This window comes from Alteraquisediminimonas sediminicola, assembly GCF_019740335.1.
In the GTDB taxonomy this organism is placed as follows: Bacteria; Pseudomonadota; Alphaproteobacteria; order Sphingomonadales; family Sphingomonadaceae; genus Alteraquisediminimonas; species Alteraquisediminimonas sediminicola.
In genome coordinates this window covers 741,318-798,988 of sequence record NZ_JAHXZS010000001.1, presented here as the reverse complement: position 1 = coordinate 798,988, position 57,671 = coordinate 741,318, and the positions used below count along the sequence as shown (strand labels likewise).

The window sequence follows — 57,671 nt, the reverse complement described above, 5'->3', positions numbered from 1 at the left end:
CGTGACTGGATGACCGATGAATCTGATCGCAGGTGCTGGCATTTTCCGCAGTTCTGCGGATATGAGGGATTCGTAACGCAGATCTCGGCCTTTTTTGGTGAAAATCACCAGTAAACGCCTGATTGATTTGTAAAGAGTTTCACACTTTAAAGCCGCCGCACATCGGCCGCTTTGCACCAGCTTCTTCTGGGGAGGAGAAGAAACACCCGCCCGGGCAACTGGGCGGGTGTTTTATTATTGCCCCACATCCGGACAAACTTAGGCTGGCGAGATTGCCTGCCAGCGGATATGGAAGCGCCATCATCCGCTTCTCTATTTTTAAGGAATGCCCATGCGCCCTTCAGGCCGCTCTCCCGATCAAATGCGCTCTATCTCGATGGAGCCGGGCTTCACCTGCCATGCCGAAGGCTGCTGCTTGGTCAGCTTTGGCAATACGCGGGTGCTGGTCACCGCATCGATCGAAGAAAAAGTGCCGCCGTTCATGCGTGGCAAGGGAGAGGGTTGGGTCACGGCGGAATATGGCATGTTGCCGCGCGCGACCCATACTCGTTCCAGCCGCGAAGCCGCCAAGGGCAAGCAATCGGGCCGTACACAGGAAATTCAGCGCCTGATCGGTCGTTCGCTGCGCGCGGTCGTCGATATGAAGGCCTTGGGCGAACGCCAGATCACCATCGACTGCGATGTGATTCAGGCCGATGGGGGCACCCGCACCGCGTCTATTTCGGGCGCTTGGGTCGCGTTGCGCCTTGCGGTTGACAAGCTGCTGGCCGAGGGCAAGCTCACCGTCGATCCGATCCAGAACAAGGTCGCGGCGATCAGCTGCGGTATTTATGAAGGCGTGCCGGTGCTCGATCTCGATTATATCGAAGACAGCAACGCCCATGCCGATGCCAATTTCGTCTTGATCGGCGATGGCAATATCGCCGAAGTGCAGGCCACGGCGGAAGGCGCTACTTATGATGAGGAAGCGCTGCTGCGCTTGCTGCGTCTGGCACGGATCGGTTGCGCGGAAATCTTCGCGGCGCAGGACCGCGCAACGGGGCGCTGATCCATATGGTCGACCATCGCAAGCTGGAGCCGGGCAAGCTCGTTATCGCCAGTCACAACCAAGGCAAGGTGCGAGAAATTCGCGCCTTGCTTGGCCCTTATGGGTTGGAGCCGGTCTCCGCCGGGGAATTGGGGCTGGACGAACCGGAAGAGACTGGCAGCACCTTTATCGCCAATGCCGAATTGAAGGCGCGGGCGGCAGCGCTCGCATCCGGCATGGTGGCATTGGCCGATGATAGCGGGCTTGCGGTGGATGCGCTGGACGGCGCGCCGGGTATTTATTCGGCGCGCTGGGCCGGGGATGCCAAGGATTTCGGCCTCGCGATGCAAAAGGTGCATGAGGCGATGGTCGAACTGGGCGACGAAACCGATACCGCGCGCTTCCTGTGCGCGCTGTCGATTGCATGGCCGGATGGGCATGTCGAAAACTTCCTTGGCCGGGTCAATGGCCGCATCGTCTGGCCACCGCGCGGGACGGCGGGCTTTGGCTATGATCCGATCTTCCAGCCGCTTGGCCATAACATCACCTTTGGCGAGATGGAGCCAGAGGCCAAGCACGCGATCAGCCATCGCGCGGATGCGTTCCACAAGCTCGTGCGGGCGTGTTTGACGCTTTAGTTTTTAACCTCAGTCGCCGGGGGCTCTTATTTTCTTCGTCATGCTGAACTTGCTGCAGTATCTAGACCGCGCCCGCAAATAGATGCTGCGCCCGAAGGCCAGCGCAGCTAAACCAGTTCAGCATGACGAGAGAAGGGGGCTTGTGCAGGCCCCCTTCCTAAATCGACTGAAAATAGGCGCGGATCACCCATCCGATTTTTTCGCGCTTGGACGTGCTGATCCGCTGGTCCCATGCCCTATCGCCCAAACGGGCGGCGGTGCGGGCGATGTCGCCATAAATGCCCGCCGCCGCCAGCACGGCCCAGCGGCAGCGGAACGGCAGTTCCCGTGCGCCGATCCGGGCCTTGGCCTCATATACCGCTGCCATATCGGCCATGCGGGTGGTGAGGCGGGCCAATGCAGGTAAATGTGCGGGGTTCATCACATCAGCCGGGTCGACACCCTGTTCGATCAGCCATTCAACCGGCAGATAACACCGCCCCGCAGATGCATCTTCGGCAATGTCGCGGGCGATGTTGCCGAGTTGGAATGCAAGGCCCAGCGCCTCCGCCGCCTCCAATGTCGCCGCATCATCGGGGCGCACCCCCATGACCAGCGCCATCATCCGCCCGACCACGCCCGCGACATGATAGCAATAACGGATCAGATCCGCTTGCGATTGCGGTCGCCAGCCCGCCGCATCCAGCCGAAACCCCTGAATGAGATCCATCGGATAGGCGCGGGGGAAAGCGCACTCATTCGCCACCAAGGCCAGCCCGTCAAATGCCGGATGGCCGGTCATCTCGCCATCGAGCGCACGGGCCGTCATTGTCTCGATAAAGGCGAGGCGGGTTTGCGGATCGTCCGCCGCGCCCATCGGGCCGCCATGGTCCTGCCCATCGGTGACATCGTCGCAATAGCGGCAATAGGCATAAAGTAACCACGCCCGTTCCCGCGTGACGGGATCGAACAGCTTGCTCGCCTGACCAAAGGATTTGGACCCGCGTTCGATGCTGGCCTTCGCTTGGCGAACCAGCGATGCGCGATCAGCGGCGCAAGTCATCAAGCATCAATGCGGCAGTCGCCTTGGCCGAACCGACAACGCCCGGAATGCCCGCGCCCGGATGGGTGCCTGCGCCGACGAAATAGAGATTGTCGATCACATCGTCGCGATTATGGGTGCGGAACCATGCGGATTGGGTCAGCACCGGTTCAAGGCTGAACGCGCTGCCGAGATGGGCCTGCAAATCTTGCTCGAAATTTTTCGGCGTGTAATGGAATTGGGTGATGATCCGCGCGCGCAGATCGGGGATCAGGCGCTTTTCAATTTCTGCGAGAATGCGCTCGGCATAGATCGGCCCATAGACCTCCCAATCGATCGGCAGCTTGCCCAGATGCGGCACGGGGGCAAGCGCATAAAAGGTTGAACAGCCCTCCGGCGCCATGCTCGGATCGGTCACGGTCGGGTGATGGAGATAGAGGGAGAAATCCTCCGCCAACACGCCATGATCGTAAATATCGGCCAGCAATTCCTTATAGCGCGGGCCGAACAGGATCATATGGTGCGGAATGCCGGGCCAACTGCCCTTGATCCCGAAATGCACGACGAACAATGACGGCGAAAAGGATTTGCGCTCCAGCGATCGCATCGCACGTTCGCCCCGGATGGACCCTGCCATCAGATCGCGATAGCTGTGGACGATATCGGCATTGCTGGCGACGGCATCGGCCTCGCTTTGCCAGCCGCTTTCGGTGATGACGCCGGTCGCTTTGTTGCCCATCATCAATATTTCTTCGACTGGATCGCCAAGGCGCAAACTGCCGCCCAATCGTTCGAACTGCGTCACCATCGCCGCGATCAAGCGGTTGGTGCCGCCGCGCGCGAACCAGACGCCGCCATCTTTTTCGAGCTTGTGGATCAGCGCGTAAATCGCGCTTGTCGCCATCGGATTGCCGCCGACCAACAAAGTGTGGAACGACAGCGCCTGACGCAATTGCTCATTTTCGACATAGCTCGACACAACCGAATAGACCGAGCGCCACGCCTGATATTTCGCGAGGGCTGGGGCGGCCTTCAACATCGCGCCAAAGTTCAGAAAAGCGACATGGCCAAGCTTGACATAGCCCTCTTCATACACGCCCGCCGCATAATCGAGGAAGCGGCGATAGCCCTCGACATCCTTGGGATTGAGCTTGTGGATTTCTTCCATCAACGCGGTTTCGTCATTGGAATAATCGAAATTGGTGCCGTCCGGCCAATTCAGCCGGTAAAAGGGCATGACCGGATCAAGCGTCACATCATCGGCCATCGAGCGGCCCGATAGCGACCATAATTCCTGTAAACAGGCCGGATCGGTGATGACGGTCGGACCGGCATCGAACACGAACCCGTCTTTCTCCCAGACATAGGCGCGGCCACCGGCCTTGTCCCGTGCCTCGACGATGATGGTGGCGATGCCCGCCGATTGCAGGCGGATTGCCAGTGCAAGGCCGCCAAAGCCCGCGCCGATCACAATTGCTTTTTTCAACGCATACCCTTTTTTCGTTCAAACAACTGCCCTAGCGCGCGCCAGATCGATACCGGGGGCCGGCCCATCAGGATGCGCAATTTATCGCGCCATGTCGCGTTGGACGCATAAAAACGTTCAATCAGCCGCTGATCCAGCCGGTAAAATTGCGCCATGATGCGGAACCGGGCATCCGGCTCTGCCGCGCGGAACAGCATCCGGGCGAGCAGGCGGTAATAGCCGCGCTCTTTCCAGCGCGCGCGCGCATCCTGATACAGCAGATCATGTAGCGCAGTGGCCGAAAAATCCCGCTGTGCCGCGATCAACAACGCGCTGCGCACCGCATCGGGCAAGGAATAGCCGGTCGTTGGGTGGAACAGCCCGGCGCGTAACCCGATCTTTGGCACCTCCGCACCGCCCGATTGCCAATAGCCGTCGAAATCGCCGCCCATCGCAATCGGCAATACGCCCGATTCCTGCCGGATCAATGTCCGGCGATGCCAGCCATGGCGGTCGGCATAATCGGCGATCCGCCCGGCCAGCACATCATGATCGAGTGTCGGATCATCGGCGTAATAGGTGTCCTCCACCAACAGGCTGTCGCTGGTAAAGGGCAGGGTATAGACAAAGCGATAGCCGTCGATTTGCGGGATATTCGCATCCATGATGACCGGTTGATGCCGCCCATGGCCACCCGCGACCTTGATTTCCTGCCCGACGAACTTCTGCCAGCCGAGATCGAGATAATCGAGATCGCCCGTGCCGCGTGCATCGATGATCGCGCGCGCCTCAAATCTGGTGCCATCGCGCAGTTCGACATGTCGCGGGCCAAGATCGACAATAAATTGGCCGGTGAAGATCGCGCTCTCCGGCAATCTTGCCCGCACGGCTTGGTCGAGTTGTTCCGATCGGATCGAGCAATAGGTGCTGTGCAGATCGCGCGACCGGGTGGGGAAGCGGACTTCATAGCTGGGCCATGCGTGGCTGATGAGCGGGGTGATAAGGGCCAGCCCCTCTGGCGAGAGGTCCTGATCGAAAAACGACCAGAGATGATTGCCGCCGAAAGTGTCGCCCTGTTCGATCAAGCGCACATCGAGTGAGGGGTTGCGCTGATGGAGGGCCAGCGCCGCAAGGCAGCCCGACAAGCCGCCACCTGCAATGGCGATATCGCATTTTATCGTTCGACCCATAATGAGGAGCTTAGCGAGACAAGCGGGGCGTGGGAAGGGGCGGTTAACGAACTATGCGCTCAAGATGGCGTGAATGCTCCAAACACTGGACAGGCGCGGCCATCATCAGTATCGCGCGAACATGACTGTCCAGCCCCAAGATTCCATCCTGATCGTCGATTTCGGTAGCCAGGTGACGCAGCTTATTGCCCGTCGCGTGCGCGAAGCCGGGGTCTATAGCGAAATCGCTCCGTTCAACGCCGCCGAGGCCGCGTTTAACCGGATGAAACCAAAGGGCATTATCCTGTCCGGCGGCCCGGCCTCGGTCACGGCAGAGGGCAGCCCGCGCGCGCCGCAATGCCTGTTCGATGCGGGCGTGCCGATCCTTGGCATTTGCTATGGTCAGCAAACCATGTCGCACCAATTGGGCGGCAAGGTCGAAGGCGGCGAAAGCGGGGAGTTTGGTCGCGCCTTTATCGAGGTGTCGGAAGATTGCCTGTTGTTCGACGGTCTGTGGGAAAAGGGCAGCCGCCATCAAGTGTGGATGAGCCATGGCGATAAGGTCACGGCCTTTGCCCCCGGCTTCCGTGTGGTCGCGACGACCGAAGGCGCACCGTTTGCGATGATCGCGGATGAAGAGCGCAAATTCTATGGCACCCAATTCCACCCGGAAGTGGTGCATACGCCGGATGGGGCGAAGCTCTTGTCCAATTTCGTCCATAAGGTCTGCGGCCTGAAGGGCGATTGGACCATGGCGGAATTCCGTTCGGTCAAGATCGCCGAAATTCGCGCACAGGTCGGTTCGGGCCGGGTCATTTGCGGTCTGTCGGGCGGCGTCGATTCGGCGGTGGCGGCGGTGCTGATCCATGAAGCGATTGGTGATCAGCTCACCTGCGTATTCGTCGATCACGGTCTGTTGCGGATGAACGAGCGCCAGCAGGTCGAAGAATTGTTCCGCGAACATTATCATATTCCGCTGGTGGTGGTGGATGCCGAGGCTCGCTTTCTCGCGGGGCTGGCGGGCGTTACCGACCCGGAAAAGAAGCGCAAATTCATCGGCGCGGAATTCATCAACGTGTTCGAGGAAGAGGCGAAAAAGATCGGCGGCGCGGATTTCCTCGCCCAAGGCACGCTCTATCCCGATGTCATCGAATCGGTCAGCTTCACCGGCGGACCTTCGGTCACGATCAAGAGCCACCACAATGTCGGCGGCCTGCCTGCCCGCATGAACATGAAGCTGGTCGAACCGTTGCGCGAATTGTTCAAGGACGAAGTGCGCATCTTGGGCCGCGAACTGGGCCTGCCGGAAATCTTTGTCGGTCGTCACCCGTTCCCCGGCCCCGGCCTCGCGATCCGCATGCCGGGCGAAGTGACCAAGGAGCGCTGCGACATTCTGCGCAAGGCCGATGCGGTCTATCTCGACGAAATCCGCAATGCGGGCCTGTATGATGCGATCTGGCAGGCTTTTGCGGTGCTGCTGCCGGTGCGTACCGTCGGCGTGATGGGCGATGGCCGCACTTATGATTATGTGTGCGCGCTGCGCGCCGTGACCAGCACCGATGGCATGACGGCGGACGTTTTCCCGTTCGAATCCGCCTTCCTCAGCCGCGCCTCGACCCGGATCATCAATGAAGTGAAGGGCATCAACCGCGTGGTCTATGACTATACGTCAAAGCCGCCGGGCACGATTGAGTGGGAGTGAGCTAAGCTCACTTCCCATAAACGCGCTGCACACAAGACGGTGACAGTTCAAAAAAACACCGGTCGGCCAAGAGTGCCGACCGGTGTTTTTTGTTGTGTCGCTTATGGATTCAGCACCGTCTCAAGATCTTCGAGATATTTGATCCGTTGTTCGAACAGTTCGAGCTTGCAGGCAAAGGCATTGGCCTCACCCCAGAAACCGCCCGCACCCGGATAGATCGAACAGGCCTTGTCCTTGAACGCATTCCATGCGCGTTGTTCTGCCAGTAAGGCATCGGCCTTATAGCCATCGGCGGCGCGTAATTGCGGGTAATATGTCTTCCAGACCTGATTCAACCGCGCATCCGCTTGTGCGAGTTCGCGTTCGAACCGTGCATAATCTTCGGCATGGACATCATATTGCGCGGTGGCGGGCAGCGCCGGGGCAAGGCTCAGGCCCAACGCCAGAGTCAGCAGGAGGGACTTGCGGAAATGCGTCATAAGCATGCCTTTTCAACAGGATGTGGGTCGAAATCTTGGTGGGGATGTTAACAGCATCGCATTGGCATTGGTCAATATATTCAGTTTGAGCGCAATTCTGATGGGATGTGTTTTCATGACGGCGATCGGCATCACGACTTGCCGGGGGGAGCGTAATTGCTTAAGCGCACATCATCATGACATCGCCCTTAAATGCCGCCCCGCTCAAACCCGAAGATTGCAATACTATGCAGGAGGTACGTGCTGGCGTGAACGCGGTGGACGCGCGGTTGGTGGCGCTGTTGGCTGAGCGTTTCGGCTATATGGCCGCTGCCGCCCGGATCAAGCCGGAACGCGATATGGTCCGCGACGAACCGCGTAAGGCCGAAGTGATCGCGCAGGCGGTGGCGCAGGCCGAGGCGTTGGGCATGCCGGGCAATGTGATCGGCGAGATGTGGGAGACCTTGGTTGAAGGCTCCATCGCCTATGAAATGGCTAGGTTCGACGCCCTTTCAAAGGACTGAGGCGTCACTTAAGCCTTAGCGAAACAGCCCCATCACCTCATAAGCGCGCTTGAGCGTTGGCGCGGCCAAGGCGGCGGCCTTGTCGGCCCCCTTGGCGAGAATCGCATCGATGGCCGCATGATCGTGGCGCAGTTCATTGAAGCGCGTCGTGATCGGGCGCAGGCTTTCGACTGCGATCTCGGCCAGCGCAGGCTTGAACGAACCAAAACCTTGACCTTCAAAGCGGCTGAGAATGACTTGCGCGGCTTCTCCGGACAGCGCCGAATAGATGCCGATCAGATTGCGGGCTTCAGGCCGGTCCGCCAGCTCGTCCATCGTGGCGGGCAGGGGGGCGGGGTCGGTCTTGGCCTTGCGGATCTTCTGGGCGATGGTGTCGGCATCGTCGGTGAGGTTGATCCGGCTCATGTCCGAGGGATCGGATTTCGACATTTTCGACGACCCGTCGCGCAGTGACATCACGCGCGCGGCAGGGCCGGCGATCATCGCTTCCGGCAAAGTGAACAGGTCTGTCTCGAAATCGGTGTTGAACTTTTCCGCCACATCGCGCGCGAGTTCGAGATGCTGACGCTGATCTTCGCCGACCGGCACATGCGTCGCCTGATAGAGCAGCACATCGGCGGCTTGCAGCACCGGATAGGCATAAAGCCCGATCGACATGCCTTCGCGATTTTTACCGGCCTTGTCCTTGAACTGGGTCATGCGATTGAGCCAGCCGATCCGCGCGGTGCAATTGAGCAACCATGCGAGTTCGGCATGGGCCGGGACGCGCGCCTGATTGAACAGCACGGATTTATCGGGATCGACGCCCGATGCGATCAGCGCCGCCGCCATTTCGCGGACATTGGTGCGAAGCTGCGCCGGATCATTATGGACCGTGATGGCGTGCAAATCGGCAAGAAAGAACAGGCATTCCGCCTCGTCTTGCATCTTCACCCATTGCACGATCGCGCCGAGATAATTGCCCAGATGGAGATTGCCCGTGGGCTGAATGCCGGAAACGACGCGCATTATTTATCACTCACTTTTTTGCGACGCAGCAGGATCATCACATCGTCGCGATTCATGCCGCCAATGGCAAACGCCGTCAGCAGATATACCGCGCCGCCAGCGCCCACCACGGTCGAAACGCCGATCAGGCGATGGATGGTCGAGCCGGAGAACCAGTCGGCAAATACGCGTTCCAGCACGATCAGCACAGCGGCCATCAGGGCCGCCGCCACGGCCTGCCGAGCGATACGGCTCCACAGCCAAGGCTGGATGCGGAAATGCCCGCGCTTCGACAGGATGACATAGAGCATCACGCAATTGAGCCATGAACATAGGGCAATCGCGCTCGCCAGCCCATAAATGCCAAAGGGCGGGATCAGGACGAAGTTCAGGACGATATTGGCGAGCAGCACGATCCCGGCGGTCTTCACCGGGGTCTTGGTATCCTTGCGGGCGTAAAAGCCGGGGGTGATGACCTTGACCAGCACATAAGCAGGCAGGCCCGAGACGATGATCGCCAGCACATTGCCGGTGATCCGCGCATCTTCCAGCGTGAAGCGTCCGCCTTGGAACAAGGCCGTGACCAATGGCACCGAGACGACCCACAGGGCAATCGCGGCGGGCAGGGTCAACAGCATCGCCAGTTCAAGCGCCTGCCCTTGGACCTTGGCGGCTTCCTCCGGCTCGTCCTTGTCGATGAAGCGGCTGATCGCGGGCAGGATGGCGGTGCCAAGCGCGGTGCCGATGACCGACAGCGGCAATTGGTTCAGCCGATCCGAATAATTCATATAGGACAGCGAGCCTTCCGGCAGGCGGGTCGCGAAGAATGTATCGATGAACTGTGCCACTTGATACACGCCCGCGCCAAGCGTCGCCGGGATCACCACATTGATGAACTGGCGCACGCCGGGGGTCATTTGCGGCTTGCGCAGGCGCAGCGAAATGCCCGCGCGCCGGGCGGCCCACCATAACAGGCCGGTTTGCAACACGCCGCCAATCGTCACGCCGATGGACAAGGCGTAGGCCGTTTTCGGGCCGCCTTCCGGCACGATGATCAACGCGACGACCATCGCCATGTTGAGCAGCGCCGGGGCAAAGGCGGCGGCGATGAAGCGCGTCATTGAATTGAGTACGCCCGCGAACAGCGACACGAGGCTGATCAACAGCAAATAGGGCATGGTGATGCGGGTGAGGTTGACCGCAAGGTCGAACTTCGCCGGATTATCCACCCATTCCGATGCCAGCGCCCAGACAAAGGCGGGCATGATCAGTTCGAACAGCAGGACGAACGCGAACAGGGACGGGAGGAAGACGCCCAGCACTTCCTCGGAAAATTTGCGCGCATCCTCGATCCCGCCTTCGCGGTGGAGCCGCTGGCTGAACAGCGGCACAAAACCGGCGGAAAACGCCCCTTCGCCGAACAAACGGCGGAAGGTGTTGGGAATGCGGAACGCGAGCTGGAAAGCGTCGGCGGCCATTGTTGCGCCCATGATGCGCGACATCAACATGTCGCGCATAAAGCCGAGGACGCGACTGACCATGGTCAGTCCGCCAATGGTGCCGATCGCTTTGCCAAGTTTCATGATGCGGGCTTACGCGTGCCCGACCGTCTGGTCTTCTTCACCGGCCTGTTCGCCTTGGGCGGCGAGCTGGCTCATGTACAAAGCGGCAAAATCAATCGGTTCGAGCATCAGCGGCGGGAAACCGCCATCGCGCACCGTATCGGCCACGACGCGACGGGCGAAGGGGAACAGGATGCGCGGTGCTTCCGCGAGCAGGAACGGCTGAAGCTGTTCTTCCGGGATGTTGCGGAGCGCGAACAGGCCTGCATAGACCAGTTCGACGGCGAAAGCGGTCTGGCTGCCCGAAACGGCGCGCGCTTCGATCTTGAGCGTCACTTCATGCACATCGTCGCCCACGCTGTCTGCGCCGATGTTAAAGCCGACGCTGATTTCCGGCTGACCCTGCCATTGATAGACATTGGGGGCATTCGGGTTTTCGAAGGACAGGTCCTTCACATATTGCGTAATCACGCCGACCTGCGGTGCGGTGTCTGCGCCATTGGCGAGCGGGGTATCGTTGTTCTGTTCATCGGCCATGTTTGGTTCCTGACGTGCCAAAAAAGGAGTTGTGCCGCGCCTAGCAGGGCGCGAAGCCAAGGGCAATGGGGACCGATCAGCGATCGGTCGGGTGGGTTGAAAATTGCTTGCTGACGCGTGTTTCGATCACGCGTTGCGCAGATACCAGCTATAATCGAGTTCTGGCACCAGTGCGAAGAAGCGTTCCTGCTCGGTCTGTTTGACGATGGCGTACATTTCGACAAAGCGCGCGCCGAGATAGTCCTGCATCAACGCCGATTGCCGGAACTGATCGACCGCGGCAAACCAGTTGGACGGCATTTTCGGGCCGCTGCTTTCGGCTTCATAGCCATTGCCGACCACAGGTGCGCCGGGGTCGATCTGATTGACGATGCCATGATGCATCCCAGCCAGCACGGCGGCGACCGCCAGATAGGGATTGGCATCCGCGCCACACACACGATGTTCGACATGACGGCTGGCAGGCGGCCCGGCAGGAATGCGGAGAGATACCGTGCGGTTGTTGACCCCCCAGGTCGATGCGACCGGGGCATAGCTATTGGCCTTGAACCGGCGATAGCTATTGGCATTGGGGGCGAAAATGGCAAAGCTGTCGCCCAAGGCCGCCTGCATCCCGCCAATCGCATGGCGCAGTAGGTCCGTGCCTTCGGCGGCGTCGCTGGCAAAGGCGTTATGGCCGGTCGCATCTTCCATCGAAATATGGAGATGCATGCCATTGCCCGCGCTTTCGGCAAAGGGCTTGGCCATGAACGTGGCCTCCAGCCCGTGCTTGACCGCCACGCCCTTGACGAGGCGCTTGTACATGATCGCCTCATCACAAGCGCGCAACGCATCCGGGCGATGGCGCAGGGTGATTTCAAACTGGCCTGCGGCATATTCCGAAATCGCCGATTCCAGCGGTATCCCTTGCGCGTCGCAGGCGGTGTAGAGATCGTCGAAAAACGGCTTGAAATCCTCCAGCTCGCGCAGGCCATAGACCTGAATATCGTCCGAGCGATGGGGGTTGCGCAGGCCGCGCGCGGGCTGCAACTGGCCATTGCCGTCCCGCGCCTGATCGACAAGGTAGAATTCAAGCTCCACCGCCACCACCGGGGTGAGGCCAATCGCCATCAGCCGTTCAATCACCTTGCCCAGCACATGGCGCGGGTCCAGATCATGGGCCGTGCCGTCGAGTTCATAAAAGCCGGTCAGAAATTGCGCCGCATCCGGGCCGAGCCAAGGCGCAGGCACCAGACTGCCGGGCAGGGGGCGCAACAGCCGGTCGGCATCGCCATCTTCCCATACCAGCCCGGTTTCCTCGGTGTCCCGCCCGGTAATATCCACCACCGCCGCAGAGCCGGGGAGGTAGCGGCCATTTTCATAGACGCCGATCACCTCATGCCGACGCAGCCTTTTGCCGCGCGGTACCCCGCACATATTGGTGAAGATAATATCCACCGCATCGATATGAGGATGCGCCTCGAAAAACGCAGCGGCTTCGCGCCCATCGGCGATTTGACAGGATATTGAGTTGCTCATGATCGCATGATGCAAGGGATTGGACGGAAAGGCAATCTACCGGATGCAACCCCTGTGAGGGAATTCATCCCGCCCCACCTCCCGCATCGCAAAAAGGGCAGCAACGGTCCACAAGAACTGCTGCTGCCCCCAAGGTTGCGATTGATCCGGGTCGCGGTTCAACCATGAGTTGATACATAGCCGATAATGGTTAATTTTCTATGACCTGAGTCAAAAATTATATTAACTTTATGAATTTTCCGGCTGATTTTCGTCATTTTCGGCAAATCCAACGGGCGTAGGCCATGATGGCGCGACCATTGCCATGGCGCGAAACAGCGTGCCCATCGCCATAGGCGAGGTGAGTCGCTGGCGGGCGGCCTCGATCTCGGCCTGCCGCGCAGGGCTGCGTTTGATCAGGCTGTCGGCGCGCAATTCAATCCCCATCGCGTTCAACCAATCGCCCTGACCGACCGGCCCATGGACATGGACTCCGCGCACATGCGCCGCCACGCCCAATGTCGCGAAATCGACATGGGCGGTGAGATCGGCATCACCCGGCGTATCGAACGGATTGACATAGCCATGCCCGCGCACCGCTTGCAGCGTGTCGCCAATCGCGGGGCCGTGATCATAGCCATAATCGACGATCAGTGCCGCGCCACCTTGCGCCGCCAACCGTTCGCCCAACGCGCCCGCAATCGCGACGGATGCGGGGGAGGTTTCGATGATGCTACCGATGGGCGCGTCTTTCAGATGATCGGGGATGAGGCCGTTCAGCGGCGGGCCATCGACCACCGGCAAAATCAGTCCGTGGCGCACCGTCACCATCCGTTCGAACCAGCCATGCTGGCTATGGACCAATTGCCGTACCGGCAAGGCGTCGAAAAATTCATTGGCGACGACCAGCAACGGGCCGTCATTCGGCAGGGTCGATAGATCGTCATGCCAATGGGCGTCGGGCAACATCGCGCCTTGCGCCTTGCGCAATGTGGGGCTGGTCTCGATAAAATGGATTTGCGGTTCAAGCCCTGCGCGCGCCATTGCGCGCAACGCATCGACCGCGAGCGTCCCGCGTCCCGGTCCCAATTCGACATAATGCACGGTGGCGGGTCGCCCGGCGCGGTCCCACAGATCGGCCAGCCACAGCCCGCATAATTCGCCGAACATCTGGCTGATTTCCGGCGCGGTGATGAAGTCGCCCTCTGCGCCTAGCGGATCGCGCGTGCCATAATAATGGGCGTTCGCGGCGGCCATGAAATAGGCGATGGGCAGCACGCCCTGTGCCTCGATGCTGCGTTTCAGGCGCGTTGCAAAGTCGATCAACGGCACCTGTTGCGGTGATGATTTCTTGTCAGACGACATGGGCCATATCTGCTGCTTTGGCGCGACTCTTGGCGGTCGCGATAAAGTAAATCCCGCCCGCGATCATCGGCACGCACAGGGTCTGGCCCATGCTCAACCCCCAAGACAGATGTTCAAGCCCGCGATCCGGTTGGCGGAAGAATTCGACAATGAACCGCGCCACGCCATAGCCAAGCAGGAACGTGCCGACCAACCGGCCCGGCTGATAGCGCGCATCGGTTTTCCAGAAGGTCCACCACATGAGGAGGAACAGGACAATGCCTTCCAGCCCGGCCTCGTAAAGCTGGCTCGGATGACGGGGCAGGCCATCGCCCGAACCCGGAAAAATAATCGCCCAAGGGACATCCGTCACCCGGCCCCAAAGTTCGCCATTCACGAAATTCGCCAACCGGCCAAGAAACAGCCCGAATGGCGCGCACACCGCGACATAATCATGGACGCGCAGCCAGTTCAGCCCATGTTTGCGGCACATATACACCACCGCCAAGGTGACGCCGAGCATGCCGCCATGAAAGGACATGCCGCCATGCCAGACTTTGAGGACATCGACCGGATTGGCCCACATCGCGGGATCATAAAACAGGGAATAGGCGATCCGCCCGCCGAGCAGAATCCCGATCGTCGCGTAAAAGACGAAGTCATCGGCATGACGTCGTGCCATCGGCGCACCGGGCTGGGCGATCAGGCGCAGCAAATACCACCAGCCGATCATGATCCCGCCGATATAGGCGAGCGAATAATATCTGATCTTGATCAGGCCGAAATCGAACAGGACCGGCGAGAGGCCAAGCTGTTCAAAACGAAGCGCCGACGCGCTGTCGGCCATCAAAGTGGAAATCAAGACCTTACCCTTTACAACATCTGGCGCAAAATCTGGTGCCAAAATCTGACACGTGCCCGCCGTTAGTCGCACCTCTTAAAGCGCAGCACGACCAATGCCAAGCAAGCAAGACGGGGTTTTCGTTCACTTAGGTGCATGAAGATTGAGTCGTTTTCACTTCCCTGAAGGCATTTACCCTTTATGCATCGAACTTAAGGGTGTGTTGGGGGAATTATGGCGAAGCGGCTGACAGTCTATATCCTCATCGGCATGGCGCTTGGCGCGTTGCTGGGGACAGTCCTGCATCATGTTATCGCCGATGTCGCCGGGCGGGCGCAGGTGGCCGATTATTTCGGGATCATCACCGAATTGTTTCTGCGGATGATCAAGATGATCATCGCCCCGCTGATTTTCGCGACTTTGGTGACGGGTATCGCCCATATGGGCGATACCGCCGCGCTGGGCAGGATCGGTTTTCGGACGATGCTGTGGTTTATAGGTGCGACCTTTGTCTCGCTGACCTTGGGGTTGATCCTCGTCAATCTGCTGCAACCGGGGGTGGGTGATATCTCACTGCCCCTGCCACCGCCCGATGCGACCTTGGGACTGGAGCGCAAGGCGTTCGATCTCCATGAATTCATCGTCCATCTCGTGCCAAAGTCGATCATTGAGGCGATGGCGAAAAATGAAATCCTGCCGATTGTCGTGTTTGCCTTGTTCTTCGGGGTCGGCTTGACGGCCATTGGCGACAAGGGCGCACCTATCGTCAAGGGGATGGAATCCTTGGTCGCGGTGATGTTGCAGGTCACCGATTATGTGATGCGCGCCGCGCCATTGGCGGTGTTTGCGGCGATTGCCCATGCGGTGACAGTCAACGGGCTGGGCGTCATGATGACGTTCGGCAAGTTCATGGCCAGCTTCTATTTCGCCATGGGCTGTTTGTGGATCGTGCTGATTGCCGCCGCGATTGTGATGCTGGGGCGGCGCGGGGCCACGCTCATCCGCTATATTCGCGAGCCGGTGCTGGTCGCCTTTGCCACCGCGTCATCCGAAGCCGCCTATCCGCGCACGCTGGAGGCGCTGGACCGCTTCGGTGTCCCGCCGCGCATCGCGAGCTTTGTGCTGCCGCTGGGTTATTCGTTCAACCTTGACGGGTCGATGATCTACATGACCTTCGCGACCATGTTCGTCGCGCAGCTTTACGGCATTGAGATGAGCATGGGCGATCAGATCAGCATGGTGTTGATCCTGATGCTGACCTCCAAGGGCATGGCAGGCGTGCCGCGCGCGAGTCTGGTCGTCATTTCGGCGGTGATGGGCCATTTCGGCATTCCGGAGGCGGGGCTGGTGATGATCCTCGCGGTCGATCATTTCCTCGATATGGGGCGTTCGGCGACGAGCGTGGTCGGCAATGCGGTGGCGACGGCGGTCGTATCGAAATGGGAGGGGGCATTCGATCCTCCGGAGCCACCGGAAATCGAGCCGCCGCATGCGCCAAGCCATCGCGCCGCGCCTTATCCGCCGGAATATTAATTTGAGACTTGGGGGAAGTTTGAGTGGATTATCTATCGCGTAACAGTGACGTTTCGGGGGAAGGACTTCGCCTCGCCTACAGCCATCACCGGGCATCGGGGCCGGATCGTGGGCCGACGATCGTGTTTCTGCTGGGCTATGGATCGGACATGAGCGGCAATAAGGCGATGGCTTTATCGGCGCTGGCCGATTGCGAGGACCGGTCGTTATTGTTGTTCGATTATGCCGGTTGCGGCGCGAGCGAGGGCGCGTTTGAGGAACAGACGCTCGCCGATTGGCGGGATGATGCGATCCATTGCATCACGGCATTGGTCGAGGGGCCGGTATTGCTGGTCGGGTCGTCAATGGGCGGCTGGTTGATGCTGCATGTCGCCTTGGCACTGGGGGACCTTGTGCAGGGGATGATCGGCGTCGCGGCAGCACCTGATTTTACGGACTGGGGTTTTACCCAAGATCAGAAGATGACGATGCTGCAAATGGGCCAGATCGAACAGCCCAATGAATATGGCCCCGAACCGACGGTGACGACGGCGGCATTCTGGAAATCGGGGGAGGCGATGCGCCTGCTCCATGCGCCGATTGCGATTCAATGTCCGGTCACGCTGCTGCACGGGCAGGCCGATCAGGACGTGCCTTGGGAATATTCGGTGCGGCTGGCGAAGATGCTGGACTCGCCAAGGGTCGAGACGATTCTGATCAAGGATGGTGATCATCGCCTCTCCCGCCCGGAGGACATTGCCCGCTTGTTGGGTGCGACCGAATGGATGCTGGAGACGATCCGAGCGGTATAACATTACAATTCTCTAGACGGCTGCGCCGCTTCAGGGCATGGACCGCGCCAGAGTTTTTCAATTCATCAGTGTTTTTTCAACTCAGGAGTATCACATCATGGCTAATGACCTGTTGGTGATGACGCTCGATGGCGGCGATGTCGTTATCAAGCTGCGTCCCGATCTCGCCCCGAACCACGTCGCCCAGATTTCGACGCTGGCAGACGAAGGCTTTTACGATGGCGTCGTGTTCCATCGCGTCATTCCGGGCTTCATGGCGCAGGGTGGTGATCCCACCGGCACCGGCATGAGCGGTTCGCATCTGCCGAACATCGGTCAGGAATTCAGCCGCGAACCGCATGTGCGCGGCGTGTGCTCGATGGCCCGTTCAAGCAACCCGAACAGCGCCAACAGCCAGTTCTTCATCTGCTTTGACGATGCGCGCTTCCTTGACGGTCAGTACACTGTCTGGGGTGTGGTCGAATCCGGCATGGAACATGTCGATGCCCTGCCCAAGGGCGAACCGCCCGCCAATCCGGGCAAGATCATCAAGGCCCGGACCAAAGCTTCGGCGTAATTTGATAAAAAACCCCTTACCAGAAGGTAAGGGGTTTTTTATTTGCCCCGCGTTTTTGTTAGCCCTCGTTTTGTTTGGCCCTCAAGCGCCGGGCGGCAGCATTCGCTGCCTTGGCTACGCGCCAATAAGGCGCGGCGGCCGTTCGGCCTTGCGACGCGATGCCGCCGTTGGTGGCAACTTCCCAGCGCAGTCTTTACCTACTGATCTTCGCCACCAGTTCGACATGGGTGGACCAGCGGAACTGCCCGACCGGCTGCACCCAATCGAGCGTGTAACCGGCATCCAACAAGGGCCGGATGTCGCGCGCAAAGGTCGCGGGGTTGCAGGAAATCGCGGCGATCACGGGCACGTTGCTTTTCGCCAGTTCGACCATTTGCAAGGCAGCGCCTGCGCGTGGCGGGTCGATGACCACGGCATCCAGCCCCTTTAATTCATCCTGCATCAACGGATTGCGGAACAGATCGCGATGCTGGACCTTGATATGCCGCCGCGCGCGATTGGCGGCCTGTTGCAATGCCATCGCCGCATCGCGCGCGCCTTCGGCGGCGATTACATGGGCATGTTCGGACAAGGGCAGGGCAAAGGTGCCGATCCCGGCGAACAGATCGGCGATATTTTCTGCGCCTGCGCAAATGTCGGTGACTGCTGCGACCAATGCCGCCTCGCCATCAAGCGTCGCTTGCAGGAACGGATTGACCGGCAGGCCGACCGCGACACCGCTCAAGGTGATGGTGGCGGGTTCCGGTTCCCAGCGCATTTCCGGGCCATAGCCTTCATCCAGCGCCAGCCGTGCGAGCTTATGCTGCTTGGCAAAGTCCGTCAGGCCCTCGGCGGCTTCCAGTCCTTCCACCTCGAACTTGCCCATCAGCACGGCAATGCCCTGATCGGCGCGATCAAGCTGGATCGTCGCCGCACCGCGCGGCGGCATGATCTTGGCCAGCAGCTTTTTCAACGGGGCAATCATATCCCAGATGACCGGGTCCATGACCGGGCACATGCTGATGTCGACCAATTTGTTGCTGCCCTTTTCAAGGAAGCCAAGCCGCAGATTATGGCCGCGCCGTTCCGCATGCAGGGTGACGCGCCGCCGCGCCCCCGCCGGGGACAGGATCGGCGCGCGGATTTCAGGGGGCGTGATGCGTTGCGATTTCAGCGCATCGCGGATCCGCGCTTCCAGATATTCGGCATAGGTTTCATCATCGACATGCTGCAATTGGCAGCCGCCGCATGCGGGGAAATGCTTGCACACCGGCTCCACATGATGCGGGCCGGGGATGAGCTTGGCATCGAAGGTGACCATATCGCCGGGGGCGGACAGCGGAATACCGCGGCCGGATTCCGTCATGCCATCGCCGCGCGCGGCAAGGCGGATGATCAACTCATCCGGCAGTTCATCGTGCTGGTCGTCATTAGCGTCGTTATTCAGTTCATCGGTCATTTCATGTGTCATTCGGTAAGGCACGCCGCATAGGCGCGCGGTAAGGCGGCGATCAGATCGTCCGCGATCAATAATGGTCCGGCGATCCGTGCGGCCTCGCCATGCAGCCATTGCGCTGCACAGGCCGCTTCAAAGGCATCCAGCCCGGTCGCGAGCAGTCCGGCAGTCAGGCCCGCCAGCACATCGCCGGTCCCTGCGGTCGATAGCCAATGGCTCGCATCGGGCGCAATCACCGCCCGGCCATCGGGCGCGGCGATGACGCTATCTGCACCCTTCAATACGACCACCGATCCGGCGCGGGCGGCGGCGGCGCGGGTGCGTTCGACCTTCGATCCCGGCAGCATGCCGAACAGATGGTTGAACTCGCCTTCATGCGGGGTGAGGATGACCGGGGCATGGCGGCTGGCCAGCCCATCCAGATCATGGGCCGACATCAGCATCAACGCATCGGCATCCAGCACCAAAGGCCGGGGAGAGGCCAAGATCTGGTCCAGCCAGCACCGCGCGGCCTCATCCCGGCCAAGGCCGGGACCGATCAGCACGGCATTGAGGCGTTCATCCTTCAGCCAATGATCGGCGCTGTCATCGACGGTTCGGATGATGGCATGGGGCAGGGCCAAGGGGGCAGGCGTCGGCGTCACCAGCCGGACATAGCCCGCACCTGACCGTGCCGCCGCCATTGCCGCCAAGGCCGATGCCCCCGCCATTTCGCCGCCGAAAATCAGCGCATAGCCGCGCTTATATTTATAACTGCCGGGGCCGGGGGTGATGAGGCGCGGCTGGCGCAGGCTATGCAATTGCGATGCGCCGCCAAGGCCGATCTCGCCGACCCGCACCATGCCGCATATATGTGCGCCGGGTTGCAGGAGGTGGCCGGGCTTCAGACAGCCAAGCGCGATGGTGAGGTGAAAATGCGGGACTTGGCCGAACATCGCGCCATCATCGCTGCCGATGCCGCTCGGCACATCGATGGCGACACGGAAGCTGGCGGCGGCAGCCAAATCGCGCAGCCGTTGCTGCGGCATGTCATCAAGGGCGCGGGCAAGCCCGGTGCCGAACAGGCCATCCACCAATAAGGCGGCGGGTTGGGCGGTTTCCAGCGGTTCGACCGGGCCATTCCAGCGTTCACGCGCCAAGGTCGCGGCCTCGCTCTTGGGTTGGCCAAGGGCCGCGACCCGGACCGGCCAGCCGCGTTCCCGCAACAGGCGGGCGACGACATAGCCATCCCCGCCATTATTGCCGGGGCCGCACAGAACCAACGCCTCTTTGATCGGGCGATAGCGGCAGATCGCGTCCGCCACCTGTTTGCCCGCCAATTCCATCAGGTCGATTACCGCCACGCCGCGCACGAAGATGGCCTGTTCGGCCATGCGGGTTTCATCCGCGGTGAGAATAGCCAAGGGAGCCGGTGTCAGGGAAGCGTTGCCCGAAGTCATGATATTCGGCACCTCCATGGGCCAGGCGGTTTCCAGAAACATGCCATATCGCGCCTAAGGGCCATTCGTCCAGCATTGTTGGATCAAGCCCCGCTGGATCAAGCGACTTTCGCGTTAAAGAATTTTTTGCATCACCCCGATTTCATTTACCATATCGCCGCAGAGTTATGGCAAAGGGCGTTTCATGGACAGACTTGCATCACCCACATTGACCATCATCGTGCCCGTCAAGGATGAAGAGGACGGCATCGCGCCCTTTGTCGCGCGGGTTGGCCCGATCCTCGATGCCGTGCCGACGGTGGATCAATGGGAAATCCTGTTCATCGACGATGGCAGCCTTGATGCGACCATGGCGGCGATCCTTGTCGCCAATCAGCAGGAACCCCGCGTGCGGGCGATTTCCTTGTCGCGCAATTTCGGTAAGGAAGCGGCCTTGTCCGCAGGTCTCGATCATGCGCAGGGGCAAGCGGTGATCCCGATCGACGTCGATTTGCAGGATCCGCCCGAGGTCATTGGCGAGATGGTCGCCAAATGGCGTGACGGGTTCGAGGTCGTCTATGGCGTGCGCCGCAATCGCGAAAGCGACAGCCTGCCGAAAAGGCTGACGGCGGATTTGTATTATCGCGCGCATAATTGGTTGTCGGCGGACAAGATTCCCGAACATGCGGGTGATTTCCGCTTGCTCGATCGCAAGGTCGTGGATGTGATCTGCCGCATGCCGGAACGCAATCGCTTCATGAAGGGGCTGTTTGCCTGGTCCGGCTTTCGTCAGGCGGCGGTGGAATATGATCGGGTTGAGCGCACCATCGGCACGACCAAATTTCGCTATTGGAAATTGTGGACGCTGGCGCTGGACGGCATCACCTCGGCATCCACCGTGCCGCTTCGGGTGTGGAGTTATGTCGGCGGCGTGATCGCGATGTTGTCGTTGGTCTATGCGGCCTATGTGGCTATTCACACGCTTGTATCTGGCGTGGATGTGCCGGGCTATGCGTCGATGATGGTCGCGATTCTGTTCTTTGGCGGGCTGCAATTGCTGTCATTGGGCATATTGGGCGAATATGTGGGTCGCATTCTGACCGAGACCAAGCAGCGGCCGATTTATGTGGTGCGCGATCAAATCGGCATGGGGGATCATTGATGGAACGCGCAGCCTATGATCGCATGGCCGAAATCGACGGCGCGCATTGGTGGTTTTCTGCCCGGCGCGACATCATCATCGACCTTATTCGCAAGCGGGTGAAGCTCAAACCGGCTGCCAAGATTTTGGAGGTCGGCTGCGGCACCGGTTCGAATATCGCGATGTTGCAGCAATTCGGCACGCTCGATGCGCTGGAACCGGATGAGGGCGCGCGCGACCTCGCATCGGCGCGCTCAGGTCTTGAAATCAAGGGCGGTTTCCTGCCGCAAGATGGCGGCAATATCCCCGATGCGGCCTATGACATGATCGTGCTGCTCGATGTGCTGGAACATATTCCGCAGGACGGCCCGGCGCTCAAGGTATTGCGGGAAAAGCTCGCGCCGGGTGGCAAGATGCTGCTGACGGTCCCGGCCATGCCATGGCTGTGGAGCGCGCATGACGCGGTCCACCATCATCAGCGCCGCTATACCCGCGCGGCCTTACGTCAGGTGATGGAAGAGGCGGGCTTTCGCATCAGCTTTATCAGCTATTTCAACACGTTTCTATTCCCGGCGGTGGTCGCCGCCCGCGCCCTTGGCAAATTGACCGGGCGCGAGGGCGGGGATGATGCGATGCCGGGCACGCTGGTCAATAATGTGCTGAAACGCTTGTTTTCCAGTGAGCGTCACTGGCTGGCGCGCGGGTCATTCCCTGCTGGCGTATCGCTCGCCTGCGTGGCCGAGCCGATCCGGTAAAGCGCGCCGCTGGTCTTGCCCTGCCAGATAAGGGTCAGACCTTTGTCATCGACCGGCAGGCGTTCCGGTGGAAAGTCGATCAGCCAGAGATAGTCATAGGCCCGGCGCGGAAATCCGGTCATGGCCTGCGCATATGTCTGTTCTTCGCTAACACCGTTGTAGGTGGGGCAGAATCCGGGGCGTGCGATCTGGCTCGGATTGACGGCCCATTTCCCTGCTGCCGGATAATGGACGCGGAGCAATTGCGCCCCGGTCATTTCCCATTGGTCGTTGACAAACGCATCGCGTCTGACAGTCGCCATCGACGATAGATGGTCCATGCGGCTGGTGTCCCAATTGCGCTGACACGGCATGTTGATGAGGGAGAAGACCCGGCTATTGCGCGGTACATGGGGGAGCGCCTCCAATTGCCGAGCATATTGCCGGTCGAGCGCGATGAAATGCTGTGCGCTTATCCCTGTCCGCAGCAGGAAAAAACCAAGGGCAAACAGCGCCAGCATCTGTTGCGTGCGTGGCGTTAAATGGCTGGTGGAGATCCCGATGACACCGATTGCCAACAAGAATGGCGCAAGGCGCATGTCCGCATAGTCCGAGCCGAGCAATATGCGCGGCATGCAGATATAGGCGATTGCCAGTGCCGCCGTTGTCCGTCCCAGCATGGCCTGCATCCGCAATCCATGCCGCCGCGCCGCCGCATAGATCAACGCGATCAAAATGAACACCGACCCGGCATCAAGCCACATAAACCGGTCACGCAAGGTAAAGGACAGCCAAATCATCTTGAGGGTGAGATTGAACCATTCTGCCGTGGCGACCGTCATGCCATTGTCGTGCCATATCGCCATGAGCAGCAATGGCGGCAATAAAGGCAGGCTGTGCAGCGCTGCTGTCAATATCCTGCGTAGCCCCGCTTTGTGCCATTCATGGACGAAGACAAGCAGGCCCAACAGCCCCCAGCCATAGATATGCGCGACCCATAAGAGGAGCCCGATCGGCATGAACAGCGCAGCACGCCACCGATATTGTCCCAGCCGGTCCATCCGCAACCACAGGCCAAAGGCCAATAACGCAAGGCTGGTCGAAAGGGTGAAGTTGATAAAGCCGAAATGCAGCGGATAGCCGATACTGAGCGGCAAGGCGAAGGCGGCGGTCGCGGGCAGGCGACCATGCGCTTCGCGAGCGATCCATAACAGTCCCGCCACCGTCATCATGGGAATGGCGATGACAATGGCCTTGATCAATGGCTCCAGCCCAAAGATCGGGGCGAAGGTCTGCATCAGCACATCCACGCCGAGATTGGCGATCAGTGACCAGTGAACATCATAATAATGCTGGAAAAAAGTGCTGGAATCGATGCCGAGCTGAATGCGGTAGCGTCCCATATGACCCATGAGGTCCACCAGCGGCGGCAGCGCGGGCCACCAAAAAGGAAGGCCCGATAACAGGGTCAGCAACAGGCCATAAGGGCGGCTTTGCCAATATGGCAGATGGATACGCGGCACCAAGATACTCTGTGTAAGCAACCAATGATGCGGCGACAACTATCAGAGATAGAAGGATGTTTCCAGTTGATCTTCGTCGCCGAATATTACCTGCTGACGGGTGGGCCATGCCCTATGGACCTAACGCTTGCCTGCGTGGTCGATCCGATAGAGCGCGCCGCTGGTCTTGCCCTGCCAGACAAGGGTCAGGTCCTTGTCCTCGACCGGCAGGCGTTCCGGCGGGAAGTCGATCAGCCAGAGATAATCATAGGCTGCGCGGGGAAATTGCGCCATCGCCTGCTCGTATGTGTTGCCGCCCGGATGGGGGCAATGCGTGGGCCGGGCGATCTGGGTCGGGTCGGCCACCCATTTGCTGCCCGCCGGATAATGGACGCGGAGCAACTGCGCCCCCGCCATTTCCCATTGGTCGTTGACAAAGGCCCCGCGTCGGACCGTCGCCATGGAGGAGAGATGGTCCATCCGGCTGGATGTCCATTGGCGCTGACAGGGCAGGCTGATCTGGGCAAATACCCGTTGATCACGTGGCAAATGTGGCAGCGCCGCCAATTGCTGATCATATCGCCGGTCGAGATCGATGAAATGATCGGTGATGAGGCCGGTGCGGGCCAAGAAAAATCCAAGCGCGAGCAAGGCAATCGCCTTTTGCGCGCGGGAGGATAAATGGCTGGCATCGACACCGATCACCCCGATCGCCAGCATAATCGGTGCCAGCCGCATATCCGCATAGGCCGAACCCAGCAGGATGCGCGGGATGCAGAGATAGGCGATGATCAGCATCAATGTCGCCAGCCCCAGCATCGGCTGCATACGCAAGACGTGCCTGCGCCCGGCGGCATAGATCAAGGTCACCAGCAGGATGACACTGCCAATGTCGAACCACATATAACGGTCGCGCAGCGCCGCCGACAGCCATGCCAGCTTGGCGTTGAAGTTGAACCAGTCGGCAGTGCCGCCCGCAGCCCCGTCGCCGCGCCAGATCATCATCAGCACGAACGGCGGTGCCAGCGGCAGGCAATTGGTGGCCGCCGCCATGATCCGCCGCCAACCGGCCCAATGACCTTTATCGGCGTGCCATTCATGGGCGAATACCAGCAGGCCCAACAGCCCCCAGCCATAAATATGCGCGACCCACAAGATGATCCCGATGGGAACGAACAGCACGGCGCGACGTTTTAAATGCCCCAGCCGTCCCAGCCGCAGCCACAGGCCAAAGGCCAATAACGCAAGGCTGGTCGAAAGCGCGAAGTTGATGAACCCGAAATGCAGCGGATAGCCGTAACTGAGCGGCAGCGCGAAGGCGGCGGCGGCGGGCAGGCGGCCATGGGCTTCGCGGGCAATCAATAACAATCCGGCGACCATGATCATCGGGATTGCGATGACAATCGCCTTGACCATGGGTTCCAGCCCGAACAAAGGCGCGCCCAATTCCACGAGCAGATCGACGCCCAAATTGGCGATCAATGCCCAGTGAAAATCATAATATTGCTGAAAAAACGGGTTGGATGCGATGTCGAGCTGAATGCGATAGCGCCCCATATGGCCGAGCAGGTCCACCAGCGGCGGCACATTGGGCCACCAGAAGGGCAGACCCCCCAACAAGATCAGCGTCAGGGCATAAATGCGGCGTTGCCACCAGGGCGTATCATGAGGTTGCATTATTCTACTCGGTACAGATGAAATGCGGGGCTGGTGCGGACCGGCGTCAGCCAAGACGGGCCTTTGCCCGCAAGAAGTCGCTCTTGAAAGCCTGCAGGCGCGCGATCCTTGTAAATGCCATGCTCGTTAAGGCCGGGGCAAATCAGGATATAATTGATGTGATGGGCGCGGGTAAAGGCGCGGGCCATCTCATCCGTCCCGGCAAAGGCGATCATCGTGGCGGCAATCGCCTTGCCATTGCGGTGATAGGGACCCGCAACGGCGCGGTGGTGGCTATGGGCCAGCAGCATCGGCGCAAAGTCGATCGCGGTCATGAAATTGGCCGGGGGCAGGGCATCAAGCGCAGCAATGGCATCGGGGCGCAGACAGGCATCGGCATTGGTTTCCTGCTGCTGCACCGCCTTTGTTTCGACTTTATGCGTGAGTTGCACGATCATGAGCCGCGCGATCACGCCCGATACCAGCCCCAATAAGGCGACCGTGCCCAAGACCCTGATCAGCACCGAAGGCGAGGCGACCAGCCGGGTGCGTCCTGCCGACATCAGCGCCGCCGCGCCCGGAATGGCGAAGAGTTGCGCGGGGATGCCTGCGCGGATCGACAGGGTGCACAAGATGATCGAGGCGAAGCCGATCAGCAAGATCACCGCCCATGCGCGGCGACGTTCATCGCGGTTCTGCCACCAACTCCATGCCGCACCGCCCAGACCGATCAGCGGGAACGCCAGCATCGAATAGGCGGTTTCGCGATCATGCAGCCATAAAGGCACGGCCTCGGCCACGCCATTGAGCCACAGCCGTCGTGCATCGGGGTCAATCGCCCGATAGGGATCGGTGATGCACTCAACGCCACCACTTGCGAACAAAGCGGCCAACGCCACGCTGCCCGCCAGCACGGCCAAGACCGCCCGCATGCCCCAATGCCGCGCACGCACCAATGATGCCGCCAACAGGGCGGCGCTACCCGCCAGCACCGCCGGGAAATAGGCGTTGGTCAATTGGTCGCACAGGCCGGAATTCCGGCCCGCAGGCGGGATGAATAGCCACAGGCCAAGCGTCGTCACCCCCGCAATGCCGATGGCGAGACCGCGCACGCGCACCTGTTCCTTGGCATCGATGATCCAGAAGATGACCGCGCAACCCGCGCCAATGGCGAGATAGGGCAGCATTTCCACCCCGATCACCAGTGACGCGGATAAGGCCGCCCCGGCGATCAGGCCGCCGCGCAGGGCATGTGGCGCCATCAACCCCCACAACATCAAGACAAGCATCAGCAATTGCGCGCCATGATGATCGATGCGGAGCGGACTCATCATCTGGACGACGGGCGCGGCCATCATCAACAGCACCGCCGGCCAGCCCCAAGCGGACGGCCCGATGGCGCGTCGCGCTATCGCGGCGAAGCTGGCAATGGTCGCGCCAAGGATCAGCAGCGGCACAAAGGCCGTCGCAATTTTTTCCGCTATCATCGTGCCGGTGAGCGGCGCGCATAAAGAGATCAGCAGGGCATAAGGGATATCGACCAGCCGGGTCCAATGGATGTCGGCCCCCAATGGCGGATCGAGCCGATATTGCCGGAGGTCGAACCAGCCTTGCCCGCCCAGCCAATCACGAATCTGGACAAGGCGCAGATTGTCATCAGTATCGGACAATTGCAGCGTGTTGATTTCAGGCCAATATTGGACCAGCAGAAAAAGCGCGCACGCCGTCCATATCAGCAGCATTCTGCCTAGAATCGAAGCATCATCCGGCGCACATTCGGCAGGATGGCTATCCTGCGGGGTTACGCCTGTTCCAGCGTGCATTGCAGGGGATGCTGATGCTGTCGCGCGAAATCCATCACCTGACTGACTTTGGTTTCCGCCACTTCATAGCTGAACACCCCACAGACGCCGACGCCCTTTTGATGGACCTGCAACATCACGCGGGTCGCTTCGTCCATGTTCATCCGGAAAAAATGCTGGAGGACATGCACCACGAATTCCATCGGGGTGTAATCGTCATTGAGCATCAGCACCTTGTACATCGAAGGCTTTTGCGTCTTGGTCCGCGTCTTGGTCGCGACGCCGCTGGAACTGCCGCCATCTGGGCCGCCATCGGAATCGTGTTTGCGCCGGGTCATGACTGTTGGTGACTTCATGCGCGCGACGATATGGCAAAGCCCTGCACCGGGGCAAGGGGCGCAAGCCGTGTCGATGCGAAAAAACTTGGAGGACGCTTGGGCAAAAAAAAAGCCCCTCCGCCAGTATGAAACCGGGGGAGGGGCATTTTTTGTCGTTAGCCTGCGGTGAAGCAGGGCCTGTTCATCAGAACCGCAATGGGCTCATTAGAACGGGAGGGTCGACTTGAACTTTTCGACATTGACCGAATAACGGGTCGAAATCGGGGCAATCACTTCGCCAGCGAACTTCAGCAGCGTTTCCGAACCCTTGGTCGCTTCCTTCATCGCCGATTCCATCGTCGACTTGGCGAAGTTGGTCTGGAGCGCGAAGAATTCAGCCGGGGTCTTGGCAGCGGCGAATTCCTTGAATGCAGCCGAAGCCGATTCGAAAGCGGTCTTGCCATATTCGGCAGCTTCCTTGGCCAGTGCTTCGCTGCCCTTGGCGGCGATCTTGCCTGATTCGACCAGTGCTTCAACGTTGGCCTTGGTCATTTCGGTCAGGTCAGCCATTACTTTCGTACCTTTTTCCATCGCGTCTTTCGCCTTTTCGTTAATTTGACCAAAAGCAGCCTGTGCCTTTTCGACATTGGCTTCGATCAGCTTTTCTGCGCCTGCAAAATTCTTGGTAGCCATGATATTCGTCCTTCCCGGTGAAACCGATCTGGCTCGTCAGTCCGGCGGAACATTGCCGTTGCTTGAACGTTGGAGCCCTATGCTGCATTGCAACATAACACTCTATACCGGTTTTTCAAGACAAAAATGTTGCAGCGCACAAAATACAGTCAATTTGGTTGGTGATGCGTGAAAAATGGCGGAATTATGGGGTTATCGACTCTTCACATAACGGCCCGGCGCATCTTCAATTGCCTTGAATTTGCCTTGGCCGGGGATTCGCGCGCCCTTTGATTCGACTTTTTTCGCCGAAGAATGGGCGGCGATATAGCGAATCCAGTCCGGCCACCAACTGCCCTTATGCTCCACCGCCCCGGCACGGAACGCCGCAAGGTCGGCGACGGGGGCGTCATTCAGCCAATATTGATATTTGCCCGCCGCCGGTGGGTTGACGACGCCCGCGATATGGCCGGACCCGGCAAGCACGAATCGTTTTTCGCCCGCCAGATGGTTCATCAGCTTCCAGACCGATTGCACCGGGGCGATATGATCGTCGATCCCGGCTTGAATATAGGAAGGCGTCTTGATCTTGCGGAGATCGAGCGGCACGCCATCGATGGACAAGGCACCCGGCTGGACCAATTTGTTGTCGCGATACAGGTCGCGCAGATATTTGCCGTGCCATTTGGCGGGCAGGTTGGTCGTGTCGCCATTCCAATGGAGCAGATCGAACGGCATATAATCCTGACCGAGCAGGTAGTTATTGACGACATAGCTCCAGATCAGATCGCGGCCCCGCAACAGATTGAAGGTCGCAGCCATATAGCGCCCGTCCATATAGCCCTTTTCGGCGGAAATCTGATCGACCAGCTCCAATTGCTGTTCATCGATGAACACGCATAATTCGCCCGCCTCGCTGAAATCGACCTGCGCGGTAAAGAAGGTGGCGGTCGCGACCTTGTCCGCTTCCCCTCGGGCCGCAAGATAGGCAAGGGTCATCGCCAAGGTCGTCCCCGCGACGCAATAGCCGATGCAATGGACCGATTTGACGCCGAGCAGCGTGCGCACGGTGTCGATCGCATCGACCTGCCCGCGCACGACATAATCATCCTGTGTCACATCGACCAAGCTTTCATCCGCCGATTTCCACGACACGACGAACACGCTCATGCCCTGATCGACCGCCCATTTGATGAAGCTTTTCTCTGGCGACAGATCGAGAATGTAAAAGCGGTTGATCCAGGGCGGGAAGATGAGCAGCGGCTCTTTCAACACATCCGGGGTGGACGGGCTATATTGAATGAGCTGGTACAACGGCGTTTCATGCACGACCTTGCCGGGGGTTGCGGCGATGTTTTCACCCACGACAAAGGCGGTTTCAGGGCTGTGCGTCATTTGCCCGCGCTCCAGATCATGGAGCATATGTTCCAGCCCGCGCACGAGATTCTCGCCGCCGCTTTCCAGCGTCTTTTCAATCACCTTCGGATTGGTCAGCGCGAAATTGGACGGGCTGACCGCGTCCAGCACGCTTTGTGTCGCGAATTTCAGGCGCGATTGCTCCTTTTCGGGCAGGCCGTCGAGATCCTGCACGCCCTTCAACAGATGGTCGCAGAGCAGCAAATAGCTGCGGCGGATCATGTCGAACACCGGATTGCTGCCCCATGCCGGGTCGTTGAAGCGGCGATCCTTGATCGGGGTCGCTTCCGGTGCCTGCTTGCCGGGGGTCAGAAATGACGTCCACAGCGCGGTCGCATCGCTCCAATAATTTTTCTGCATCTCGATCAAGCGGGCCGGGTCCGCCGCCTCAAACCATTTGGCGAGCATATTGGCCTGCGACATATCCGGCAGGTTGAAGTGCATCTTGGCCTGAGGGTCGGGCGTTTTCGTCAATGTGTCCGGCAATTTGCCGATTTGGCGCAGGGAGAATTCCATCAATAACTGTTGCATCCGCCCGACGACGGAGACCCAATGCTGCATGTCAGACAGGCTCATGACGGGGAGGCCGGGGGCTTCAGTCATCAAATCATCCTTTTCATCCACGATAACGCTTAACTGTAGCGTGTTTCGCGGTTATAGCGTTTCTCCCGGCGAACATGGGCATTTTAGCGCCATGTGCCAATAGACAAAAAGTGAGTTCAACCCCGAGATGTCCGAAGAAGAATTCTACCGTATCAAGCGCCTGCCACCCTATGTCATCGCCGAAGTCAACGCGATGCGAGCGGCAGCGCGTATGGCGGGAGAGGACATTATCGATCTCGGCATGGGCAATCCCGATCTGCCGCCGCCGCCGCATGTCATCGACAAATTGTGTGAAGTGGCGCGCGATCCGGATGCGCATGGCTATAGCGCGTCCAAGGGGATTCCGGGCCTGCGCCGCGCGCAGGCCAATTATTACAACCGTCGTTTCGGCGTCGATGTCGATCCCGATACGGAAGTCGTAGTGACGCTCGGCTCAAAGGAAGGTCTGGCCAATCTCGCACAGGCGATCACCGCGCCGGGCGATGTCGTGCTGGCCCCCAATCCCAGCTATCCGATCCATACCTTCGGCTTCATCATTGCCGGGGCGACGATCCGTTCGGTCCCGACGACGCCGGATGAACATTATTTCGAATCGCTTGAACGCGCGATGCGCTTCACCGTGCCAAAGCCTTCGGTGCTGGTCATGGGCTATCCGTCCAACCCGACGGCGGAAACGGTGGATCTCGCTTTTTACGAACGCGTTGTCGCCTTCGCCAAGGAACATGGGCTGTGGGTCTTGTCTGACCTTGCCTATTCGGAACTCTATTATGACGGCTGCCCGACGCCTTCGATCTTGCAGGTGCCGGGTGCAAAGGATGTGGCGGTGGAATTCACCTCCATGTCGAAAACCTATTCGATGGCCGGGTGGCGCATCGGTTTTGCGGTCGGCAACAAGCAGTTGATCGGCGCGCTGACCCGCGTGAAATCCTATCTCGATTATGGTGCGTTCACCCCGATTCAGGCGGCGGCTGTCGCGGCGCTCAACGGGCCGCAGGACATTGTCGAGCAGAACCGCCAGCTCTATCAACGCCGCCGCGATGTGCTGGTGGAAAGCTTTGGCCGTGCGGGCTGGGAAATTCCGGTGCCCAAGGCGTCGATGTTCTGCTGGGCGCCTTTGCCGCCTGAGCTGGCCCATCTCGGCAGCCTTGAATTCTCCAAGCAATTGCTGACCCAGGCAGGTGTCGCTGTCGCGGCCGGTGTCGGCTATGGCGAAGAGGGCGAAGGCTATGTCCGCATCGCGATGGTCGAAAATGAACAGCGCATCCGTCAGGCGGCGCGCAATATCCGCAAATATTTCCAGTCGATGGGGATTAGCGGCACCGCAGCGGCAGAGTAATTTTCCTCATATCATTCGGAATTGCCGATGCTTGAACGTTTCGCTTCGCTGACCAATCGCCGGTCGATCATCGACCGGCGAGCGGTTTCGGACGAGCTGGCGGCGCTTGAAGCACCGGACACGATCAAGCTCCGGATGCTGGCGACCCGCGTGCTGAAAGCGGCGATGGACGAGGGCAGGGCGGAAATCGCGGCGCGGTTGAAAAAATACCCGTCGCGGGGCCGCGATTGCGCCTCGTCACAGGCGTTTCTGGTCGATCAGATTTTGCGCCTGACCTATGATTTCATCATCGAACGGGTGCATCCGCTGCATAACCCGACCTCGGCAGAGCGGCTGACCTTGGTGGCGGTCGGCGGCTATGGCCGGGGCGAAATGGCGCCATTTTCCGACGTCGATATCGCGTTCATCACCCCTTCGAAACAGACGGCTTGGTCCGAACAGGTGATCGAGTCCATGCTCTATGTCCTGTGGGATCTGGGGCTGAAAATCGGGCATAGCAGCCGTTCACTGGATGAAATGATCCGCATGGCGAGGTCTGATCTCACGATCTGCACGGCCTTGCTGGAATCGCGTTATATCTGGGGCGATACCGGCGTTTATGACGAGGCGCGCAGCCGGTTCGAACGCGAAATCATCGCCGGTTCCGCCTCCAGCTTCGTCGCGGAAAAGCTGTCCGAACGTCAGGCCCGCCATGATCGCATGGGCGACAGCCGCTATGTCGTCGAACCCAATTTGAAAGAGGGCAAGGGCGGCTTACGCGATCTCCATACCTTGTTCTGGATCGGCAAATTCGCGTTTCGCGTGAATACGGTGGCGGAACTGGTCGGCGCGGGGCTGTTGACCGAAAAGGAACTGGCGCAATTCCAGAAGGCGGAAAACTTCCTCTGGGCGGTGCGCTGCCATCTCCATCTGATTGCCAAGCGGCCTGAAGAACGGCTGACCTTCGATATGCAGCGCGATGTCGCGCTCAGCCTTGGCTATGCCGCAAGGCCGGGTCGGTCGTCGGTCGAACGCTTCATGCAGCATTATTTCCGCACGGTGAAATTGGTGGGCGATTTGTCCGGGCTGTTCCTTGCCCATCTGGATGAAAAGTTCGCGACCAAGGGCCGCCGGTTCAACCTGCCGAGCCTGCGGCGCAAGCCGAAAACATTGGATGGCTTCATTCTCGATCGCGGGCGGCTCGCGATCCCGCATGATGCGTTTTTCGAAGAAGACCCGGTGCGGTTGTTGCGCCTGTTTGCGGTGGCAGACCGGCATGAGCTCGATATTCATCCGCTGACGATGCGCGTGGCCCAGCGCGATGTCCGGCTGATCGACCGCAAGGTGCAGCAGGACCCGGAGGCGAACGCGCTGTTCCTCGATGTGCTGACCAGTCCGCGCGACCCGGAACGGATATTGCGGGCGATGAACGATGCCACGGTCTTTGGGCGATTTGTCCCTGATTTTGGCCGTGTCGTCGCGCAGATGCAGTTCGACATGTATCATCATTATACCGTTGACGAACATTCGATCCGCGCGATTGGCTTGCTCAGCCAGATCGAAAAGGGCCAGCTATCGACGGACCATCCCCATTCGACCTCGCTGATGAAGCAGATCCTGTCGCGCCGCGTGCTCTATGTCGCGGTGTTGTTGCACGATATCGCCAAGGGGCGGGGCGGGGACCATAGCGTTTTGGGCGCGGAAGTGGCGCAGAAGCTCTGCCCGCGCTTTGGCATGACCCCGGCGGAAACCGAAACGGTGGCATGGCTGATCCGCTATCATTTGTTGATGTCGGATACGGCGTTCAAGCGCGACCTGTCGGATTTCAAGACCGTCCTCGACTTTGTCGCAGTGGTGCAAAGCGTCGAACGCCTGCGCTTGCTGGTGGCGCTCACGGTCGTGGATATTCGCGCCGTCGGCCCGACCGTTTGGAATAGCTGGAAACGGCAATTGCTGACCGATCTCTATGACGCGTCGGAAGAAGTGTTGCGCCTTGGCCATAAACAGCGTGGCCGGGCCGAACGCGTCGCGGCCAAGCAGATCGAATTGCAGCAGATATTGGGATGGGACGATGCGACGTTCAAACCCTATGCCAAGCGCCTGTCCGATGCCTATTGGGTGGCGGAGCCGCTCGATATTCTCGCCAGCAACGCGCGTCAGGTCCGCGCCGCCGAAGAAGGCGAGGTGCATCTCTCGCTCAAGGCGCAAATCTATCCCGAACGCGGCGCGACCCTTGTTACCCTCTATGCCGCCGATCACCCCGGCCTGTTCTATCGGCTGGCGGGCGCGATCCATCTGGCGGGGGCGACGATCATCGATGCGCGCATTCACACCAGCCGCGATGGCATGGCGCTCGATAATATCTTGGTGCAGGACCCATTCGGCCAGCCCTTTGACGAGGCGGAACGCTTGCGACGGCTGGAGGTCGCGATCGAGGATGCGCTCGCCAATCGCAGCCGCTTGCTCGATCGGCTGGAGGCCAAGCCCTTGCCCCGCATCCGCGCCGAAGCCTTTGTCCATGAACCGAGCGTGTTGATCGATAACAAGGCGTCCAACCGTTATACCGTGGTCGAAATCGCCGCGCGCGACCGTCCGGCGCTGCTCAACAACCTCGCTTATGCGTTGTTCCAGTCCAAGGTGACGATCCACAGCGCCCATATTGCGACTTATGGCGAACGCGCGGTCGACGTATTTTATCTGACCGATCTGATCGGCGACAAGATCGAAGGCGCGGCGCGGCTGAAGGCGTTGGAAAAACGTTTGCTCGATGCGGCAGCGGGGATCAGGGGCGATCAGGCCGCTTGATAGGGCGGGGGAGGCGTAAGTGCCACTCTCCCCACTCATTGTCAGAATTTCGTCCGCACCGTTACGCCCCATGTTCGGGGCTCCGCCGGGAAGATGAGGAACAGGCCCGATCCGGGGGTGGAGCCGCCTGCCGTTACGGTCGCGAGCGAGCCGCTCCCCTGAATCGGCGCACCGGCCACAGTCTGGCGATAATTGGTGTCGAACAGATTTTGCGCCCAAAGCGCGACATTCCACCCGTCATCCGCCCCGCTCAACCCAAGACGGGCATTGATGGTGGCGACGCCCGCTTGCGTCTTTTCCGGTAACAGATCGGACCCGACATTGATCCGCGACTGGAACCGGCCATCAAGATGGACCAGCGCGCGCATGCCCGATCCACCGACCGCCGGACTCCATGTCAGCGCACCCGTGACCACATGGCGCGGGGCATTGGACAGGGCCGCACCCGGCAGCTGGAACAATGTCGTCGCCAGACCACGGCCAGCGCCACCCGTAATATTGTTGCGATATCCCGTCTTGGCCAGCGTATAGCCCGCTTCGATCATCACATCCGTCATGGGATAGATCGAGGCTTCAACTTCGACGCCCTTTGTGGTGACGCCCGATTTGTTCCGACCGATGCAGGTGCCATTGGACCCGCTCAAGTCACTATCGGCGGTATCGCCGCCCATAAGCGCCGAACAGCCTTGAATATTTTCCACGACAAAGCTCACGCCGTTAAACGTATTGAGCTGGAAATTATCGAACATCTGATAAAATGCGGTGGCGGCCACACGGAAGTCGTGCCCGCGATATTTCGCGCCCAATTCCCATGCATCGACGGTTTCGGCGGCAAAGCGCAATTGGGTCGCTAGCGGTGCGCCCATATTCAGCCCGGCACGGTCGAGATTGAACCCGCCCGATTTGAACCCGCGCGACCAGCTGACATAGGTGAGCAGCCGGTCATTGGGCTTGTAGCTGATCGACGCGCTGCCGGTCCAATCGTTGCTCGATGTACCATCGCGATAGCTGCCATCTACCCCGGTTGCGGTCAAAGAATTGCCGCCCAGCACATTATTGGCGCAGGTCAGGCTGTAGATGCTCGTGCCTTTCAGCGCCGCCATATCCGCGCAGGCCGTGCTATCCGACAGGATGTTCGCCGCCAGCGTCTTGCGATCATGGGTGAAACGCGCACCCAATGCGACCGAGAGCTTTGGCGTGATCGTGATGACATTATGGGTGAATAGCGCCCATGTCACATCGCGCTGGTGATATTGGTCGCGCACCGCGCCCTTGTCGTTGATGCCAGACAGAGCTTGCAGCCCGGCCAGCACGGGCGCGCTCAGGCCGTTCTGCCCGGTGATGTTCAGACAGCTGAGTGCATTGGGATCAATCGCGCTGCCGCCCGGCAGGGTGGGCAACAGGATGTTCGCCACCCGACATCCCTGCACCAGCCCATATTGCGTACCGAACCGCAGATTATCCGCCAGTTTGAGCGTTTCATGGCCGTAATATCCGCCGATCAGCCAATCGAGCGTGTCGTGAAAGGCCTTGCCGTTCAGGCGTATTTCCTGCGTAAAAGTGTCGAAGCTCTGGTCGAGTTGATCGCGATAGAAGGTGTCGAGATTGTTGAAATCCGCATCTTGCCCGCGATCCGATTCCCAATTGCGAAAGGCGGTGATGCTGGTCAGCCGGACATCGCCAAGCTCGCTGTTGATCTCGGCGGAAACGCCCCGGTCGATCACATCGGACTGGAAACTGCGGCCCGGCGTGATCGAAACCTGACGCTGGGTATAATCCTGATTGAGCTTCGCGCCGAAGCTTTCCATCAGCGCGGCCATGCTGTTCGGGCCAAAGCTGATGCTGCCATCCCCATTGCGGATGACGTTGCGGCTCTGCTGATAGGCGGCGGCGCAGCAATCTTCATCGCGCTTGGCATAATCGGCGATCAGGCGGATCGTCGTCGTGTCGCTTGGCTTCAACAGCAATTGACCACGCGTCAGCCAGCGATTGCGGTTGTTGAAACGGCGGTTGGATGCGCCGGGATAGTCGTTGGATTCGACCATGAAGCCATCGCGCTTGTTATAAACGCCGTCCAGCCGATAGGCGATCTTGGCATTGATCGGGCCGGTCAGCCCCAATTTGGCGCGACGATAATCATAATTGCCATAGCTTAATTCGGCGGTGCCGCCTTCTTCAAAGCTGGGGGCGGTGGTGATGACATTGATCAATCCCGCCAACGCATTGCGGCCAAATAACGTGCCTTGCGGCCCGCGCGCGACTTCGATCCGATCGACCGCGCCCAATTCGGTAAAGGCCACGCCGGAACGGCTGCGATAGACGCCATCGACAAAGGTCGCGACCGAGCTTTCAAGGCCGGGATTGTCGCCGACCGTGCCAATGCCGCGAATCCGGGCCACGCCACCCACGGCTTCGGAAGAGGATGAGCTAACGAACAAGGAGGGCGACAATTGGTTGAGCTGGCGAATATCATGCGCGCCCGCATTTTCGAGATTTTTGGCGCTGATCGCGGAAATGGCCAGCGGCACATCGGTCATCACCTGACTGCGCCGTGTCGCGGTGACGATGATGTCGTCCCGTGCGCCATCGGCCAGATCCGCGGCAAAAGCCGACGGAGGCGTCAGGGCGAGGGAAATGGCACAGGCGGAAAGGGCAACCGAACAAGACGGCCAGATTTTTCTCATTGTCATTGCTCCTGCACGACCTGCGCGATCGTCTGTTTGGCATTCAATCCGGCGCTTCTAGTAAATCATGCATGAAACGCAAAGGTGCTATTGCGTGGTCTTGAAAATCCCTCGCTGCTGTGATTGTTGCGTCACTGTCTTTGCGTCCTAGGTGAAATCGCTCTAAGGTCTTTCATCGCTATTTCGTCCCGTTGTTTGTTACCTGTCTCCTGTCCGGAAAATTACCGCCTCATGAACTCGCGCCATCCCGAATATCAGTATCTTGATCTGATCCGTCGCGTCTGGAACGAAGGGGAGGAGCGGGTGGACCGCACCGGCGTCGGCACGCGTTCATTGTTCGGGGCGACGATCCGTTATGATCTTGGCGATGATGCCGTGCCGCTGCTGACAACCAAAAGGGTCGCATGGAAGGTCGCGGCGCGCGAGATGCTGTGGTTCCTGACCGGCGATACCAATATCCGCAAATTGGTGGAGCAAAAGGTCCATATCTGGACCGATTGGCCACTGGAACATTATCGCCAGACCACGGGCGATCACGCGATCGACCGCGATGCGTTCGAAGCTCGGATCATAGCCGATGACGATTTCGCTGCTAAATGGGGCGATCTTGGCCCGGTATATGGCGCGCAATGGGTGAATTGGCCGGATTATGAACCGGCGGGCGATGGTCTGTTCCGGCGTAAGCCGCAGGGCATCAATCAGATTGCCGCGCTGATTGACGGGCTGAAGCATAATCCCAGTTCGCGCCGCCATTTGTTCACCGGCTGGAATGTGGCGGAACTGCATCGCATGGCGCTGCCGCCCTGCCATATGACCTATCAATTCCATGTGTCGAACGGCAAATTGTCCGGCATGTTGTTTCAGCGCAGTTGCGATCTTGGCCTTGGCTTTGCCTTTAATGTGTTCGCCACCGCGATGCTGATCCGCATGGTTGCCGATCAATGCGGTTATGAACCCGGCGAATTGGTGTGGAATGGCGGGGATGTGCATCTCTATCTCAACCACGCCCATCTGGTTGAGGAGCAATTGGCGCGGGTGCCGGAGGGTAATCCGAAACTGCTGCTGCTCCGCAAGCCCGACAGTATTTTCGACTATCGGATCGAGGATTTCGAGGTGCAGGATTATGCCCCGCAGGCGCATATTTCCGCACCTGTGGCGGTCTGAGCTTTTACGATAACAGGTGAGTGGGCCATCAGCCCAAGGAGAGTTGCATGCACAAGGACGCGGGTGAATTCAGTAAAATTCCGGTCCCCGATGAAGTCGCCGATGCCATCCGCACCTTGTTGCGCTGGACCGGCGAAGACCCCAGCCGCGAAGGGCTTGTCGATACGCCCTATCGCGTCGCGCGGGCGTGGAAGGAATATTGCGCGGGCAATGCGGAAGACCCCTCGCTGCATTTGTCGCGCACTTTTGAAGAGGTCGGCGGCTATGACGAGATCGTGCTGTTGCGCGACATTCCGTTCCAGTCGCATTGCGAACATCATATGGCGCCAATCAGTGGCAAGGCGAGCATCGCCTATATGCCCAAAAATCGGGTAGTCGGCATTTCCAAGCTGGCCCGCGTGCTGCACGGCTTTGCGCGGCGATTGCAGGTGCAGGAACGGCTGACGGCAGAGGTCGCCCAGAGCATCTGGGATCATCTCCAGCCGCATGGCGTGGCGGTCGTGATCGAGGCGACCCATGGCTGCATGACCGGGCGCGGGGTAAAAACGCCGGGCGTGGTGATGACGACCAGCCGGCTCTTGGGTTGCTTCCTAGAAGATCACCGCAGCCGCAAGGAAGTCCTCAGCCTGATGGGCTACTGAGCGTCGCTGCGGCTGACATAGCCATCGACCGCCCGCCACAAATCAGCGGTGCGGCGGTCGAAATCATCCGGGGGCAATCGGTCCGCCGCCGTCTGTAGCTGGTGGAATTCACGCACCATCGCATCCAATGTCCCGATGCGCGGATCAAGCACCGGCAATTGCCCTGATGCGATTTGCGCCGTCACATCGTGCAACTGCCCTTCATGCAGGCGCAATACCCGGTCCATCCGGCTGGCGAGCCGTTCATTATGGGTCGCGACCAGGGCCGCGCCGCCTTCTTCGCGCACCAGGCGCAGAAATTCCTCGAACACCAGATCGGCGGTCGCCTCATCGAGATTGCCGGTCGGTTCGTCCGCCAAAATCAGCGCAGGGCGATTGGCGAGGGCGCGGGCGACCGCCACGCGCTGTTGCTCGCCGCCCGACAATTGGCTTGGCCGGTGATGCAGCCGTGCGCCAAGGCCCAAAGTGCCGAGCAATTGGGCGGCGCGGTTTTCGGCGTCGGCCTGTGCGGCCCCGGCAATCAACAAGGGCAGGATGACATTTTCGACCGCCGAAAAGTCCGGCAGGAGATGGTGAAATTGATAGATGAAGCCGAGCGAATCACGCCGCAATCTGGTGCGTTCGGCGGCGTCGAGCGTCGCTGCTTCCTCATCAAGGATGCGGATCGAGCCTTCAAACCCGCCTTCAAGCAGGCCGACCGCCTGCAATAATGTCGATTTTCCGGAGCCTGAAGGCCCCAACAGGGCCACGATTTCGCCGGGGGCGATGGCGAGGCTGATGCCGCGTAAGACCTCAATGCGTTCACCCCCTTGCAGGAATGAACGCTTGAGATTGTGGACGGCTAAAACGGGACCATGTTGCATGGCCCGTGGGTAGCGGTCTTATTTAACGAGAGCAACTGCCGCCGCAGCCGCAGCCTGACGCAGAATGTCGAGAATCTTGTTCTGCGCGCCCGGTTCGTCGGTCTGTTCCATTGCCGCCAGTTCGCGGGCGAGGCGGCTGGTCGCAGCCTCGAAAATCTGGCGTTCGGAATAGGATTGTTCCGGCTGATCTTCGGCACGGAAAAGATCGCGGACCACTTCGGCGATCGACACGAGGTCGCCCGAATTGATCTTCGCTTCATATTCCTGTGCGCGACGTGACCACATGGTACGCTTGACCTTCGGCTTGCCCTTCAACGTGGCAAGGGCGTCCTGCATCTGGGCGCCGGTCGACAGCTTGCGCATGCCGACGCTTTCCGCCTTGTTGGTCGGAACCCGGAGTGTCATCTTTTCCTTCTCGAAACGAAGGACGTACAGTTCCAGAGAAATACCTGCGATTTCCTGATTCTGGAGCTCAATAACCCGGCCTACGCCGTGTTTTGGGTAAACGACATAATCGCCGACATCAAAGCTCAGCGCCATATTAGCCATTTTTACAGAGAGCCTTTCAAACCGAGGGAGAGGCATCCGCGCCGAAAATGTCATCTGACGGATGATTTCCGCCAGCGCGACCCGACAACGATGGCTCAACTCCCGTGAAGTTTCGCACCAAGAAAAAGCCGGGAAGTGTGTGCACAACCCAGCTGGTGACTACTCTTGTAACAGAGTCGCCACAAAAAATCCAGTAGATTGAAAGTCGATGCACCAAAGGCTGGCGCAAAGGCCAGCTACATAGGTGTCAAAGGCGGGGAAAGCCCCTGCCGAAAATAATGTGGGGCTGACATTGCTGTCAGCCCCAGCGCATTAATCGCCCTTGCCAGCGTCGGCAGAGAAATATTTGTCGAACTTGCCTTCTTCGCCCTTGTGCTCATCGGCATCGGCAGGCGTCTGATCCGCCTTGCGGGTGACGTTCGGCCATTGGGCAGAGAAATTGGTGTTCAGTTCCAGCCACTTTTCGAGACCATTTTCCGTATCCGGCAAAATGGCTTCGGCCGGGCATTCCGGTTCGCATACGCCGCAGTCGATGCATTCGTTCGGATTGATGACGAGCATGTTCTCGCCTTCATAGAAACAATCCACCGGACAAACTTCGACGCAGTCCATGTACTTGCAGCGAATGCATGCTTCGGTGACGACGTAGGTCATATAGGCTCACTCTCGTAGTTCGTAGGTCTCAACTTCGCATCCCGATTATGACGGACAATGGCGTCCGTCAATCGTCAACACGCCGGACGGGCCACCATTCGCGCCCGACCGGCGATATTTCCTCAACGACGCTTGGCGACCGGTGGCACGGTGATGCGGATTTCCTCGCCCGAATTGCCCGGAAAGCCGGTGAACATCGCCTCGATCAGATTGGGCACCAATTCCGTCAGCCGGTCATGCGTCGACCGCGCCTTGGCCATGCCTTCGAATACCCGGTCGCCATCGCTGCTGCGTGCGATCTTGAGGTCGAGGAAACTGGTGTAGACGGTGTAGCTTTCGGTTTCGCTATAGGCCCATGGATCATACCAGAACGGATCGTACCAGCCGCTGTAATAAGGAGAACCATAATAAGGATAACGGCCATAATAGGGATAGCCGCCCCAATAAGGGCTTCCCCCCCAAGCGCCGAAGCGATTCCAGCCATAGCCCATGCCAAAGCTGGAATAGCTGCGTGGATAGGTGACGGTCTTTTCCACGCCCTTGTCGACACCATAATCAAGCCAGACGATCAGGCTTGCATCCTTGGCGTCTGATGCGGGGCGATAGCCATTGGCCTCCATTTTGGCGGCGACGAGCTTCGCATAATTGGCGAATTCGAGACCGCCCGATAATGTCGGATCGGCAGGCTGGATCACGAAGCTTTGCCCCGCAGGGGCAGGCATGGCCTGAAAGCGGGAGACATCGGCCTTGAACGAGGTCGCGCACCCGGCAAGGACCATCAGCGCGAGCGGCGCGAACAGCCGCATGATGATGGTACGGATATTGTTCATTTTCTCTCTCCGGCAAGGCCTTTCCGTCCGCATCGATTCGGACACCGGCCTTTCACTACATATGATGGACCGAGTTTCGCGCTTGTCTATCTGAATGATCACTTAATCGCAGGTACTTATCGAGAAAATTACCCGCTACGCAGCAGGCCGACAGCAGCATCGCGCTCGAATAAATAGAGCGCGGTGCGGGCCGCCTGACCGCGCGGCCCTTCCAGCCCGCCATCGCGATCGACCAACAACCGCGCATCATCATGGGCGGTGCCGATCAGCGCATCGATCCGTTCCGGGGTCGCGAGCCGATATTGCGCCTCGCCCGATTGCTTGGTGCCAAGCAATTCGCCGCCGCCGCGCAGGCGCAAATCCTCTTCGGCGATGCGAAAGCCGTCATTGCTTTCCCGCATCAGCGCCAGCCTTGCCCGCGCCGTTTGCGACAGCATCGGATTACGCAGCAACAGGCACACGGATTTGCCATCGCCGCGCCCGACGCGCCCGCGCAACTGGTGCAATTGGGCAAGGCCGAAACGATCCGCCCCCTCGATAATCATCAGCGTGGAATTGGGGACATCGACCCCGACCTCGATCACCGTGGTCGCGACCAGCACCGCGAGTTCGCCCGCCGCAAATCGCTCCATCACGCGGTCTTTTTCCGGCCCTTTCATCCGGCCATGGACAAGGCCGATATGATCGCCAAACCGTGCCTGCAACGTCGCCGCCCGCGCTTCGGCAGCGGCCTGATCCGAGAGTTCGCTTTCCTCGACCAATGGGCAGACCCAATAGGCTTGCCCGCCCTTTTGGATGTGGCGGCCAAGGGCATCGACGACTTCATCCACGCGTTCGACGCTCAACACCCGTGTTTCGATCGGCTGGCGGCCCGGCGGCATTTCATCGAGCCGCGACACATCCATTTCGCCATAATTGGAAAGGGTGAGGGTGCGCGGAATCGGGGTCGCGGTCATCACCAGCAAATGCGGCGGACGTTTCGCCTTGGCCGCGAGCATCATCCGTTGCGCCACGCCAAAGCGATGCTGTTCATCGACCACCGCCAGGCCAAGGCATTTATACGCGACCTTTTCTTGAAAGATCGCATGGGTGCCGATCAATATATGGATCGAGCCATCGGCCAGCCCCATCAACACGGATTCGCGGGCCTTGCCCTTGTCGCGCCCGGTCAGGATCGCAACGTTGATCGGCAATCCGGCGACCATGCGGCGGATATTGTCATAATGCTGACGGGCGAGAATTTCGGTTGGGGCGAGCATCGCGGCCTGCGCCCCGGCCTCGACCGCGACCAGCATCGCATTCAATGCGACATAGGTTTTCCCCGCGCCGACATCGCCCTGCAACAGCCTGACCATCGGCACGGCCTGCGCCATATCGCCCTCGATCTCGCCAATGGTGCGGGTCTGGGCGTTGGTCGGCTGATAGGGCAATTCCAGCATGGCTCTGAGTTTGCCATCGCCATGCAATGGCACACCCTTGCGCCGCCTTGATGAGGCGCGGACCAGCATCAGCGCCAGTTGATTGGCGAAAATCTCATCATAAGCGAGGCGATTGCGCGCGGCCTCATCCGCAGGATCGGCATGGACGCGCAACAAGGCCGCGCGCCAGTCCGGCCAATCCTGTTGGGTTTTCAGGCTCGGCTCGATCCACTCGGGCAGGTCGGGCGCGCGGGCCAGCGCCTGTTTGGCCAAATCGCCGATACGTTTGTTGGTCAGCCCTTCCGACAGGCCATAGACCGGTTCGCGCGCGGGCAGGGTGATGGCCTCTTCCGGTTTCCAGACATGATCGGGATGGACCATTTGCGCGTCCTGCCCATAAAGTTCGAGCTTGCCGGTCACGACACGCGGCTCCATCAAAGGAAACAGCTTGCGGACCCATGCGGACGCATTGCCGAAAAAGACCAAGTTGAGGATATTGCCGTCGCGATCCTGCGTCACCACGCGAAACGGCCCGCGACCGGGTGAGGCGCGGTAATCGGTCGGGGTGACGGTGACGATGATCACCTTGCCCGCATCATGGCCCTCGACCGTGTCGACGGCCACCCGGTCGATCCAACTGACGGGCAGATGAAAGGCGATGTCGACCACGCGTTCCAGCCCCAGCCGGGCAAGCGGCTTGGCAAGCGCCGGGCCAATGCCTTTCAGCACGCCTGTTTCGGCAAAGAACGGATTGAGAATCTCGGGCCGCATGGTTAGGGGGTTCTAACATTGTGCCGACAGGCCGCAACCGGCCAGCCAGCCTTTATTTATTCTGATGGGATCTGCATCATGACGACCGAATTGAGCCGCGAACACCGCCTCAAGCGCCTAGGCTTCCGGGCGTGGCACCGTGGCACGAAAGAGGCCGATATCATGATCGGCTGTTTCTTCGACCGTCACGCTTCCAATTTCAACGAGGAAGAACTCAGCTGGTACGAACGGCTGATGGACGAGGAAGACGTCGAAATCATGGGCTGGATCATCGGCACGATTCCTTGTCCGCCCGCTTATGAAGGCGCGATGATGGCGGCGATGCGTAAGCTGGATTATATCGAAATCTCTAAGTGATTTTGGGCTAAGTGAATAATGGCCAGCCTGCGCGATCATGACTGATTTCAACCGCATCCTTGCCGCCAAGTCGCTGCTGACGCTCGCGGGCGTGCCGGCGGGTTTCCTGCCGTGGTTATTGGCGGATCTGGCGCGGGCGGCGGGGGCGGCGACATCGACCGGGCGGGCGGTCTATATCGCGTCCGATGATGTGTTGATGCGCGCGGTGGTCGAATCCGCGCATTATTTCGCGCCGGAACTGGAAGTGCTGCATTTCCCGGCGTGGGATTGCCTGCCTTATGATCGCTCGTCGCCGGGGCTTCGCGCTTCTGCCGAACGTCTGGCCGCGCTGCATCTCTTGCAGTGCAAGCAGACCGCGCCGCAATTGCTCGTCACCACCCTTGATGCCGTGGCCCAGCGCACGCTCACCCCATTTCGGGTGCGGCAATTGGTGGCACGGCTGGCGCCGGGGGAACGGATCGAGCGCGATCAATTGGGCGCGTTGTTGCAGGCCAATGGCTATGTCCGTTCCGATACGGTCGCCGATCAGGGCGAATATGCGGTGCGCGGGGGCTTGGTCGATCTCTGGCCATCGGGGGAAACGCACGCGCTGCGCCTCGACTTTTTCGGCGATGAAATCGAAAGCGTGCGCCAGTTCGATCCGCAAGACCAGCGCAGTATTGGTCGGGTCGATGGCTTCACCCTGTTGCCCGCGTCCGAGGCGTTGCTGGACGAAGAGAGCATCAAGCGGTTCCGGGGCCGCTATCGCGAAACCTTCGGCGCGACCGCGACCGGCGATCCGCTGTATCAGGCGGTCAGCGACGGGCGACGGCTGGCGGGGATGGAGCATTGGCTGCCTTTGTTCGAAGAGCGGCTGGAAAGCCTGTTCGATCATTTGGGGCCGAATGACATCATCCTGCGCGATTCCGGCGTGGCCGGGGCGGCGGATGCGCGGTTCGAGGCGGTCGCCGATTATTACGCCAACCGCGAACGCGCGCAAAAGGCCGATCCCGGCAGCTATCGCCCGCTAAAGCCCGACAGCCTGTATTTCAGCGCGGATGAATGGGCGGCGACGGTTGAGTCGAAGACTATCCATCTGCTGACCCCGTTTCACGAGCCGGAAAGCCCGCAGGTCATCGACTTCGGCGTCGATCAGGCGCGCGATTTCGCGCCGGAACGCGCACAGGGCGTCAATGTCTATGAGGCGGTGGCCGCCCATATCCGCACCCTTGGCCGTGAAGGGCGCAAGGTCGTGCTCGCCAGCTATTCGCGCGGCTCACGCGAACGTCTGGCCGGATTGCTCGCCGATCATGGGCTGGCGGCGGCCCCGATGGGCGAGGATTGGCAAGCGGCGCTGGGCGCGGCTTATGCGGGGAGTGCGGCGCTCGCGGTGCTGCCGCTCGATCATGGGTTCACCACGCCCGATGTGGCGGTGCTGACCGAACAGGATATGCTCGGTGACCGGCTGATCCGCCGGACCAAGCGCAAAAAGAGCGCGGATGCGTTCTTGAATGAACTGGCGACGCTGACCCCCGGCGATCTGGTGGTCCATCAGGATCATGGCATTGGCCGTTATGAAGGGCTGATGTCGATCCCAGTCGGCCAATCGCCGCATGATTGCGTCGCGCTCAGCTATCAAGGCGGGGACAAGCTGTATGTCCCGGTTGAAAATATCGATGTGCTGTCGCGTTATGGCGCGGGCGAAGAGGACGCGCAGCTCGATAAATTGGGCGGGGTCGCATGGCAGGCGCGCAAGGCCCGGATGAAGGAGCGCATCCGCGAAATCGCGGGTGAGTTGATGAAAACCGCCGCCGAACGCGCCCTTCGCCCCGGCACGATCATGGAACCGGATCACGGCGGCTATCCGTCCTTTGTCGATCGTTTCCCTTGGCCCGAAACCGAGGATCAGGACCGCGCGATTGGCGATGTCATTGCCGATCTGGCGAGTGGCAAGCCGATGGATCGGCTGGTCTGCGGCGATGTCGGCTTTGGCAAGACCGAGGTCGCATTGCGCGGCGCATTTGTCGCGGCGATGGCGGGCAAGCAGGTGGTCGTGGTCTGCCCGACGACCCTGCTCGCGCGGCAACATTACACCAATTTCGCCGAACGCTTCGCCGGTTTCCCGTTGAAAGTCGGGCGCTTGTCGCGATTGGTCCCGGCGGCAGAGGCCAAGGCGACGCGCGACGCGCTGGCCGATGGCACCTGCGATGTGGTGATCGGCACTCATGCGTTGCTCGCCAAGGGGATCGAGTTCAAGCGGCTCGGCCTTGTCATCGTCGATGAGGAACAGCGGTTCGGCGTGACCCATAAGGAAAAGCTGAAATCGCTGAAGGCTGATGTCCATGTGCTGACGCTGACCGCGACGCCGATCCCGCGCACGTTGCAAATGGCGATGTCGGGCCTGCGTGAATTGTCGGTGATCCAGACCCCGCCGGTCGATCGTCTGGCGGTCCGCACCTATGTCATGCCATGGGACCCGATAGTGATCCGCGAGGCTTTGCTGCGTGAACATTATCGCGGCGGGCAGAGCTTCATCGTCGTGCCGCGTCTGGCCGATCTGCCGGATATTGAGCGGTATCTGCGCGAGGAAGTGCCGGAGATCAAATATGTCGTCGCCCATGGCCAGATGGCGGCGGGCGAGGTCGAAGAGCGCATGTCGGCCTTTTACGACCGGCGTTATGATGTGTTGCTGTCCACCTCGATCATTGAAAGCGGGATCGACATTCCATCCGCCAATACGATGATTGTGCATCGCGCCGATATGTTCGGCCTTGCGCAATTATATCAGATCCGGGGCCGGGTGGGGCGTTCGAAGACCCGCGCCTATGCCTATCTCACCACCGCGCCCAATCGTTTGATGACGGACACGGCGGAAAAACGCCTGCAAGTGCTGGCCAATCTCGATTCGCTGGGGGCGGGTTTCCAGATCGCGAGCCATGATCTCGATATTCGCGGCGCGGGGAATTTGTTGGGCGATGAGCAATCGGGCCATATCAAGGAAGTTGGTTTCGAACTGTATCAACAGATGCTGGAAGAGGCGATTATCTCGGCACGGGCAGGCGGCATTGCGGCGGCGCTGGCGGAGGAAAAATATTCGCCCCAGATCACCGTCGATGCGCCGATTCTCATACCGGAAGAATATGTCCTCGACCTTGATTTGCGGATGGGCCTGTATCGCCGGTTGAACGAGGTGGAAGACCGCGCGGGGATCGAATCCTTCGCCGCCGAAATGATCGACCGCTTCGGCGCATTGCCCGCCGCCACGCAGAATTTGGTGATGGTGATGGAGGCCAAGCTCAATTGCAAGATCGCCGGGATTGCCAAGCTCGATGTTGGGCCGAAGGGGGCGCTTGTCCACTTCTGGCAGGATCGTTTCGCGGATTTGCCGGGGTTGATCAGCTATGTCGAACGGCTGAAAGGCACGGCCAAATTACGGCCCGATAGCAAGCTTGTGATTCAGCGCAATTGGCCGACGGCGGAAAGCCGGATGAACGGCATGTTGCAGCTATCGCGCGGACTTGCCCAGATTATCAGCCGTCAAAGCAGCGCCGGCAAGTCCGCGAAATAAATGATGCCTTATTCGGCGGGGACGACTTCATCGCCCTGTGCGGTGATCGTGCCTGCTGCGCCATGCGGCAGATATACCGCATAGATCGCAAGGCCGAGCGTCAGCAGGAACGACAGCATGATGCCGACCGACCGTAGCTTGTTGGGATAGGCACGGTCCATGCCAAGGCCATGCAGGACGCGGCTGGCGATGAACAAGGCGCCAACAGCCCATAAGACGGTCCCGGCGGTGCCGGGGGATGCCAACTCGACCAGGCCAAGCAGGATCAGGAAAATCGGCGTATATTCGTTGAAATTGGCATGCGCCCGCATCCGGCGGGTGAGCGCTATGTTGCCGCCATCGCCCAATTCGATCTTCGCCTGCATCCGGACCTGCCCGCAACGAAAGGCAAGCCATAAATTCGTGATCGCGGCGGCACCCGCCATGGTGAGGGTGATCGGCAAGATAGTCGTCATATAAGGCTTCCCATTATCAAAATGTTCAAGAGCGGCTTTTTCTCCGCCGTCTTGCACGCGGCTCGTGTGCTGCCATCTCATCATCATACTTGCAAGATTTTCAGGATGGGGTATAGGCGCGGCTCTTGCAACGAGCGAGGCCGGAATCGGGCCGCAGCCATAGGGCTGACGGGCCGGATCTACCTCACTCTTGTTGCTGCAACCTTGATTTGAATGGAATAGGTGCGGACATGGCCGTCCCAAAAAGAAAAACTTCACCTTCACGTCGCAACATGCGTCGCAGCCACCACGCGCTGACCCCTGATGCGTTTCAGGAATGCCCGAATTGTGGTGAACTCAAGCGTCCGCACAATCTGTGCAGCGCTTGCGGTCACTATAATGGGCGCGAAGTCGTCTCGGTCGAGGCCTGAGCCTCGAAAGGGAAGTCATGACGAACGGGGGCAAACCGCGAATCGCTATTGATGCGATGGGCGGTGATGTAGGGCCTGCGGTTATGGTGGCGGGAGCCGTCATGTCGCAGGAGCAAATTCCCGGCGTAGATTTTCTGCTTTTCGGCGATGAAACGGCGATCCGGGCAGAATTGTCCGCACTTGGTGCGGACATGGCCCGGTTTGACGTCGTTCATTGCCCGGAAGTGATTACCGGCGACGACAAACCCAGTCAGGCGATCCGTCGTGTCAAAACGACGTCCATGGGCCAAACGGTCGATGCCGTGAAGACGGGCATGGCGCAGGCGGCGATTTCCGGTGGCAACACCGGGGCGCTGATGGCGATCTCGAAGCTCGCGCTCAGGACCATGCCGGGCATTGATCGTCCGGCCATCGCGGCCTTGCTGCCGACGCTGGGCGAAAATGACATGGTCATGCTCGACCTTGGCGCCAATACCGAATGCGATACCCGCAATCTTATCCAGTTCGCTGTGATGGGTGCGGCTTATGTGCGTTCCGTCCTTGAGCTTGAACGGCCCCGCGTGGCGCTGCTCAATATCGGGACCGAGGAGCTCAAAGGCACCGATGCCGTGAAAGAGGCGGCGACCCTTTTGCGCGATGCCAAATATCTGCCGATGGAATTTACCGGCTATATCGAAGGCGATAAGATTTCACGCGGGCTGGTCGATGTCGTCGTGACCGACGGCTTTTCCGGCAATATCGCACTCAAGACGCTGGAAGGCACCGCACGATTCGTGACCGATCTGCTGAAACGCGCGTTCACCAGCTCGATCCGGTCCAAGCTCGGTTTCCTGATTTCGCGCCCGGCGACGGATTTGCTGCGGCATCATCTCGATCCGAATAATCACAATGGCGGCGTGTTTCTCGGCCTGAACGGCCTCGTCGTCAAAAGCCATGGCAGCGCCAATGCCCGTGGGGTCGCCAATGCGATCCAGGTGGCGGCAAAGCTGATTGATCATGAATTGACCCGCAAGATCACGGAAGATCTCGACAATTTCCGGGCGCATCACAAGGGTGAGGAGGTTGCCGGATGAGCGTTAAGTCCGTGATTATTGGTACTGGCTCGGCCCTGCCGAAAGAACGCGTCTCCAACGAACAACTGGCCAGCCGGATCGAAACCTCTGACGAATGGATTCGTGGCCGCACTGGCATTACCGCCCGCTATCTGGCGGGTGAGGGCGAAACCACCAGCACGCTTGGCACCGATGCCGCCCGCGCGGCGATTGCCGCCGCCGGCATTGATGCGTCGAAGATCGGCCTGATCATTCTCGCCACCGCGACCCCGGATCAGACCTTCCCGGCCAGCGCCACCAAAGTGCAGGCCGCGCTTGGCATCAATGATTGCGTGGCATTCGATGTCGCGGCGGTGTGCTCCGGCTTTCTGTACGCCATCACCGTCGCCGATGCGATGTTGAAGACGGGCGCTGCCGAATATGCGTTGGTGATCGGTGCCGAAACCTTCAGCCGCATTCTTGATTGGGAAGACCGCACGACCTGCGTGTTGTTCGGCGATGGCGCGGGCGCGGTTGTGCTGCATGCCGATCCAAATGCGGGCGATCGCGGCATTCTCGCCTCCAAGCTGCATGCCGATGGCCGTCATAATGAATTGCTCTATGTCGATGGTGGGCCTTCGACCGGCGATCAGGTTGGCAAGCTGCGGATGAAGGGACAGGAAGTGTTCCGCCATGCAGTCACCAACCTCGCCAGCGTCTTGCAGGAAGTGCTCGATATGGCGGGCGTTGCCGCATCCGATCTCGATTGGGTCGTACCGCATCAGGCGAATCGCCGCATTCTTGATGCCACCGCCCGCAAATTCGGCCTGCCGCCGGAAAAGGTAGTGATCACGGTCGATGAACATGCCAACACCTCGGCGGCATCGGTGCCGTTGGCGCTCGATGTCGCGGTGCGCGATGGTCGGATCAAGCGTGGCGATCTGGTGATGCTGGAGGCCATGGGTGGTGGTTTTACTTGGGGCGCGTGCCTGCTGCGTTACTAAAACGCCCATTTAACGGTTAACCGCCTGAAATCTCGCTTAGGTTGCTGATTCAACGGTTGCTCTTGCGACAAATTTTCAGATAATAGTCGGTAATGTCGAGTAAATTTGTGTGCCGCGTTTCCCGAGTCATTCGGTGCTGCCATCTTACGCGCCTACATTCTTTTATATGCCGTGTTTTCCGAGTCATTCGGTGTTACCACCGCATTCGAAAAACACTCTTGGAGGAGAGCTTTAATGCCCAACACAGGAACATTGACCCGTGCCGATATCGCCGAGCGGCTGAATCAGGAAATCGGGCTGTCCAAGGCTGAATCCGCTGCATTGCTGGATCAGGTATTGGACAATGTCACCGACGCGCTGGTGCGTGGCGAAAATGTCAAGTTGTCGGGCTTCGGTAGCTTCCTGCTCCGCGACAAGAAAGAACGCATCGGTCGCAATCCCAAGACCGGGGTTGAAGTGCCGATCACGCCGCGCCGCGTGCTGACGTTCCGCGCCAGCCAGATGGCCCGCGAAACGATCATCAAGGGCAATTGAACATTACGTTCAATACCCCTGCGCGATTGAGCCTGACAGCGTGAGTAAATCCGACACCGCATTGCGGACGATCAGCGAACTGGCGGAGGAACTGGGCGTGGCCCAGCATATCCTGCGCTATTGGGAGACGCGTTTTCCGCAGCTCCGTCCGCTGACGCGCGCCGGTAATCGTCGTTATTACCGGCCTGCGGATGTGGCGCTTGCCCATCGCATCCATCAATTGCTCAATCGCGACGGCTTTACGGTCAAGGGCGCGCAACAGGCGCTCGCATCCAAAGATGTGGGCGATGTTGAGGCGCCTGTGAAGGTTGCGCCAAGTGCGCCGGTCGTCATTGCGCCCGTGCCTACGTCGGCTCCGGCTCCAGCGCTTGATCTGTCCGCATTGCGGGCGGTGCGCGACAGGCTGTGCCGCGCCTTGGAGGGCGATCTGCCGAACAGTCCGGCCCGCCTGCTGTAATTTCGTCCTCAGCCAGCGGGGCCTGTACCGATAACGGCACAGGCCCCCTGCCGATTACAGCGCGTCGACAGCTGCCTTATGTGCGCGGCCATTTTCCACGTAATTTACGACGCCTTGGCGATGGTCGGCAATGTCTTCGGGCGACAGGTCGCGCACGAATTTCGCGGGGCGGCCCACCCACATCTGGCCCGCGCCCACGCGCTTGCCGGGGGTCAGGATCGCGCCTGCGGCGACCATGCCGTCCGATTCGATGTGACAACCGTTCATCACGGTTGCGCTCAGGCCCACAAAGGCGTGATTATCCATAGTCGTGCCATGAACCATCGCCAGATGGCCTATCAGGCAATCTTCACCGATAATCGTCGGGCAACCGTCCGGCATGCCATCATAAGGCGAATCGCAATGGATGACCGAACCATCCTGCACATTGGTTCGCGCGCCGATCACGACGTGATTCACATCGGCGCGAATGACGCAATTATACCAGATGCTGACATCCGGGCCGATTTCGACATCGCCGATGATCCGGCAACCCGGCGCGATAAAGGCCGAAGGGTGAATGCGCGGGGTTTTGCCATTCAGCGGGATAATCGTCACATCTTTGTACATTTTCGAGGAACTTCCAGTCAGCCGATAAGACGTGCCGCATCCGCGGCGTGATAGGTAAGAATACCGGAGCAGCCCGCCCGGCGAAAGCTGGTCAGCGTTTCAAGGATCAATGCATCCCTGTCGCCAGCGCCAGCCGCAGCGGCATGTTCGATCATCGCATATTCGCCGGAGACCTGATATGCAAATACCGGCACTTCAAAACGGTCTTTCACCCGGCGAATAATGTCGAGATAGGGCAGGCCGGGCTTCACCATCACGCTGTCTGCGCCCTCGGCCAGATCGAGCGCGACCTCGCGCAGGGCCTCTTCGGCATTGGCCGGGTCCATTTGATAGCCCTTTTTATCGCCCTTCAGCAGGCCGCGCGAACCGACCGCATCGCGGAACGGGCCGTAAAAGGCGCTCGCATATTTGGCGGCATAGGCCATGATCTGGATATTGGCATGGCCATCAGCCTCCAGCGCGTTACGGATCGCGCCGATGCGGCCATCCATCATGTCGCTCGGCGCGATGATATCCGCCCCGGCATTGGCCTGATTGAGCGATTGTGCCACCAGCATCTCGCTGGTCGCATCGTTCAACACATAGCCAGCTTCATTGATCAGCCCATCCTGACCATGGCTGGTATATGGATCGAGCGCGACATCGGTCAGCACGCCGATGTCCGGCACCGCGTCCTTGATCGCGCGGATCGCCTGACACATCAGATTGTCGGGGTTGAGCGCCTCGCGCCCGTCCTCGCTGCGCCGTTCGGCTTGTGTATTGGGAAACAGGGCAAGGCACGCAATGCCAAGCGATTGGGCCTCGCGCGCGCGCGCGACCAGCAGATCGACCGACCAGCGCGATACGCCGGGCAGGGCTGCAATCGGCTCTTCCACTTGCTTGCCTTGGGTAACGAACAACGGCCAGATGAAATTCGCCGGATCGAGAAACGTCTCGCGATGCAGGGCGCGGCTCCAGCCCGTGGCGCGAGTCCGGCGCAGGCGGATGGCGGGGAAGGAGGCAATGGTCATCATTCGTCTTTCATAGCTCTAAGCTGGGAACCGCACTACGCCCGCAGGCGCGAGAGTTAAAGACCCGAAAACACCCCTTCAACCACTGCGCCCTTCATCATTGGCATCCGGGCCGGTGTCGCTTTGCTTACCGCTTTCGGCCTTGGATTTGGCGCTGGCGGCAGCTTTGTCGTCCATGAATTGACGGAAATCGACGAGCAACAGGCTCCACCAATCAAACGCATCGAGAAAATTTTCGCGCCGCACCCCGCCTTTCAGCGAGAGATAATAATCGAGGATGAGGTCGCCATCCCCATCAATTGCCGCGCGGGCGAGCTTGTAATGCGCGTTCCATTCGTTCGATTCATTGGTGGTGAAACCGTTCGGGCGTTCCCACCATGCGAGAAAGCGTAGGCTGGCGCAGCCATTGTTGAGGTCGCAATCGCTGAAGCTGAGGGTGAAGAACACGCCATTGGCGGCGCTGTCGATATAGCGGATGCCATCCGGATTTGACTTGATTTGCGCCTTGAAGCCCGCCTCGCGTAGCAGTGCGGCAATCGCCTCGACATCATTGCCGCTGATGAGATCACCCGGCTTGGCCGAGGGGGCAGGGGCCGGCTTTACGACGGCAGCATGGCCCGGCAGCGCGACGATGCACAGACCTGCGCACAAGAGCGGCAGCAGCAAGGAGAAAGCGGATTTCGTCAACGACAATTACCTGTGTGAAGAGGGGGTAAGCGCTTGTTTCGCGCATTCTATCGCATCTCGGCTGGCTTGGGAAATCATAGGGCGTCAGCCAAGAAAAAGGCCCGGACGATCCTGCCGTCCGGGCCTAAATGTTCAATGATGACGTGCGCGACTATTCGCGATTGCCAAGGAAGCTGAGCAGGAACTGGAACATGTTGATGAAGTCCAGATACAAGGTCAGTGCACCCATCACCACGGCCTTGCCGAGGAAATCCGAGCCTTGCACCATGAAGTACATGCTCTTGATCTTCTGTGTGTCATAGGCGGTCAAACCGGCAAACAACAGCACGCCGATGAAGCTGATGACCAGCGACATTGTGCTCGACTGGAAGAAGATGTTGAGCAGGCTCGCGACCAGCAGGCCGACAAGGCCCATGATCAGGAAGGTGCCGAAGCCCGACAGATCCTTTTTCGTGGTATAGCCATAAAGGCTCAGACTTGCGAAGGCCGCAGCGGTGGCGAAGAAGGTCGTGGCGATCGATTCCCGCGTATAGATCAGGAATACCGTCGCCATCGAAAGGCCCATCAACGTCGCATAGACCCAGAAGATCGTCTTGGCGGTGTTTTCCGACATGCGGTTGATGCCCATGCCGAGCCACATTACCAGACCCAGCGGGGCAAGGATGATCAGCCAGCGCAATGCGCCGCCATGCGTCAGGATATTTTGACCGATGGTGCTGTTCGCGAACAACATCGCGACAAGGCCGGTCAGCAATACGCCAGACGCCATGTAATTATAGACAGACAGCATGTAGGACCGCAGTCCCGCATGTACGGCAGCTTGGCCTCCGATACTCGTTGGCGACGCGTTGGTCGTCATTCGGGGGTCAGACCAGTTGGCCATGTCAATAACTCTCCATTCTAGTGACGGTCACATGATAGCGACCGAATGATTGCAATATCGTGTCTTTCATCATCCGTTTCAAGTGAAACCGGACACGAATGTTCCGATTTTGGGTTAAGCTCGCTGCATGATTCGCCTGTTTGTCGGACTTCGCCCGCCACGGGACTTGCGCGCGCATCTGATCGCGGGGATGGGCGGCATCGCGGGTGCGCGCTGGCAGAATGATAATCAGCTCCATTTGACCCTGCGCTTTATCGGCGAGGTCGATCACCATCTGCTGCAAGATATTGTCGCGACGCTTGGCGCTGTCAGGGCGCGACCCTTTTTATTGCACACGGACAGTCCCGGCAGTTTCGACCAGCGCCAGCGCGTGCAGTCTCTCTGGCTTGGCGTCCGCCCGGTCGGGGATGTGGCGACATTGTACAAGGGGGTTTCCCGTGCATTGGAGAATGTCGGCATCAAACCGGAGCATCGTGCTTTTCTGCCGCATGTGACGCTGGCGCGCTTTGGTCGGGGGGCGCCTGCGGCGTTTGGCCAGTCGCCGGTGCTGGCGGTGCCGGGGATGGATTGGCCAGTCGATCATTTCTGCCTGTTCGAGTCGATCCTGACGCCGGAAGGCTCGGTCTATCATGTGCTGGAACGCTTTCCTTTGCAGGGTTGAGCGGGATTGCGCCCGTTTCTGCGTGTTTGCGAAGCGATTCCGGCTTGTTTTAGCTTGGGTGTGATGTTAGGGCGCTGACCAACGTCGCAGATGTGAGTCTGTGGTGAGCCCTTTTTTATTGCCGCCCATCTGTTCCAGTCGGGATAGATGGTGTTGATAGACTGATCGGAGTTCTGGACTTTTATGCAAATCATCGTTCGCGAAAACAATGTCGACCAGGCGCTGCGCGCGCTCAAGAAGAAGCTGCAGCGTGAAGGCGTGTATCGCGAGATGAAGCTCCGTCGTCATTATGAAAAGCCGTCTGAAAAGCGCGCCCGTGAAAAGGCTGCTGCTGTTCGTCGCGCCCGCAAGCTTGACCGCAAGCGGATGGAACGTGACGGCGTTCGGTAATAGACGTCTGACCGATCAGGGTTAAAGAATTGGGGCTACCTTTGCGGGTGGCCCTTTTTCTTTGTCTGGATCAATGTTGCACTAGATGATTTTGCTGTTGCCAAAAATTGCGCTCGCCATCATGGGGGAGCATGGATTTCAACTGAAACAATGGATCAAATGCCATGTCTGAAGTGACCGCCGTTCCTCTCCAGCCGATCAAAAAGGGCTCGCTTGCCAAATTGTGGATCGGCACGGCCATTGTTGTTGCCATTGGTGCGGGCGCCGCATGGCAAATGACGGCAAAGCAGGTCGCCAAGGCGCGTCCGGCTGTCGAATTTCTCGCCGATAATGCCAAGAAATCGGGCGTCATCACGACGCCATCGGGCTTGCAATATCAGGTGGTCAAAGAAGGCAATGGCCAAAAGCCGACGACTGAGGACGTCGTTCTGGTCGAATATGATGGCAAGCTTGCCGATGGCACGAGCTTTGATTCCAGCGCCAAAAATGGCGGACCGGCGACATTGCCGGTCGGCGGCCTGATCCCCGGCTGGGTCGAAGGCTTGCAGTTGATGAGCAAGGGCAGCAGCTTCAAATTCTGGATTCCGCCTGAATTGGCCTATGGCGAAGTCGGTGCCGGCAATGGCGTGATCCCGGCGAATGCGGCGCTGGTGTTCGATGTGGCCTTGCTCGATATCGCCCCCAAGGGCTCGATGCGTGGTGGCCCTGCTGGCATGCCGGAAGGTGCGCATGGCGAGGGCATGCCCGAAGGCGCGATGCCGCATTGAGCTGCAAAGCCAATTTGACGCATGGATGAAAAGGGAGGTTTCGGCCTCCCTTTTTTGTATCTGCCTCCCTTTGAAGCTCAGCGTCCCTTGAACAACCCGCCCAACAGCCCGCGGATCAGGCTGCGTCCGACTTGCCCCGTCAATTGCCGCCCCAGCGACGATGCGGCGGAGCGGGCGGCGGAGGTTGCTATTTTCTCGACAATCCCCGGCTTGGCGGCTTCGCGTGCTGCTCTGGCTTCTGCCCGTTCGGTTTCCTTTGCCTGTCGTGCAGCCTCGCGCTCGGCAATGACACGGGCCTTGGCCTCTTCCTTGGCCTCCAATGCTGCCACTTTTGCTTCGGCCTCTTGTGCGGCGGATTCTGCTGCCGCTGCCGCTGCCTCAGCCGATTTGGCGTGGAGTAGCTCCTCGGCGGATTCCCGGTCGATCATCGCATCATAACGATCGCCAATCGCATCGGTCTGGATCATCACCCCACGTTCATCGGCGTTCAGCGGGCCAAGGCGCGAACAGGGCGGGCGGATCAACGTGCGTTCAACCGGACTGGGCGCGCCATCGGCCTGCAACAATGAGACCAAGGCTTCGCCAACCTTCAATTCGGTGATGATCGTGGCGACATCGACGCCCGGATTGGCGCGGAAGGTTTCAGCGACCATGCGGATCGCCTTTTCATCGCGCGGCGTGAAGGAGCGCAGCGCATGTTGCACCCGATTGCCAAGCTGGGCCGCCACATCTTCGGGAATGTCGATCGGGTTCTGGGTGACGAAATAAATGCCGACGCCCTTGGAACGGATCAACCGCACGACCTGTTCGATCTTGTCGAGCAAGGC

General features: G+C 59.7%; 52 protein-coding genes and 1 pseudogene (1 of these 53 only partly in view). 23 read left to right on the top strand and 30 right to left on the bottom strand.

Annotated features, from left to right (window positions below; translation table 11 throughout):
- The first annotated feature begins 331 nt into the window (after window positions 1-331).
- Entirely contained in the window at window positions 332-1,048 is a 717-nt protein-coding gene (rph, locus tag K6117_RS03985) for a ribonuclease PH (protein WP_221792417.1), read from the top strand.
- 5 nt (window positions 1,049-1,053) lie between these two features.
- Window positions 1,054-1,665, top strand: coding sequence for an RdgB/HAM1 family non-canonical purine NTP pyrophosphatase (gene rdgB / locus K6117_RS03980; RefSeq protein ID WP_221792879.1), 612 nt, complete (start codon window positions 1,054-1,056; stop codon window positions 1,663-1,665).
- Between the two features lie 157 nt (window positions 1,666-1,822).
- Here the strand turns inward: rdgB and K6117_RS03975 are convergent, their stop codons facing one another.
- The 3 genes from K6117_RS03975 to crtY are packed head-to-tail and all read right to left on the bottom strand — an operon-like array spanning window position 1,823 to window position 5,341.
- Window positions 1,823-2,707 carry a phytoene/squalene synthase family protein gene (locus tag K6117_RS03975; protein ID WP_221792416.1) on the bottom strand — a complete coding sequence of 295 codons (885 nt, stop codon included), beginning with the start codon at window positions 2,705-2,707 and terminating at the stop codon, window positions 1,823-1,825.
- The gene (locus K6117_RS03970) at window positions 2,691-4,172 is read right to left on the bottom strand and encodes a phytoene desaturase (RefSeq protein WP_221792415.1); all 1,482 of its coding nucleotides are present in this window, start codon (window positions 4,170-4,172) and stop codon (window positions 2,691-2,693) included. Before K6117_RS03970 ends, K6117_RS03975 begins: the two co-directional genes overlap by 17 nt.
- Window positions 4,169-5,341: a lycopene beta-cyclase CrtY gene (gene crtY / locus K6117_RS03965; protein WP_221792414.1), complete on the bottom strand. Its 1,173-nt coding sequence runs from the start codon at window positions 5,339-5,341 to the stop codon at window positions 4,169-4,171. The genes K6117_RS03970 and crtY overlap by 4 nt, the downstream gene beginning before the upstream one ends.
- 121 nt (window positions 5,342-5,462) lie before the next feature.
- Between crtY and guaA the strand changes: the two genes are divergently transcribed.
- A complete protein-coding gene (gene guaA / locus K6117_RS03960; RefSeq protein WP_221792413.1) occupies window positions 5,463-7,022 on the top strand; it encodes a glutamine-hydrolyzing GMP synthase in 1,560 nt (519 codons plus the stop codon).
- 101 nt (window positions 7,023-7,123) lie between these two features.
- On the opposite strand, the gene K6117_RS03955 is transcribed toward guaA, so the two are convergent.
- A complete protein-coding gene (locus tag K6117_RS03955) occupies window positions 7,124-7,501 on the bottom strand; it encodes a lysozyme inhibitor LprI family protein (protein WP_221792412.1) in 378 nt (125 codons plus the stop codon).
- Between the two features lie 176 nt (window positions 7,502-7,677).
- On the opposite strand from K6117_RS03955, the gene K6117_RS03950 reads away from it, so the two are divergent.
- Complete coding sequence (locus K6117_RS03950; protein WP_221792411.1) at window positions 7,678-8,004, top strand: chorismate mutase; 327 nt, start codon at window positions 7,678-7,680, stop codon at window positions 8,002-8,004.
- A 15-nt stretch (window positions 8,005-8,019) separates the two neighbouring features.
- Here K6117_RS03950 and trpS read toward each other — a convergent pair whose 3' ends face one another.
- From trpS to lgt, 6 genes are all read right to left on the bottom strand, one after another.
- Complete coding sequence (gene trpS / locus K6117_RS03945) at window positions 8,020-9,012, bottom strand: tryptophan--tRNA ligase (protein WP_221792410.1); 993 nt, start codon at window positions 9,010-9,012, stop codon at window positions 8,020-8,022.
- Window positions 9,012-10,574 (bottom strand): murein biosynthesis integral membrane protein MurJ, encoded by a 1,563-nt coding sequence (murJ, locus tag K6117_RS03940; protein WP_221792409.1) that lies wholly within the window; start codon window positions 10,572-10,574, stop codon window positions 9,012-9,014. Before murJ ends, trpS begins: the two co-directional genes overlap by 1 nt.
- Before the next feature lie 9 nt (window positions 10,575-10,583).
- Window positions 10,584-11,090, bottom strand: a complete 507-nt coding sequence (gene secB, locus K6117_RS03935; RefSeq protein ID WP_221792408.1) for a protein-export chaperone SecB — start codon at window positions 11,088-11,090, stop codon at window positions 10,584-10,586.
- A gap of 126 nt (window positions 11,091-11,216) precedes the next feature.
- Window positions 11,217-12,608 carry a glutamine synthetase family protein gene (locus tag K6117_RS03930; protein WP_221792407.1) on the bottom strand — a complete coding sequence of 464 codons (1,392 nt, stop codon included), beginning with the start codon at window positions 12,606-12,608 and terminating at the stop codon, window positions 11,217-11,219.
- Window positions 12,609-12,836: 228 nt separating this feature from the next.
- A complete protein-coding gene (locus tag K6117_RS03925) occupies window positions 12,837-13,952 on the bottom strand; it encodes a class I SAM-dependent methyltransferase (protein ID WP_221792406.1) in 1,116 nt (371 codons plus the stop codon).
- The gene (lgt, locus tag K6117_RS03920) at window positions 13,942-14,793 is read right to left on the bottom strand and encodes a prolipoprotein diacylglyceryl transferase (RefSeq protein ID WP_221792405.1); all 852 of its coding nucleotides are present in this window, start codon (window positions 14,791-14,793) and stop codon (window positions 13,942-13,944) included. The genes K6117_RS03925 and lgt overlap by 11 nt, the downstream gene beginning before the upstream one ends.
- Window positions 14,794-15,006: 213 nt before the next feature.
- Here lgt and K6117_RS03915 point away from each other — a divergent pair, with 213 nt between their 5' ends.
- The 3 genes from K6117_RS03915 (at window position 15,007) to K6117_RS03905 (ending at window position 17,652) form a co-directional block, all read left to right on the top strand.
- Window positions 15,007-16,305 carry a dicarboxylate/amino acid:cation symporter gene (locus K6117_RS03915; RefSeq protein ID WP_221792404.1) on the top strand — a complete coding sequence of 433 codons (1,299 nt, stop codon included), beginning with the start codon at window positions 15,007-15,009 and terminating at the stop codon, window positions 16,303-16,305.
- Window positions 16,306-16,328: 23 nt separating this feature from the next.
- The gene (locus K6117_RS03910; protein ID WP_221792403.1) at window positions 16,329-17,096 is read left to right on the top strand and encodes an alpha/beta fold hydrolase; all 768 of its coding nucleotides are present in this window, start codon (window positions 16,329-16,331) and stop codon (window positions 17,094-17,096) included.
- 97 nt (window positions 17,097-17,193) lie between these two features.
- Window positions 17,194-17,652: a peptidylprolyl isomerase gene (locus K6117_RS03905; RefSeq protein ID WP_221792402.1), complete on the top strand. Its 459-nt coding sequence runs from the start codon at window positions 17,194-17,196 to the stop codon at window positions 17,650-17,652.
- A gap of 193 nt (window positions 17,653-17,845) precedes the next feature.
- Here the strand turns inward: K6117_RS03905 and K6117_RS03900 are convergent, their stop codons facing one another.
- Window positions 17,846-19,090 (bottom strand): class I SAM-dependent RNA methyltransferase, encoded by a 1,245-nt coding sequence (locus K6117_RS03900; RefSeq protein WP_221792401.1) that lies wholly within the window; start codon window positions 19,088-19,090, stop codon window positions 17,846-17,848.
- An 8-nt stretch (window positions 19,091-19,098) separates the two neighbouring features.
- Window positions 19,099-20,490: an NAD(P)H-hydrate dehydratase gene (locus K6117_RS03895; RefSeq protein WP_343211737.1), complete on the bottom strand. Its 1,392-nt coding sequence runs from the start codon at window positions 20,488-20,490 to the stop codon at window positions 19,099-19,101.
- Between the two features lie 220 nt (window positions 20,491-20,710).
- On the opposite strand from K6117_RS03895, the gene K6117_RS03890 reads away from it, so the two are divergent.
- Together K6117_RS03890 and K6117_RS03885 are read left to right on the top strand one after the other, a co-directional pair.
- A complete protein-coding gene (locus K6117_RS03890) occupies window positions 20,711-21,667 on the top strand; it encodes a glycosyltransferase family 2 protein (RefSeq protein WP_221792399.1) in 957 nt (318 codons plus the stop codon).
- On the top strand, window positions 21,667-22,401 hold the full coding sequence (locus K6117_RS03885) for a class I SAM-dependent methyltransferase (RefSeq protein WP_221792398.1): 735 nt from the start codon (window positions 21,667-21,669) through the stop codon (window positions 22,399-22,401). Before K6117_RS03890 ends, K6117_RS03885 begins: the two co-directional genes overlap by 1 nt.
- Here the strand turns inward: K6117_RS03885 and K6117_RS03880 are convergent.
- From K6117_RS03880 to K6117_RS03855, 6 genes are all read right to left on the bottom strand, one after another.
- Entirely contained in the window at window positions 22,332-23,903 is a 1,572-nt protein-coding gene (locus K6117_RS03880) for a hypothetical protein (protein WP_221792397.1), read from the bottom strand. The genes K6117_RS03885 and K6117_RS03880 overlap by 70 nt on opposite strands.
- A 120-nt stretch (window positions 23,904-24,023) precedes the next feature.
- Window positions 24,024-25,559 carry a hypothetical protein gene (locus K6117_RS03875; RefSeq protein WP_221792396.1) on the bottom strand — a complete coding sequence of 512 codons (1,536 nt, stop codon included), beginning with the start codon at window positions 25,557-25,559 and terminating at the stop codon, window positions 24,024-24,026.
- Complete coding sequence (locus tag K6117_RS03870; protein WP_221792395.1) at window positions 25,559-27,361, bottom strand: AcrB/AcrD/AcrF family protein; 1,803 nt, start codon at window positions 27,359-27,361, stop codon at window positions 25,559-25,561. The genes K6117_RS03875 and K6117_RS03870 overlap by 1 nt, the downstream gene beginning before the upstream one ends.
- On the bottom strand, window positions 27,340-27,678 hold the full coding sequence (clpS, locus tag K6117_RS03865; protein WP_246604796.1) for an ATP-dependent Clp protease adapter ClpS: 339 nt from the start codon (window positions 27,676-27,678) through the stop codon (window positions 27,340-27,342). Before clpS ends, K6117_RS03870 begins: the two co-directional genes overlap by 22 nt.
- Before the next feature lie 204 nt (window positions 27,679-27,882).
- Window positions 27,883-28,350: a phasin family protein gene (locus K6117_RS03860; RefSeq protein WP_221792393.1), complete on the bottom strand. Its 468-nt coding sequence runs from the start codon at window positions 28,348-28,350 to the stop codon at window positions 27,883-27,885.
- Window positions 28,351-28,542: 192 nt separating this feature from the next.
- Window positions 28,543-30,348 carry a PHA/PHB synthase family protein gene (locus K6117_RS03855; protein WP_221792392.1) on the bottom strand — a complete coding sequence of 602 codons (1,806 nt, stop codon included), beginning with the start codon at window positions 30,346-30,348 and terminating at the stop codon, window positions 28,543-28,545.
- A gap of 127 nt (window positions 30,349-30,475) precedes the next feature.
- Between K6117_RS03855 and K6117_RS03850 the strand changes: the two genes are divergently transcribed.
- Together K6117_RS03850 and K6117_RS03845 are read left to right on the top strand one after the other, a co-directional pair.
- Entirely contained in the window at window positions 30,476-31,684 is a 1,209-nt protein-coding gene (locus K6117_RS03850; RefSeq protein WP_221792391.1) for an LL-diaminopimelate aminotransferase, read from the top strand.
- 27 nt (window positions 31,685-31,711) lie between these two features.
- Entirely contained in the window at window positions 31,712-34,468 is a 2,757-nt protein-coding gene (locus K6117_RS03845) for a [protein-PII] uridylyltransferase (RefSeq protein ID WP_221792390.1), read from the top strand.
- Window positions 34,469-34,509: 41 nt separating this feature from the next.
- Here K6117_RS03845 and K6117_RS03840 read toward each other — a convergent pair whose 3' ends face one another.
- The gene (locus K6117_RS03840) at window positions 34,510-37,158 is read right to left on the bottom strand and encodes a TonB-dependent receptor (protein ID WP_221792389.1); all 2,649 of its coding nucleotides are present in this window, start codon (window positions 37,156-37,158) and stop codon (window positions 34,510-34,512) included.
- 225 nt (window positions 37,159-37,383) lie between these two features.
- On the opposite strand from K6117_RS03840, the gene thyA reads away from it, so the two are divergent.
- A complete protein-coding gene (thyA, locus tag K6117_RS03835) occupies window positions 37,384-38,316 on the top strand; it encodes a thymidylate synthase (protein WP_221792388.1) in 933 nt (310 codons plus the stop codon).
- Between the two features lie 47 nt (window positions 38,317-38,363).
- Window positions 38,364-38,957 (top strand): GTP cyclohydrolase I FolE, encoded by a 594-nt coding sequence (gene folE, locus K6117_RS03830; protein ID WP_221792387.1) that lies wholly within the window; start codon window positions 38,364-38,366, stop codon window positions 38,955-38,957.
- 185 nt (window positions 38,958-39,142) lie between these two features.
- Here folE and K6117_RS03825 read toward each other — a convergent pair.
- From K6117_RS03825 to recG, 5 genes and pseudogenes are all read right to left on the bottom strand, one after another.
- Window positions 39,143-39,820, bottom strand: a pseudogene (locus tag K6117_RS03825) (ABC transporter ATP-binding protein); the annotation flags it as partial.
- Between the two features lie 18 nt (window positions 39,821-39,838).
- On the bottom strand, window positions 39,839-40,369 hold the full coding sequence (locus tag K6117_RS03820; RefSeq protein ID WP_221792385.1) for a CarD family transcriptional regulator: 531 nt from the start codon (window positions 40,367-40,369) through the stop codon (window positions 39,839-39,841).
- Between the two features lie 312 nt (window positions 40,370-40,681).
- Entirely contained in the window at window positions 40,682-41,023 is a 342-nt protein-coding gene (gene fdxA / locus K6117_RS03815; RefSeq protein ID WP_221792384.1) for a ferredoxin FdxA, read from the bottom strand.
- 122 nt (window positions 41,024-41,145) lie between these two features.
- On the bottom strand, window positions 41,146-41,853 hold the full coding sequence (locus tag K6117_RS03810) for a DUF4136 domain-containing protein (RefSeq protein ID WP_221792383.1): 708 nt from the start codon (window positions 41,851-41,853) through the stop codon (window positions 41,146-41,148).
- 128 nt (window positions 41,854-41,981) lie between these two features.
- Window positions 41,982-44,042: an ATP-dependent DNA helicase RecG gene (gene recG, locus K6117_RS03805; protein ID WP_221792382.1), complete on the bottom strand. Its 2,061-nt coding sequence runs from the start codon at window positions 44,040-44,042 to the stop codon at window positions 41,982-41,984.
- A gap of 90 nt (window positions 44,043-44,132) precedes the next feature.
- On the opposite strand from recG, the gene K6117_RS03800 reads away from it, so the two are divergent.
- Both K6117_RS03800 and mfd read left to right on the top strand, forming a co-directional pair.
- Window positions 44,133-44,399 (top strand): FAD assembly factor SdhE, encoded by a 267-nt coding sequence (locus K6117_RS03800; protein ID WP_221792878.1) that lies wholly within the window; start codon window positions 44,133-44,135, stop codon window positions 44,397-44,399.
- A gap of 37 nt (window positions 44,400-44,436) precedes the next feature.
- On the top strand, window positions 44,437-47,946 hold the full coding sequence (gene mfd / locus K6117_RS03795; protein WP_221792381.1) for a transcription-repair coupling factor: 3,510 nt from the start codon (window positions 44,437-44,439) through the stop codon (window positions 47,944-47,946).
- Window positions 47,947-47,954: 8 nt separating this feature from the next.
- Here mfd and K6117_RS03790 read toward each other — a convergent pair whose 3' ends face one another.
- Window positions 47,955-48,401 carry an MAPEG family protein gene (locus K6117_RS03790; protein ID WP_221792380.1) on the bottom strand — a complete coding sequence of 149 codons (447 nt, stop codon included), beginning with the start codon at window positions 48,399-48,401 and terminating at the stop codon, window positions 47,955-47,957.
- Window positions 48,402-48,631: 230 nt separating this feature from the next.
- Between K6117_RS03790 and rpmF the strand changes: the two genes are divergently transcribed.
- From rpmF to K6117_RS03765, 5 genes are all read left to right on the top strand, one after another.
- Window positions 48,632-48,811, top strand: a complete 180-nt coding sequence (rpmF, locus tag K6117_RS03785) for a 50S ribosomal protein L32 (RefSeq protein ID WP_221792379.1) — start codon at window positions 48,632-48,634, stop codon at window positions 48,809-48,811.
- 17 nt (window positions 48,812-48,828) lie between these two features.
- On the top strand, window positions 48,829-49,884 hold the full coding sequence (plsX, locus tag K6117_RS03780) for a phosphate acyltransferase PlsX (RefSeq protein WP_221792378.1): 1,056 nt from the start codon (window positions 48,829-48,831) through the stop codon (window positions 49,882-49,884).
- A complete protein-coding gene (locus tag K6117_RS03775; RefSeq protein ID WP_221792377.1) occupies window positions 49,881-50,846 on the top strand; it encodes a beta-ketoacyl-ACP synthase III in 966 nt (321 codons plus the stop codon). Before plsX ends, K6117_RS03775 begins: the two co-directional genes overlap by 4 nt.
- 234 nt (window positions 50,847-51,080) lie before the next feature.
- On the top strand, window positions 51,081-51,380 hold the full coding sequence (locus tag K6117_RS03770; protein ID WP_221792376.1) for an integration host factor subunit alpha: 300 nt from the start codon (window positions 51,081-51,083) through the stop codon (window positions 51,378-51,380).
- Between the two features lie 40 nt (window positions 51,381-51,420).
- Complete coding sequence (locus K6117_RS03765) at window positions 51,421-51,837, top strand: MerR family transcriptional regulator (RefSeq protein ID WP_221792375.1); 417 nt, start codon at window positions 51,421-51,423, stop codon at window positions 51,835-51,837.
- A gap of 54 nt (window positions 51,838-51,891) precedes the next feature.
- Here the strand turns inward: K6117_RS03765 and K6117_RS03760 are convergent, their stop codons facing one another.
- From K6117_RS03760 to K6117_RS03745, 4 genes are all read right to left on the bottom strand, one after another.
- Complete coding sequence (locus tag K6117_RS03760) at window positions 51,892-52,446, bottom strand: gamma carbonic anhydrase family protein (protein ID WP_221792374.1); 555 nt, start codon at window positions 52,444-52,446, stop codon at window positions 51,892-51,894.
- Window positions 52,447-52,463: 17 nt separating this feature from the next.
- Window positions 52,464-53,456: a porphobilinogen synthase gene (gene hemB / locus K6117_RS03755; RefSeq protein WP_221792877.1), complete on the bottom strand. Its 993-nt coding sequence runs from the start codon at window positions 53,454-53,456 to the stop codon at window positions 52,464-52,466.
- A gap of 78 nt (window positions 53,457-53,534) precedes the next feature.
- Window positions 53,535-54,143: a YbjN domain-containing protein gene (locus K6117_RS03750; RefSeq protein ID WP_221792373.1), complete on the bottom strand. Its 609-nt coding sequence runs from the start codon at window positions 54,141-54,143 to the stop codon at window positions 53,535-53,537.
- Between the two features lie 151 nt (window positions 54,144-54,294).
- Window positions 54,295-55,026: a Bax inhibitor-1/YccA family protein gene (locus tag K6117_RS03745; protein WP_221792372.1), complete on the bottom strand. Its 732-nt coding sequence runs from the start codon at window positions 55,024-55,026 to the stop codon at window positions 54,295-54,297.
- 127 nt (window positions 55,027-55,153) lie between these two features.
- Here K6117_RS03745 and thpR point away from each other — a divergent pair, with 127 nt between their 5' ends.
- The 3 genes from thpR (at window position 55,154) to K6117_RS03730 (ending at window position 56,844) form a co-directional block, all read left to right on the top strand.
- Complete coding sequence (gene thpR, locus K6117_RS03740) at window positions 55,154-55,687, top strand: RNA 2',3'-cyclic phosphodiesterase (protein WP_221792371.1); 534 nt, start codon at window positions 55,154-55,156, stop codon at window positions 55,685-55,687.
- A gap of 183 nt (window positions 55,688-55,870) precedes the next feature.
- Window positions 55,871-56,077 (top strand): 30S ribosomal protein S21, encoded by a 207-nt coding sequence (gene rpsU / locus K6117_RS03735; protein WP_221792370.1) that lies wholly within the window; start codon window positions 55,871-55,873, stop codon window positions 56,075-56,077.
- 164 nt (window positions 56,078-56,241) lie between these two features.
- Window positions 56,242-56,844: an FKBP-type peptidyl-prolyl cis-trans isomerase gene (locus K6117_RS03730; RefSeq protein WP_221792369.1), complete on the top strand. Its 603-nt coding sequence runs from the start codon at window positions 56,242-56,244 to the stop codon at window positions 56,842-56,844.
- Between the two features lie 77 nt (window positions 56,845-56,921).
- On the opposite strand, the gene K6117_RS03725 is transcribed toward K6117_RS03730, so the two are convergent.
- Window positions 56,922-57,671, bottom strand: partial view of a helicase HerA-like domain-containing protein gene (locus K6117_RS03725; protein ID WP_221792368.1) — the 3' portion only. 849 nt of this gene lie beyond the right edge of the window; only the last 750 of its 1,599 coding nucleotides appear in the window; the start codon falls outside the window, past its right edge; its stop codon occupies window positions 56,922-56,924.

What these genes read in the sequence shown, in the direction of transcription:
- K6117_RS03930 (WP_221792407.1), bottom strand. Translation starts at nt 12,608, where the DNA reads ATGAGCAACTCAATATCCTGTCAAATCGCCGATGGGCGCGAAGCCGCT.
- clpS (WP_246604796.1), bottom strand. Translation starts at nt 27,678, where the DNA reads ATGACCCGGCGCAAACACGATTCCGATGGCGGCCCAGATGGCGGCAGT.
- K6117_RS03810 (WP_221792383.1), bottom strand. Translation starts at nt 41,853, where the DNA reads ATGAACAATATCCGTACCATCATCATGCGGCTGTTCGCGCCGCTCGCG.
- rpmF (WP_221792379.1), top strand. Translation starts at nt 48,632, where the DNA reads ATGGCCGTCCCAAAAAGAAAAACTTCACCTTCACGTCGCAACATGCGT.
- rph (WP_221792417.1), top strand. Translation starts at nt 332, where the DNA reads ATGCGCCCTTCAGGCCGCTCTCCCGATCAAATGCGCTCTATCTCGATG.
- K6117_RS03925 (WP_221792406.1), bottom strand. Translation starts at nt 13,952, where the DNA reads ATGTCGTCTGACAAGAAATCATCACCGCAACAGGTGCCGTTGATCGAC.
- K6117_RS03730 (WP_221792369.1), top strand. Translation starts at nt 56,242, where the DNA reads ATGTCTGAAGTGACCGCCGTTCCTCTCCAGCCGATCAAAAAGGGCTCG.
- trpS (WP_221792410.1), bottom strand. Translation starts at nt 9,012, where the DNA reads ATGCGCGTCGTTTCCGGCATTCAGCCCACGGGCAATCTCCATCTGGGC.
- K6117_RS03770 (WP_221792376.1), top strand. Translation starts at nt 51,081, where the DNA reads ATGCCCAACACAGGAACATTGACCCGTGCCGATATCGCCGAGCGGCTG.
- K6117_RS03950 (WP_221792411.1), top strand. Translation starts at nt 7,678, where the DNA reads ATGACATCGCCCTTAAATGCCGCCCCGCTCAAACCCGAAGATTGCAAT.
- K6117_RS03915 (WP_221792404.1), top strand. Translation starts at nt 15,007, where the DNA reads ATGGCGAAGCGGCTGACAGTCTATATCCTCATCGGCATGGCGCTTGGC.
- secB (WP_221792408.1), bottom strand. Translation starts at nt 11,090, where the DNA reads ATGGCCGATGAACAGAACAACGATACCCCGCTCGCCAATGGCGCAGAC.
- recG (WP_221792382.1), bottom strand. Translation starts at nt 44,042, where the DNA reads ATGCGGCCCGAGATTCTCAATCCGTTCTTTGCCGAAACAGGCGTGCTG.
- K6117_RS03890 (WP_221792399.1), top strand. Translation starts at nt 20,711, where the DNA reads ATGGACAGACTTGCATCACCCACATTGACCATCATCGTGCCCGTCAAG.
- fdxA (WP_221792384.1), bottom strand. Translation starts at nt 41,023, where the DNA reads ATGACCTACGTCGTCACCGAAGCATGCATTCGCTGCAAGTACATGGAC.
- K6117_RS03975 (WP_221792416.1), bottom strand. Translation starts at nt 2,707, where the DNA reads ATGACTTGCGCCGCTGATCGCGCATCGCTGGTTCGCCAAGCGAAGGCC.
- K6117_RS03775 (WP_221792377.1), top strand. Translation starts at nt 49,881, where the DNA reads ATGAGCGTTAAGTCCGTGATTATTGGTACTGGCTCGGCCCTGCCGAAA.
- K6117_RS03790 (WP_221792380.1), bottom strand. Translation starts at nt 48,401, where the DNA reads ATGACGACTATCTTGCCGATCACCCTCACCATGGCGGGTGCCGCCGCG.
- hemB (WP_221792877.1), bottom strand. Translation starts at nt 53,456, where the DNA reads ATGACCATTGCCTCCTTCCCCGCCATCCGCCTGCGCCGGACTCGCGCC.
- K6117_RS03900 (WP_221792401.1), bottom strand. Translation starts at nt 19,090, where the DNA reads ATGACCGATGAACTGAATAACGACGCTAATGACGACCAGCACGATGAA.
- K6117_RS03745 (WP_221792372.1), bottom strand. Translation starts at nt 55,026, where the DNA reads ATGGCCAACTGGTCTGACCCCCGAATGACGACCAACGCGTCGCCAACG.
- K6117_RS03905 (WP_221792402.1), top strand. Translation starts at nt 17,194, where the DNA reads ATGGCTAATGACCTGTTGGTGATGACGCTCGATGGCGGCGATGTCGTT.
- guaA (WP_221792413.1), top strand. Translation starts at nt 5,463, where the DNA reads ATGACTGTCCAGCCCCAAGATTCCATCCTGATCGTCGATTTCGGTAGC.
- murJ (WP_221792409.1), bottom strand. Translation starts at nt 10,574, where the DNA reads ATGAAACTTGGCAAAGCGATCGGCACCATTGGCGGACTGACCATGGTC.
- K6117_RS03860 (WP_221792393.1), bottom strand. Translation starts at nt 28,350, where the DNA reads ATGGCTACCAAGAATTTTGCAGGCGCAGAAAAGCTGATCGAAGCCAAT.
- crtY (WP_221792414.1), bottom strand. Translation starts at nt 5,341, where the DNA reads ATGGGTCGAACGATAAAATGCGATATCGCCATTGCAGGTGGCGGCTTG.
- plsX (WP_221792378.1), top strand. Translation starts at nt 48,829, where the DNA reads ATGACGAACGGGGGCAAACCGCGAATCGCTATTGATGCGATGGGCGGT.
- mfd (WP_221792381.1), top strand. Translation starts at nt 44,437, where the DNA reads ATGACTGATTTCAACCGCATCCTTGCCGCCAAGTCGCTGCTGACGCTC.
- K6117_RS03870 (WP_221792395.1), bottom strand. Translation starts at nt 27,361, where the DNA reads ATGCACGCTGGAACAGGCGTAACCCCGCAGGATAGCCATCCTGCCGAA.
- rpsU (WP_221792370.1), top strand. Translation starts at nt 55,871, where the DNA reads ATGCAAATCATCGTTCGCGAAAACAATGTCGACCAGGCGCTGCGCGCG.
- thpR (WP_221792371.1), top strand. Translation starts at nt 55,154, where the DNA reads ATGATTCGCCTGTTTGTCGGACTTCGCCCGCCACGGGACTTGCGCGCG.
- K6117_RS03845 (WP_221792390.1), top strand. Translation starts at nt 31,712, where the DNA reads ATGCTTGAACGTTTCGCTTCGCTGACCAATCGCCGGTCGATCATCGAC.
- K6117_RS03840 (WP_221792389.1), bottom strand. Translation starts at nt 37,158, where the DNA reads ATGACAATGAGAAAAATCTGGCCGTCTTGTTCGGTTGCCCTTTCCGCC.
- K6117_RS03760 (WP_221792374.1), bottom strand. Translation starts at nt 52,446, where the DNA reads ATGTACAAAGATGTGACGATTATCCCGCTGAATGGCAAAACCCCGCGC.
- rdgB (WP_221792879.1), top strand. Translation starts at nt 1,054, where the DNA reads ATGGTCGACCATCGCAAGCTGGAGCCGGGCAAGCTCGTTATCGCCAGT.
- thyA (WP_221792388.1), top strand. Translation starts at nt 37,384, where the DNA reads ATGAACTCGCGCCATCCCGAATATCAGTATCTTGATCTGATCCGTCGC.
- K6117_RS03875 (WP_221792396.1), bottom strand. Translation starts at nt 25,559, where the DNA reads ATGCAACCTCATGATACGCCCTGGTGGCAACGCCGCATTTATGCCCTG.
- K6117_RS03955 (WP_221792412.1), bottom strand. Translation starts at nt 7,501, where the DNA reads ATGACGCATTTCCGCAAGTCCCTCCTGCTGACTCTGGCGTTGGGCCTG.
- K6117_RS03855 (WP_221792392.1), bottom strand. Translation starts at nt 30,348, where the DNA reads ATGACTGAAGCCCCCGGCCTCCCCGTCATGAGCCTGTCTGACATGCAG.
- K6117_RS03885 (WP_221792398.1), top strand. Translation starts at nt 21,667, where the DNA reads ATGGAACGCGCAGCCTATGATCGCATGGCCGAAATCGACGGCGCGCAT.
- K6117_RS03850 (WP_221792391.1), top strand. Translation starts at nt 30,476, where the DNA reads ATGTCCGAAGAAGAATTCTACCGTATCAAGCGCCTGCCACCCTATGTC.
- folE (WP_221792387.1), top strand. Translation starts at nt 38,364, where the DNA reads ATGCACAAGGACGCGGGTGAATTCAGTAAAATTCCGGTCCCCGATGAA.
- K6117_RS03820 (WP_221792385.1), bottom strand. Translation starts at nt 40,369, where the DNA reads ATGGCTAATATGGCGCTGAGCTTTGATGTCGGCGATTATGTCGTTTAC.